This window comes from Neobacillus camarae, assembly GCF_054950115.1.
In genome coordinates, this window is record NZ_JBUCKX010000002.1 from 1,443,255 (window position 1) to 1,500,925 (window position 57,671).

Annotated in this window: 48 protein-coding genes, 22 tRNA genes, 3 rRNA genes and 1 riboswitch (2 of these 74 cut by a window edge); of the genes, 54 read left to right on the plus strand and 19 right to left on the minus strand. The window is 43.2% G+C overall.

Annotated features, from left to right (window positions below):
- The 7 genes from ACY8D0_RS14515 to ACY8D0_RS14545 form a co-directional block, all read left to right on the plus strand.
- Nucleotides 1-361: the 3' portion of an ABC transporter ATP-binding protein gene (locus ACY8D0_RS14515; RefSeq protein WP_462411208.1), read on the plus strand. Its footprint begins 350 nt before the window's first position; only the last 361 of its 711 coding nucleotides appear in the window; its start codon lies beyond the left edge, outside the window; the stop codon is at nucleotides 359-361.
- A 17-nt stretch (nucleotides 362-378) separates the two neighbouring features.
- Entirely contained in the window at nucleotides 379-1,239 is an 861-nt protein-coding gene (locus ACY8D0_RS14520; RefSeq protein WP_462411209.1) for a branched-chain amino acid ABC transporter permease, read from the plus strand.
- A 4-nt stretch (nucleotides 1,240-1,243) separates the two neighbouring features.
- Nucleotides 1,244-2,245 (plus strand): branched-chain amino acid ABC transporter permease, encoded by a 1,002-nt coding sequence (locus ACY8D0_RS14525; RefSeq protein ID WP_462411210.1) that lies wholly within the window; start codon nucleotides 1,244-1,246, stop codon nucleotides 2,243-2,245.
- 12 nt (nucleotides 2,246-2,257) lie between these two features.
- Nucleotides 2,258-2,437, plus strand: a complete 180-nt coding sequence (locus tag ACY8D0_RS14530; protein WP_462411211.1) for a hypothetical protein — start codon at nucleotides 2,258-2,260, stop codon at nucleotides 2,435-2,437.
- A gap of 13 nt (nucleotides 2,438-2,450) precedes the next feature.
- Entirely contained in the window at nucleotides 2,451-3,464 is a 1,014-nt protein-coding gene (locus tag ACY8D0_RS14535) for a 3-oxoacyl-ACP synthase (RefSeq protein WP_462411212.1), read from the plus strand.
- 1 nt (nucleotide 3,465) lies between these two features.
- Nucleotides 3,466-4,368, plus strand: a complete 903-nt coding sequence (phaZ, locus tag ACY8D0_RS14540) for an intracellular short-chain-length polyhydroxyalkanoate depolymerase (protein WP_462411373.1) — start codon at nucleotides 3,466-3,468, stop codon at nucleotides 4,366-4,368.
- A gap of 217 nt (nucleotides 4,369-4,585) precedes the next feature.
- Nucleotides 4,586-6,088 carry an acyl-CoA synthetase gene (locus tag ACY8D0_RS14545; RefSeq protein WP_462411213.1) on the plus strand — a complete coding sequence of 501 codons (1,503 nt, stop codon included), beginning with the start codon at nucleotides 4,586-4,588 and terminating at the stop codon, nucleotides 6,086-6,088.
- A gap of 26 nt (nucleotides 6,089-6,114) precedes the next feature.
- Here ACY8D0_RS14545 and ACY8D0_RS14550 read toward each other — a convergent pair whose 3' ends face one another.
- Both ACY8D0_RS14550 and ACY8D0_RS14555 read right to left on the minus strand, forming a co-directional pair.
- Nucleotides 6,115-7,023 carry a selenium metabolism-associated LysR family transcriptional regulator gene (locus tag ACY8D0_RS14550; RefSeq protein ID WP_462411214.1) on the minus strand — a complete coding sequence of 303 codons (909 nt, stop codon included), beginning with the start codon at nucleotides 7,021-7,023 and terminating at the stop codon, nucleotides 6,115-6,117.
- Nucleotides 7,024-7,226: 203 nt separating this feature from the next.
- On the minus strand, nucleotides 7,227-7,811 hold the full coding sequence (locus tag ACY8D0_RS14555; protein ID WP_462411215.1) for an RBBP9/YdeN family alpha/beta hydrolase: 585 nt from the start codon (nucleotides 7,809-7,811) through the stop codon (nucleotides 7,227-7,229).
- Between the two features lie 178 nt (nucleotides 7,812-7,989).
- Here ACY8D0_RS14555 and ACY8D0_RS14560 point away from each other — a divergent pair, with 178 nt between their 5' ends.
- Nucleotides 7,990-9,339: a DEAD/DEAH box helicase gene (locus ACY8D0_RS14560; RefSeq protein WP_462411216.1), complete on the plus strand. Its 1,350-nt coding sequence runs from the start codon at nucleotides 7,990-7,992 to the stop codon at nucleotides 9,337-9,339.
- Nucleotides 9,340-9,387: 48 nt separating this feature from the next.
- Here the strand turns inward: ACY8D0_RS14560 and ACY8D0_RS14565 are convergent, their stop codons facing one another.
- From ACY8D0_RS14565 to ACY8D0_RS14580, 4 genes are all read right to left on the minus strand, one after another.
- Nucleotides 9,388-10,932, minus strand: coding sequence for a solute symporter family protein (locus tag ACY8D0_RS14565; protein ID WP_462411217.1), 1,545 nt, complete (start codon nucleotides 10,930-10,932; stop codon nucleotides 9,388-9,390).
- The gene (locus tag ACY8D0_RS14570; RefSeq protein ID WP_462411374.1) at nucleotides 10,933-11,244 is read right to left on the minus strand and encodes a DUF485 domain-containing protein; all 312 of its coding nucleotides are present in this window, start codon (nucleotides 11,242-11,244) and stop codon (nucleotides 10,933-10,935) included.
- Nucleotides 11,245-11,556: 312 nt separating this feature from the next.
- Nucleotides 11,557-11,629: transfer RNA gene (locus ACY8D0_RS14575), tRNA-Ala, on the minus strand.
- Nucleotides 11,630-11,703: 74 nt separating this feature from the next.
- Nucleotides 11,704-12,399, minus strand: a complete 696-nt coding sequence (locus ACY8D0_RS14580) for an MgtC/SapB family protein (RefSeq protein ID WP_462411218.1) — start codon at nucleotides 12,397-12,399, stop codon at nucleotides 11,704-11,706.
- A 439-nt stretch (nucleotides 12,400-12,838) separates the two neighbouring features.
- On the opposite strand from ACY8D0_RS14580, the gene ACY8D0_RS14585 reads away from it, so the two are divergent.
- From ACY8D0_RS14585 to ACY8D0_RS14725, 29 genes are all read left to right on the plus strand, one after another.
- Nucleotides 12,839-14,389 (plus strand): 16S ribosomal RNA (locus tag ACY8D0_RS14585).
- Between the two features lie 211 nt (nucleotides 14,390-14,600).
- Nucleotides 14,601-17,538: ribosomal RNA gene (locus tag ACY8D0_RS14590) — 23S ribosomal RNA — on the plus strand.
- 135 nt (nucleotides 17,539-17,673) lie between these two features.
- Nucleotides 17,674-17,790 (plus strand): 5S ribosomal RNA (gene rrf / locus ACY8D0_RS14595).
- Together the 16S, 23S and 5S rRNA genes with 21 tRNA genes alongside form the textbook arrangement of a ribosomal RNA operon.
- 9 nt (nucleotides 17,791-17,799) lie before the next feature.
- A tRNA-Val gene (locus ACY8D0_RS14600) sits at nucleotides 17,800-17,875 on the plus strand.
- Nucleotides 17,876-17,881: 6 nt separating this feature from the next.
- Nucleotides 17,882-17,957, plus strand: a tRNA-Thr gene (locus ACY8D0_RS14605).
- A gap of 7 nt (nucleotides 17,958-17,964) precedes the next feature.
- Nucleotides 17,965-18,040 (plus strand) — tRNA-Lys (locus ACY8D0_RS14610).
- A gap of 14 nt (nucleotides 18,041-18,054) precedes the next feature.
- Nucleotides 18,055-18,139, plus strand: a tRNA-Leu gene (locus ACY8D0_RS14615).
- A gap of 14 nt (nucleotides 18,140-18,153) precedes the next feature.
- Nucleotides 18,154-18,228, plus strand: a tRNA-Gly gene (locus tag ACY8D0_RS14620).
- Nucleotides 18,229-18,233: 5 nt separating this feature from the next.
- Nucleotides 18,234-18,322: transfer RNA gene (locus ACY8D0_RS14625), tRNA-Leu, on the plus strand.
- Between the two features lie 9 nt (nucleotides 18,323-18,331).
- Nucleotides 18,332-18,408, plus strand: a tRNA-Arg gene (locus ACY8D0_RS14630).
- Nucleotides 18,409-18,411: 3 nt separating this feature from the next.
- Nucleotides 18,412-18,488: transfer RNA gene (locus ACY8D0_RS14635), tRNA-Pro, on the plus strand.
- A 12-nt stretch (nucleotides 18,489-18,500) separates the two neighbouring features.
- Nucleotides 18,501-18,576 (plus strand) — tRNA-Ala (locus tag ACY8D0_RS14640).
- Nucleotides 18,577-18,595: 19 nt separating this feature from the next.
- Nucleotides 18,596-18,672: transfer RNA gene (locus ACY8D0_RS14645), tRNA-Met, on the plus strand.
- A 9-nt stretch (nucleotides 18,673-18,681) separates the two neighbouring features.
- Nucleotides 18,682-18,758: transfer RNA gene (locus ACY8D0_RS14650), tRNA-Ile, on the plus strand.
- Between the two features lie 18 nt (nucleotides 18,759-18,776).
- Nucleotides 18,777-18,869 (plus strand) — tRNA-Ser (locus ACY8D0_RS14655).
- Nucleotides 18,870-18,911: 42 nt separating this feature from the next.
- Nucleotides 18,912-18,985: transfer RNA gene (locus ACY8D0_RS14660), tRNA-Met, on the plus strand.
- Nucleotides 18,986-18,988: 3 nt separating this feature from the next.
- Nucleotides 18,989-19,065, plus strand: a tRNA-Asp gene (locus ACY8D0_RS14665).
- A 5-nt stretch (nucleotides 19,066-19,070) separates the two neighbouring features.
- A tRNA-Phe gene (locus ACY8D0_RS14670) sits at nucleotides 19,071-19,143 on the plus strand.
- A 30-nt stretch (nucleotides 19,144-19,173) separates the two neighbouring features.
- Nucleotides 19,174-19,246, plus strand: a tRNA-His gene (locus ACY8D0_RS14675).
- 21 nt (nucleotides 19,247-19,267) lie between these two features.
- A tRNA-Gly gene (locus ACY8D0_RS14680) sits at nucleotides 19,268-19,341 on the plus strand.
- A gap of 6 nt (nucleotides 19,342-19,347) precedes the next feature.
- A tRNA-Ile gene (locus tag ACY8D0_RS14685) sits at nucleotides 19,348-19,424 on the plus strand.
- 11 nt (nucleotides 19,425-19,435) lie between these two features.
- Nucleotides 19,436-19,510, plus strand: a tRNA-Asn gene (locus tag ACY8D0_RS14690).
- 3 nt (nucleotides 19,511-19,513) lie between these two features.
- Nucleotides 19,514-19,601 (plus strand) — tRNA-Ser (locus ACY8D0_RS14695).
- 5 nt (nucleotides 19,602-19,606) lie between these two features.
- Nucleotides 19,607-19,678, plus strand: a tRNA-Glu gene (locus ACY8D0_RS14700).
- Between the two features lie 588 nt (nucleotides 19,679-20,266).
- Entirely contained in the window at nucleotides 20,267-22,210 is a 1,944-nt protein-coding gene (gene glgB, locus ACY8D0_RS14705) for a 1,4-alpha-glucan branching protein GlgB (RefSeq protein WP_462411219.1), read from the plus strand.
- Nucleotides 22,158-23,303 (plus strand): glucose-1-phosphate adenylyltransferase, encoded by a 1,146-nt coding sequence (locus ACY8D0_RS14710; protein WP_462411220.1) that lies wholly within the window; start codon nucleotides 22,158-22,160, stop codon nucleotides 23,301-23,303. Before glgB ends, ACY8D0_RS14710 begins: the two co-directional genes overlap by 53 nt.
- 69 nt (nucleotides 23,304-23,372) lie before the next feature.
- Complete coding sequence (locus ACY8D0_RS14715) at nucleotides 23,373-24,404, plus strand: GlgC family sugar phosphate nucleotidyltransferase (RefSeq protein WP_462411221.1); 1,032 nt, start codon at nucleotides 23,373-23,375, stop codon at nucleotides 24,402-24,404.
- On the plus strand, nucleotides 24,401-25,852 hold the full coding sequence (glgA, locus tag ACY8D0_RS14720; protein WP_462411222.1) for a glycogen synthase GlgA: 1,452 nt from the start codon (nucleotides 24,401-24,403) through the stop codon (nucleotides 25,850-25,852). Before ACY8D0_RS14715 ends, glgA begins: the two co-directional genes overlap by 4 nt.
- The gene (locus tag ACY8D0_RS14725) at nucleotides 25,842-28,235 is read left to right on the plus strand and encodes a glycogen/starch/alpha-glucan phosphorylase (protein ID WP_462411223.1); all 2,394 of its coding nucleotides are present in this window, start codon (nucleotides 25,842-25,844) and stop codon (nucleotides 28,233-28,235) included. Before glgA ends, ACY8D0_RS14725 begins: the two co-directional genes overlap by 11 nt.
- A 42-nt stretch (nucleotides 28,236-28,277) precedes the next feature.
- Here the strand turns inward: ACY8D0_RS14725 and ACY8D0_RS14730 are convergent, their stop codons facing one another.
- Entirely contained in the window at nucleotides 28,278-29,213 is a 936-nt protein-coding gene (locus ACY8D0_RS14730) for a 1,4-dihydroxy-2-naphthoate polyprenyltransferase (RefSeq protein ID WP_462411224.1), read from the minus strand.
- A 569-nt stretch (nucleotides 29,214-29,782) separates the two neighbouring features.
- On the opposite strand from ACY8D0_RS14730, the gene ACY8D0_RS14735 reads away from it, so the two are divergent.
- The 6 genes from ACY8D0_RS14735 to menC all read left to right on the plus strand — a co-directional run bounded on the left by ACY8D0_RS14735 (nucleotide 29,783) and on the right by menC (nucleotide 37,240).
- Nucleotides 29,783-31,183, plus strand: coding sequence for an isochorismate synthase (locus tag ACY8D0_RS14735; protein ID WP_462411225.1), 1,401 nt, complete (start codon nucleotides 29,783-29,785; stop codon nucleotides 31,181-31,183).
- Between the two features lies 1 nt (nucleotide 31,184).
- Nucleotides 31,185-32,936 carry a 2-succinyl-5-enolpyruvyl-6-hydroxy-3-cyclohexene-1-carboxylic-acid synthase gene (gene menD / locus ACY8D0_RS14740; protein ID WP_462411226.1) on the plus strand — a complete coding sequence of 584 codons (1,752 nt, stop codon included), beginning with the start codon at nucleotides 31,185-31,187 and terminating at the stop codon, nucleotides 32,934-32,936.
- Entirely contained in the window at nucleotides 32,933-33,745 is an 813-nt protein-coding gene (menH, locus tag ACY8D0_RS14745; protein ID WP_462411227.1) for a 2-succinyl-6-hydroxy-2,4-cyclohexadiene-1-carboxylate synthase, read from the plus strand. Before menD ends, menH begins: the two co-directional genes overlap by 4 nt.
- A 13-nt stretch (nucleotides 33,746-33,758) precedes the next feature.
- The gene (gene menB / locus ACY8D0_RS14750; RefSeq protein ID WP_462411228.1) at nucleotides 33,759-34,577 is read left to right on the plus strand and encodes a 1,4-dihydroxy-2-naphthoyl-CoA synthase; all 819 of its coding nucleotides are present in this window, start codon (nucleotides 33,759-33,761) and stop codon (nucleotides 34,575-34,577) included.
- A 61-nt stretch (nucleotides 34,578-34,638) separates the two neighbouring features.
- Nucleotides 34,639-36,132 carry an o-succinylbenzoate--CoA ligase gene (locus tag ACY8D0_RS14755; protein WP_462411229.1) on the plus strand — a complete coding sequence of 498 codons (1,494 nt, stop codon included), beginning with the start codon at nucleotides 34,639-34,641 and terminating at the stop codon, nucleotides 36,130-36,132.
- 1 nt (nucleotide 36,133) lies between these two features.
- A complete protein-coding gene (gene menC / locus ACY8D0_RS14760; RefSeq protein ID WP_462411230.1) occupies nucleotides 36,134-37,240 on the plus strand; it encodes an o-succinylbenzoate synthase in 1,107 nt (368 codons plus the stop codon).
- Nucleotides 37,241-37,291: 51 nt separating this feature from the next.
- Here the strand turns inward: menC and ACY8D0_RS14765 are convergent, their stop codons facing one another.
- From ACY8D0_RS14765 to ACY8D0_RS14780, 4 genes are all read right to left on the minus strand, one after another.
- Nucleotides 37,292-37,453: a DUF1540 domain-containing protein gene (locus ACY8D0_RS14765; RefSeq protein WP_462411231.1), complete on the minus strand. Its 162-nt coding sequence runs from the start codon at nucleotides 37,451-37,453 to the stop codon at nucleotides 37,292-37,294.
- Nucleotides 37,454-37,535: 82 nt separating this feature from the next.
- Nucleotides 37,536-38,585 (minus strand): cytochrome d ubiquinol oxidase subunit II, encoded by a 1,050-nt coding sequence (locus ACY8D0_RS14770; protein WP_462411232.1) that lies wholly within the window; start codon nucleotides 38,583-38,585, stop codon nucleotides 37,536-37,538.
- A 14-nt stretch (nucleotides 38,586-38,599) separates the two neighbouring features.
- Nucleotides 38,600-39,961 (minus strand): cytochrome ubiquinol oxidase subunit I, encoded by a 1,362-nt coding sequence (locus ACY8D0_RS14775; protein WP_462411233.1) that lies wholly within the window; start codon nucleotides 39,959-39,961, stop codon nucleotides 38,600-38,602.
- 112 nt (nucleotides 39,962-40,073) lie between these two features.
- Nucleotides 40,074-41,015 carry a metal ABC transporter solute-binding protein, Zn/Mn family gene (locus tag ACY8D0_RS14780; RefSeq protein WP_462411234.1) on the minus strand — a complete coding sequence of 314 codons (942 nt, stop codon included), beginning with the start codon at nucleotides 41,013-41,015 and terminating at the stop codon, nucleotides 40,074-40,076.
- Between the two features lie 247 nt (nucleotides 41,016-41,262).
- On the opposite strand from ACY8D0_RS14780, the gene ACY8D0_RS14785 reads away from it, so the two are divergent.
- The gene (locus ACY8D0_RS14785; RefSeq protein WP_462411235.1) at nucleotides 41,263-41,835 is read left to right on the plus strand and encodes a beta-class carbonic anhydrase; all 573 of its coding nucleotides are present in this window, start codon (nucleotides 41,263-41,265) and stop codon (nucleotides 41,833-41,835) included.
- Here ACY8D0_RS14785 and yidD read toward each other — a convergent pair.
- Nucleotides 41,832-42,071, minus strand: coding sequence for a membrane protein insertion efficiency factor YidD (gene yidD, locus ACY8D0_RS14790; protein ID WP_462411375.1), 240 nt, complete (start codon nucleotides 42,069-42,071; stop codon nucleotides 41,832-41,834). The two genes, ACY8D0_RS14785 and yidD, sit on opposite strands and share 4 nt — an antisense overlap.
- Nucleotides 42,072-42,205: 134 nt before the next feature.
- Between yidD and ACY8D0_RS14795 the strand changes: the two genes are divergently transcribed.
- Nucleotides 42,206-42,679 (plus strand): S-ribosylhomocysteine lyase, encoded by a 474-nt coding sequence (locus ACY8D0_RS14795; protein WP_462411236.1) that lies wholly within the window; start codon nucleotides 42,206-42,208, stop codon nucleotides 42,677-42,679.
- 34 nt (nucleotides 42,680-42,713) lie between these two features.
- Here the strand turns inward: ACY8D0_RS14795 and ytzI are convergent, their stop codons facing one another.
- Both ytzI and ACY8D0_RS14805 read right to left on the minus strand, forming a co-directional pair.
- Nucleotides 42,714-42,881, minus strand: coding sequence for a YtzI protein (gene ytzI / locus ACY8D0_RS14800; protein ID WP_462411237.1), 168 nt, complete (start codon nucleotides 42,879-42,881; stop codon nucleotides 42,714-42,716).
- Nucleotides 42,882-43,007: 126 nt separating this feature from the next.
- Nucleotides 43,008-43,265 carry a DUF6154 family protein gene (locus tag ACY8D0_RS14805; protein ID WP_462411238.1) on the minus strand — a complete coding sequence of 86 codons (258 nt, stop codon included), beginning with the start codon at nucleotides 43,263-43,265 and terminating at the stop codon, nucleotides 43,008-43,010.
- A 210-nt stretch (nucleotides 43,266-43,475) separates the two neighbouring features.
- Here ACY8D0_RS14805 and ACY8D0_RS14810 point away from each other — a divergent pair, with 210 nt between their 5' ends.
- Nucleotides 43,476-43,796, plus strand: a complete 321-nt coding sequence (locus ACY8D0_RS14810) for a hydrolase (protein WP_462411239.1) — start codon at nucleotides 43,476-43,478, stop codon at nucleotides 43,794-43,796.
- A 74-nt stretch (nucleotides 43,797-43,870) separates the two neighbouring features.
- Complete coding sequence (gene ytkD / locus ACY8D0_RS14815) at nucleotides 43,871-44,365, plus strand: RNA deprotection pyrophosphohydrolase (protein WP_462411240.1); 495 nt, start codon at nucleotides 43,871-43,873, stop codon at nucleotides 44,363-44,365.
- Nucleotides 44,366-44,523: 158 nt separating this feature from the next.
- Here the strand turns inward: ytkD and ACY8D0_RS14820 are convergent, their stop codons facing one another.
- Genes ACY8D0_RS14820 through ACY8D0_RS14830 form a run of 3 tightly spaced genes read right to left on the minus strand, consistent with a single transcriptional unit; the run spans nucleotide 44,524 to nucleotide 47,131 of the window.
- Nucleotides 44,524-45,330: an ABC transporter permease gene (locus ACY8D0_RS14820; RefSeq protein ID WP_462411241.1), complete on the minus strand. Its 807-nt coding sequence runs from the start codon at nucleotides 45,328-45,330 to the stop codon at nucleotides 44,524-44,526.
- A complete protein-coding gene (locus ACY8D0_RS14825; protein ID WP_462411242.1) occupies nucleotides 45,317-46,087 on the minus strand; it encodes an ABC transporter ATP-binding protein in 771 nt (256 codons plus the stop codon). The genes ACY8D0_RS14820 and ACY8D0_RS14825 overlap by 14 nt, the downstream gene beginning before the upstream one ends.
- A gap of 21 nt (nucleotides 46,088-46,108) precedes the next feature.
- The gene (locus ACY8D0_RS14830; protein WP_462411243.1) at nucleotides 46,109-47,131 is read right to left on the minus strand and encodes an ABC transporter substrate-binding protein; all 1,023 of its coding nucleotides are present in this window, start codon (nucleotides 47,129-47,131) and stop codon (nucleotides 46,109-46,111) included.
- A 259-nt stretch (nucleotides 47,132-47,390) separates the two neighbouring features.
- Here ACY8D0_RS14830 and ACY8D0_RS14835 point away from each other — a divergent pair, with 259 nt between their 5' ends.
- The 4 genes from ACY8D0_RS14835 to ACY8D0_RS14850 all read left to right on the plus strand — a co-directional run bounded on the left by ACY8D0_RS14835 (nucleotide 47,391) and on the right by ACY8D0_RS14850 (nucleotide 50,028).
- Complete coding sequence (locus ACY8D0_RS14835; RefSeq protein WP_462411244.1) at nucleotides 47,391-48,179, plus strand: alpha/beta hydrolase family protein; 789 nt, start codon at nucleotides 47,391-47,393, stop codon at nucleotides 48,177-48,179.
- 39 nt (nucleotides 48,180-48,218) lie between these two features.
- Nucleotides 48,219-48,461: a DUF2584 domain-containing protein gene (locus ACY8D0_RS14840; protein WP_462411245.1), complete on the plus strand. Its 243-nt coding sequence runs from the start codon at nucleotides 48,219-48,221 to the stop codon at nucleotides 48,459-48,461.
- Between the two features lie 105 nt (nucleotides 48,462-48,566).
- Complete coding sequence (locus ACY8D0_RS14845; protein ID WP_462411246.1) at nucleotides 48,567-49,091, plus strand: RNA polymerase sigma factor; 525 nt, start codon at nucleotides 48,567-48,569, stop codon at nucleotides 49,089-49,091.
- A complete protein-coding gene (locus tag ACY8D0_RS14850) occupies nucleotides 49,072-50,028 on the plus strand; it encodes a hypothetical protein (RefSeq protein WP_462411247.1) in 957 nt (318 codons plus the stop codon). Before ACY8D0_RS14845 ends, ACY8D0_RS14850 begins: the two co-directional genes overlap by 20 nt.
- A gap of 17 nt (nucleotides 50,029-50,045) precedes the next feature.
- Here ACY8D0_RS14850 and pckA read toward each other — a convergent pair whose 3' ends face one another.
- A complete protein-coding gene (gene pckA / locus ACY8D0_RS14855; RefSeq protein WP_462411248.1) occupies nucleotides 50,046-51,635 on the minus strand; it encodes a phosphoenolpyruvate carboxykinase (ATP) in 1,590 nt (529 codons plus the stop codon).
- Between the two features lie 300 nt (nucleotides 51,636-51,935).
- A riboswitch (SAM riboswitch) is annotated at nucleotides 51,936-52,066 on the plus strand.
- Between the two features lie 215 nt (nucleotides 52,067-52,281).
- On the opposite strand from pckA, the gene metK reads away from it, so the two are divergent.
- Together metK and asnB are read left to right on the plus strand one after the other, a co-directional pair.
- On the plus strand, nucleotides 52,282-53,484 hold the full coding sequence (gene metK, locus ACY8D0_RS14860; RefSeq protein ID WP_462411249.1) for a methionine adenosyltransferase: 1,203 nt from the start codon (nucleotides 52,282-52,284) through the stop codon (nucleotides 53,482-53,484).
- Between the two features lie 249 nt (nucleotides 53,485-53,733).
- Complete coding sequence (asnB, locus tag ACY8D0_RS14865; protein WP_462411250.1) at nucleotides 53,734-55,632, plus strand: asparagine synthase (glutamine-hydrolyzing); 1,899 nt, start codon at nucleotides 53,734-53,736, stop codon at nucleotides 55,630-55,632.
- A 212-nt stretch (nucleotides 55,633-55,844) separates the two neighbouring features.
- Here the strand turns inward: asnB and ACY8D0_RS14870 are convergent, their stop codons facing one another.
- Nucleotides 55,845-56,357, minus strand: a complete 513-nt coding sequence (locus tag ACY8D0_RS14870) for a gamma carbonic anhydrase (RefSeq protein WP_462411251.1) — start codon at nucleotides 56,355-56,357, stop codon at nucleotides 55,845-55,847.
- 519 nt (nucleotides 56,358-56,876) lie between these two features.
- Here ACY8D0_RS14870 and ACY8D0_RS14875 point away from each other — a divergent pair.
- Nucleotides 56,877-57,671 carry the 5' portion of an alpha/beta hydrolase gene (locus tag ACY8D0_RS14875; protein WP_462411252.1) on the plus strand. 9 nt of this gene lie beyond the right edge of the window, so only the first 795 of its 804 coding nucleotides appear in the window; its start codon is at nucleotides 56,877-56,879; its stop codon lies off the right edge, out of view.

Below are 57,671 nucleotides of genomic sequence, written 5' to 3' on the forward strand. Positions count from 1 at the left end.
ATGGATTCTTGAACTGTTCCCTGACCTGAAAAAGTTTTGGAAAAAACCAGGAGGACTGCTAAGCGGCGGGCAAAAACAAATGCTTTCGATTGCCAGGGCCTATGTCAATGAAAATGAACTGCTGTTAATTGATGAACCAAGTAAGGGTTTGGCACCGATTATGGTCGAAAAAGTCATGGATTCGATTATGCAAATGAAAGACCAAACCACGATTGTTCTAGTGGAGCAGAATTTTATGATGGCCAGCACGATTGGTGATTGTTTTTACATCATTGATGATGGCCGGACTGTCAGTAACGGGACGATGAAACAATTAAAAGAAGATGAAGAAATGAAACGGAAGTATTTAGGAATTGCCTAGGAAAGGAGGAATTATTCTTGGATTTATTTATGAACTTGGCTTTAAACGGCCTGGCAACCGGCATGCTGATTTTTTTACTGGCGGCCGGGCTCACGCTGATCTTCGGCTTAATGGACGTGCTGAATTTTGCCCATGGTGGATTGTTTGCCTGGGGAGCTTACAGCGGCTTGTGGATTTATTCCAAGACAGGCAGCTTTTTAATCGGAATTATCGGGGCAGTTGTTACAGGTTTTATCCTAGGAATAGTAACAGAAAAATGGATTATAAAGCCGGTATACGGTAACCATGTTCAGCAAATTTTAATCACACTCGGTCTGATGATGGTCCTTTCGGAAATGCTGAAAGTCATTTGGGGCCCCAATCAGTTAACGGCATCCCCTCCCGAATACTTAAAAGGGAGCTGGGAGATTGGTGAAATCAATCTGATCAAATACCGGGTGTTTATTATCATTGTGGGCCTCCTCGTTTTCGCCGGGGTCCAGTTTATGTTAAAAAAAACCAAAATCGGGCTGGTGGTTCAAGCGGGTGTCATGAACAAGGAAATGGTGCAGGCACTCGGAATTAACATCCAAAGGGTATTTATGTTTGTATTCATGATTGGCGCCGGGATGGCTGCCCTTGGCGGAGTTTTGCTGGGACCTTATTCCGGTGTGATTCATGCCGGAATGGGGATGGAGTTTGCCATATTGGCATTTATTGTGGTGGTGATAGGCGGAATGGGGAACTTTAAAGGTTCCGTATTAGCCGCCATTTTAGTGGGTCTTTCCGGTTCGTTTATGGCGTACTATGTTCCGGATTTATCACTGGCAGTCAACATGCTGCTAATGGCTGTCGTGTTAATTATCCGGCCGCAGGGCCTATTCAGCGCGAAGGGGTGAGGAGATGAACAAATTTGCAGACAAGCGGACGGCAATTATTTTCCTGTTATTCATTCTATTACTTTTCCTGTTACCCTTTGTATATGAATCTAGGAACTTATTAATTTTGTTAACACAAATTTTTATCTTCTCGATTTTTGCCATGAGCTATGATTTGTTAATCGGTTTTACTGGAATTGTATCCTTTGGTCATGCCATGTATTTTGGAATCGGATCGTATTCGATTGGTATCTTTATGAAACGGTTTGAACCGGATATGACCCACTTTCTATGGGCGGTCCTGACAACAATCGTTTTGACTGCCATTGTTAGTTTTATTGTCGGGCTATTGACGTTGCGGCTGAAAAGTCATTTCTATGCGATGCTAACCATGTCACTGGCCGGTTTGTTTTTAGTTCTGGCAGAAAAATGGCGGACGCTCACTTTTGGGAATGACGGTTTCACCTTTAGAGTACCGGAACTGTTTATAGACCGGACCAATTTTTATCTCCTTTGCTTAATTGGTATGGCTGCGGTTTTCTTTGTCTTAAGGCGTTTTGTGAATTCTCCTCTTGGCCGTGTCCTCCAAGCCATTAGGGAAAATGAACAAAGAACTGAATCCCTTGGTTTTCAGGTGCTGCATTATAAAATTGCTGCCAGTGTGGTTTCCGGGGTTTTAGCCGGGATCGCTGGAATTTTATATGCAATTTCGCTTCGGTATGTAAATACCAGTGTGTTTTCAATGGATATCACGTTGGATGCCTTATTGATGACGATTATTGGAGGAGTAGGCACCTTGGCGGGCCCCATTATTGGCGCGGGGATCATCGAATTTGCCCACGATTGGTTGACAGGGCTTGCCAAGGAACATTGGATTTTCGAACGCTGGATTATCTTCTTCGGAATTATTTACATTTTAGTGGTTATGTTTTTCCCACAAGGAATTGTCGGGACATTGAGGAAAATATCTTGGAAACGCAAGAAGAAATCTTATCCTGTCAAAAACGAACAAAAGGCTGCAGGGTAAAAGGAGGAGCAAATGGATACCAAACAAATTGCTTCCTTCGTTGTCCGATTTCAAGTGGCTGCTGTAGAGAAGGAAACCGGAAACAAACAATGGCGAATTAAGGTGACCCATGTACAGGAAGACCGTGAGACATTATTTGAATCTATCGAAGAGGCCATGTCGTTTATGAGGGAGATTGCGGAAGAGTCGTAGAGGAGGTGATATTGTGCAGATTGGCATATTGAGCACAGGGACTTATTTGCCGGATGCAGCCATATCCGGCAAAGAAATAGCGGAGCTGGCAGGTCTTCCTCCAGCTATTGTCGAAGGGAAGATGGGGATTAAGAAAAAACATATTCCTGGACCTTATGACCATACGTGTCAAATGGGGATTGTGGCCGCAAGAAAGGCGATTGAAAAGGCAGGAATTGACCCGCTTGAGATTGACCTTGTAATCTATATCGGCGAAGAACATAAGGAATATCCGCTGTGGACAGCAGGAATCAAGCTCCAGGAGGAGATTGGTGCGTATAATGCCTGGGCCTTCGATTTGGCGTTAAGATGCGGGACAACGGTTATGGCGTTGAAAGTGGCGAAAAGTATGATGCTGGCCGATTCTGAATTGAATACGGTGCTCCTTGCGGGAGGGTACCGCAATGTGGATTTCATTGATTACCAGAATCCCAGAACCAGGTTTATGTACAATCTTGGGGCTGGGGGCGGCGCGATTCTATTGAGTAAAGGGTACGACGAGAATCTGCTGTTAGAGACAAAACTCATTACGGATGGTTCTTTTTCAGAGGACGTTGTTGTCGTAGCTGGAGGGACCAAGAATCCAATCACAAAAGAGGCTTTGGAGAACGGCCAGAATATGCTGGATGTGCTGGATCCTGAGGGAATGAAGCAGCGGCTGGAAAAAAAATCAATGGCCAATTTTTTAAAAGTGATTCGGGAGTCCGTCAGAAAAAGTGGTTATACCGAAAAGGATATAGATTATTTGGCCATATTGCACATGAAGCGTTCGGCCCATCAATATGTTCTGGATGAACTGGGCTTGTCAGAAGAGCAGTCGATTTATCTTGAGGAATATGGACATATCGGTCAAATCGACCAAATTTTATCGCTGGAGCTGGCTTTAGAGCAAGAAAAAATAATAGATGGCGATGTCGTTGTCTTTGTTAGTGCAGGTATCGGTTACGCTTGGGGAGCAACCACTATAAAATGGGGGAAAGGTGATTAAATTGGCAAATGTTACGATGAAGGAAATCCACTTATCGAATGGGGAAATGCTTACTTATCGAGAAAGAGAAGGCGGTGAAATCAACCTATTATTGATTCACGGCAATATGACCTCCTCGAAGCACTGGGATCTTGTAATTGACAATTTGGATGATAAGTACAAAGTTTATGCGGTAGATTTAAGAGGCTTTGGCGGTTCCAGCTATAACCAGTTGATCATGTCGATTAAGGATTTTGCCGATGATGTCAAGCTGTTTGTCGATGCGATTGGGTTAAGGGATTTTGCACTTGCCGGATGGTCATTGGGCGGGGCGATTGCCATGCAATTTTGTGCAGATTACCCGGATTATAGCAATAAGCTTATTCTACTTGCATCCGCTTCCACCAGGGGGTATCCTTTTGACGGTAAGCTGAAGGAAAATGAGGAACCGCGCAGAATGACAATGCATGAAGAAATGAAGCGGGATTTGGTCCGGTATATACCCATCCAAACAGCTTACGATACAAACGATGCGGCTTTGTTGAAATTGATCTGGAATTCGGTCATTTATACCCACAAGCAGCCAGAACCAGAACTGTATGATGAGTATGTTCAAGATATGCGGACACAGCGAAACTTAGCCGAAGTTTATTATGCTTTAAATAATTTTAATATCAGCCATCAACATAACGGTTTAGTAGAAGGCAATGGCCAAGTGGACGATATCAAAGTTCCTGTTCTCGTGTTGTATGGCGAGCGTGATATGGTGGTTGTACAGGAAATGACAGACGAGTTGATAGAGGATCTAGGTGAGAAAGCAACAGTCGTCGAGCTGAAAAATTGCGGCCATTCCGCATTAATCGATGATCTGCCGCAATTATTGACGGCGATGGAGCAATTTTTAGATAGTGAGGTACAGGTGTGAGATTATTTCGCATCGGATGAAGCAAGTTATGTAAATGGAATCGTTCGAATGTCGATGGCGGAATTATGATGTAACCGAAGGACGGCCTTTTTTAAGGCCGTTTTTTCTTTGCGTACATTTAGGTCATAACTGTTTTCGGCAGAAGCCTGACTGTAACTTACGTGTAACTGTTATAAAGTAAGATAAAGCCATCTACTAGTGAAGGAGCGATCATTCGGTGAGGTGGGAACTGGATTGGCTGGATAATCGGGCAAGATTAACCCCAAAAAAGACTGCAATAATTGAGGAAAAGACAAATATTGCTTGGACATATGAAGAATTGAACCACCGAGCAAATTCGGCTGCCGTCTGGTTCAAACAACAGGGAGTCACCAAAGGGGATCGAGTGGCTTTGCTATCACCGGCCCATATAGGCTATTTTGACTTACTGTTTGCTTGTGGGAAAATTGGCGCCATCTTCGTTCCACTAAACTGGCGGTTATCTGCCCACGAAATAATTGAAATACTAAAGGATTGTACACCTGTTTTAATTGGGGTCCACCCGCAGTTTGAAAACCTGATAAGCCAACTAACAGACCTAAAGATAACTTCCTTTTATATAGGAGATAGCGAATATGACAGGATCACATCTTGGCCTGAAAAAGATGGTCTGCCCGAGGGTATCGAGGAAACTGACCCACTGGCAATGATTTATACCGGGGGAACTACAGGTAGGCCAAAAGGGGTTGTTCTGAGCCATCGATCAATCTTATGGAATGCGATTAATACCATTTTGAGTTGGGGATTATCCCATGATGACGTGACCATCAACTATATGCCCATGTTCCATACGGGTGGGTTAAATGCGCTGTGCATTCCCATCCTGATGAATGGCGGGACCGTGGTCATTGGGGAACAATTTACCGGCCCTAAAACCGTGGAATCCATTAATCGGTATGGCTGTACCATCATCCTTCTAGTTCCGACTATGTATCATTCACTTATACAGACTGAGGAATTTCAAACCGGAAGCTTTCCAACGATGAGAGTCTTCTTGTCTGGGGCTGCGCCTTGCCCATTAAGCATTTATGAGGCCTTCCAGAAAAAAGGCTTAGCGTTTAAAGAGGGCTATGGACTGACAGAAGCGGGGCCGAACAATTTCTATATTAGTCCGGAGCAAGCCCAAATCAAACGAGGTTCCGTCGGAAAGCCAATGCTGTTTAATACGATAAAAATCATAAAATCCGATGGTCATGAAACCCGGCCAAATGAAGTGGGAGAACTTTTAATTCGGGGTAAACACTCTTTTACTGTTTATTGGGAAAATGAAAAAGCGACGCAGGAAACATGGGAAGATGGCTGGCTTCATACAGGGGATTTGGCTAGGCGGGATGAACAAGGATTCTATTTTATTGTAGGTAGAAAAAAAGAGATGATTATCTCTGGCGGGGAGAATGTTTATCCATTAGAAATTGAACAATGGCTAGCATCCCATCCAGCCATTGATGAAGTCGCTGTCATAGGATTGCCGGACGAAAAATGGGGTGAAATCGTTGTGGCTTTTATTGTATTAAAACGAACCCTTACTTTGGAGTCGGTCGATTTAAATAGCTACTGTGAACGGAAACTGGGAAGATATAAAATCCCTAAACAGTTTGTCTTCCTGGAAGAACTTCCTAAAACGCATGTGGGAAAAATTGATAAAAAGAAATTGAAAGAAATCAGCACGAAAGTGAAATAAAAGGTATCACAAAAAGGTTCTGGACTTTAATCGTGGTCCGAACCTTTTCGTGTTATGTCATTTGCTGCAGTGTCCATAAATAACTTTGTAATCATGGAATGAGTTTTGCCGGTGTTATACACAAGGTAAAAGAACCGTTCTTCATCAAACCCATTAATGTGATGGGTTTTAAGCATATTCAAGTCCGAATAACTCTTTGCCGCTATTTCAGAGATAATCGAGATACCGATATCCTCCATAACAAACTGCATGAGGCTTTGTGAGGAATCAGTGTACGCGATGATATTCAACTGGTCCTTTTTAATGTTGTTTTTTCTTAATAATTTTTCCAGCATAGCATTTGTCCCGGAATCCGCATTTCTCATGATGAAAGGATAGTCTAAGATATCCCTGACGTTCACAGGGTCCGGCAACTCCACCTTGTTAGAAGTGATGAGTACAAGCTTTTCATTCATTAATGGAATATACTTCAATTTATCACTTTCAATTTTTTCCCCGACGACCCCAATGTCCGCTGAGCCATTCAGTACTTTTTCTACGGCAATTTTGGAGGACGATTGATGGATTTGAAATATGGCAGAAGGATATTTCTCGCGAAACCGTTTTACCATCTTGGGAATCATAAATTGCCCTGGCACGGAACTGGCGGCAATTCGAACTTTTCCCCGCAGTTCAGTCATTCCCTGCTTTAAATCAAATAAAGCTTGATCTTTAATAAGCAATAATTTCAGGGCCCATTGGTATAACCGTTCTCCTTGTGGAGTTAGCACAGGTTCCCTGCCGAGTCGGTCAAACAACTTGGTGTCGAGTGTTTTTTCTAACGCTTGGATATGAGAACTAACCGTTGATTGGCTTAAGAAAATATCCTCTGCTGCTTTGGAAAAGCTTTTGTGTTCAACCACTTTTGTAAAAACATAGAGTTGATGTAAATCCATGCATGTCCTCCTCTCACTATTGCATTTATTGATTTGTTATCATTGATAAAACAGATATATTTAATCATACAAACATTCTTGTTAAAATAAAAGGCTCTGTTGGATTTGACTGTTGATTTCCGCCCCAATCAACAGAGTAAAAAATCAACATTATCGTTTAATAGAGCCAAAAAAAGAGTGAGGCCTAAGCCTCACCCATTCCGTTACACCATCATATAATGGCTGCCTGACTTGTTTCTAAAGAGGCATTGGTTCAGGATCAACGGCCATTTGCCGTGTCCGGAATCCGCATTAATATGGCCTGAATTTGGAAGAATAATCGAGGGAATTCCTAAGTTCCTGAAGTGGCTTGCATCTTCCATACTGCAATAAGGATCATTAGTGGAGTGAATAAACAACGTTTCGCCTGCCGCACGTGATAGATTTTCGCCACTAAGGGGAACCGGAAAGAATGATTTTGCTGCAATCAGCACAACATTAGGGGAAGGCGGCGCAACAAGAATAGCACGATCTGCCAGTTTCCGATTTTGACTGGCAGTATAGTGCAGCCAAAGGAAGCAACCCAAGCTATGAGTGATGACAGTTAATGGTGTATTCTTGGGAATGGTATTCATGACTGTATCAAGTTCCTCCATCCAAACCTTCTTATTGGGCGTATGAAAGTCGGAAAAGGTTGGATAGTACACATCAAAATTTCTTTTTTGCAGTTCATTTGCTAACCATGTCTGCCAATGATTCAGCCCACTTCCGCCTAAACCATGCAGGATAAGAAAACTTTGTTGGGTCACTGGGAAATTCCTTCTTTCTATATCTTATTATTCCGAGTTATTTAATTGGTTTTATAGGAATTATAGCTGTTATCCATTCAAAAGGCAATCCTTTATAAAACAAAATGGAATATTTGCATACACCGGGAAAAACAATCAATATAAAGAAGTAAAAAATAAAAGAAGGTTGGGAAATGGATTGTCAGACTTTTTATCTTTAGGATTATCAAAAGAAGTAACGAAAAATCTACTTACATATGGGATAGCTAAACCAACGCCGATTCAGGAACAAGCGATTCCCATCATTTTAGAAGGAAAAGATATCATGGCCCGAGCACAAACTGGTACCGGAAAAACATTTGCCTTTGTACTGCCAATATTAGAAAAAATCAACCGGGAGGCAGAGTACATCCAGGCATTGATCGTAACACCTACCAGAGAACTGGCGTTACAGATTACGGAAGAATGCAAAAAGCTAATGGCGAATATGGAGGGGGTAAACGTTCTGGCCGTATACGGCGGACAGGATGTAAATAAACAATTAAACCAATTAAAGACGGGAAAGCAGATTGTGGTAGGGACCCCAGGGAGATTGCTCGACCATTTAAGAAGAGGAACGATTCAATTATCCAAAGTGGCATTTCTTGTTTTAGATGAAGCGGATCAAATGCTGCATATTGGTTTCTTAAATGAAGTGGAAGACATCATCAAAGAAACACCACAAAGCCGCCAGACCATGCTATTTTCTGCCACTATTCCATCTGAAATCAGACAGTTGGCAAGTAAATATATGCATGAATTTGAATTTGTACAGGTCGAAAAACTTCAACGGCCTGCAGACAGCATCGAACAGATTGCGATTCATACAACTGACCGGGCAAAGCAAGCAACACTCTTTACCTTAGTCGAATCATACCGGCCGTTTTTGGCAGTTATCTTTTGCCGAACCAAAAGAAGAGTAAGCAAACTTTATAATGCGCTTAAGGAACAAGGATTTTCTTGTGATGAATTGCATGGTGACTTGTCACAGGCAAAAAGGGAACAGGTCATGAAGCGTTTTAGAGACGCTAAGATCCAACTTTTAATTGCAACGGATGTGGCGGCCAGGGGACTGGATGTGGAGGGTGTTACGCACGTTTTTAACTATGACATTCCACCGGATGCAGACAGTTATATTCACCGCATTGGCCGAACAGGCAGAGCTGGTATGAACGGGATGGCTGTAACCCTGTACTCTTCAGCCGACCGTCCAAAACTGGATGAAATTGAAAAAGAACTGCAAATTACCATTCAAAAGCAAAATTTAGGAAATACGACAAATGAAAGGGATACTAATTTAAAGCCAAAGCAAATGACTGCTGAGGCTAAAAAGGCAGGTTCAGACAGAGAAAGACCGAGAAAAAGTGCTAGAAAAGGAAGTACCCAGAAAGGAACAGCTAAAAATCATAAGCCATTTCAAGATAAGCAATCGGAAAAAAGAAAGCCTTCAAAATTTGACCGTTCTGGAGGAAAACCGGCGAAAAGCCAGCAACGAAATAAGAAAAGATAACTTGATCAAAAAAGGGCCGGCTCTTTTTAGAGCCAGCCCCAAAATGTTTTATGAATGATCTGTTAAACTTATGCCAGTGTTGGATTTAACAAGCACTTCTTCGTATTTTTTCACATCAGCCTTTTGTCTGGAGAAAAGGGTACCCAAGTATCCGGCAATGAATCCAAGTGGTATCGATACAATGCCTGGAGTAGTATACGGGAACAATGGTTCTCCAACAAATATTGCTTTGCCAACCTCTGGACTAAAAACGTTAGGGCTGATAATAACTAATCCCACAGAAGAAATCAAACCAATGATCATTGCCCAGACGGCACCTGTTGTATTAAAACGTTTCCAATAAATCGTGTAAATAATAACCGGCAAATTGGCACTAGCCGCGACTGCAAATGCAAGAGATACCAAGAAGGCAACATTCAGGGTTTGCGCTCCCAAGGCAAGGATAATGGATAGAATGGAAACGCCAATCGCTGCCCAACGCGCCATACTCACTTGCTGTTTCTCAGTTGCCTTGCCTTTCTTCAAGATTTCGTTATAGAAATCATGGGCGAAAGCAGAAGCCGCTGTCAAAACAAGTCCAGCTACTACGGCCAAGATAGTTGCAAAAGCGACTGCTGAAATAAAGGCAAATAACATATTACCGCCAAGTGCTTGTGCCAACAATGGTGCAGCCATGTTACCTGCAGGATTTGCAGCTACGATTTTATCTGTCCCAACAAATGCGGCGGCACCGAAACCAAGGAAAATGGTCATAACATAGAAAATACCGATAATCCAGGTGGCATAAACGACTGAGGAACGGGCAGTTTTCGCATCTTTTACGGTGAAGAACCGGACCAATATATGAGGCAGTCCAGCGGTTCCAAGAACCAGCCCCATGTTCAGCGACAATGTGTCAATTCCATCTTTGTACTTCACCCCTGGATTTAGAAATGCATCCTTTAACGGAGTGGCTGTTTTCATTTGTGCAAACATGTCAGTCACACTAAAGTTGAATTTGGAAAATACAATAATGGAGATAACAAGCGTACCTCCCATTAACAGTACGGCCTTAATAATTTGAACCCAGCTAGTTGCATGCATTCCGCCGAAAATAACATAAACCGTCATTAAAACCCCGACAATTAAAACAGATGTTGTATATTCCAGCCCTAATAATAATTTAATAAGTGCACCTGCGCCGACAAGCTGTGCAATCATATAAAAAATAGAAATGGCCACTGTATTCATCGCAGCGAACCCACGAATTTTTTTAGCATTAAACCGGGCTGCGATCATATCAGCAAACGTATACTTTCCAAGATTCCGCAGCGGCTCAGCGACTAAATAGAGAACAACGAGGTAAGCTACTAAAAATCCGATACTGTAAAAGAAACCGTCAAAACCTGTTAAGGCAACAGCCCCGGCTATACCAAGGAATGAAGCTGCTGACATATAGTCGCCGGCAATGGCTAAACCGTTTTGCCAGCCGGTTAAACCTCCGCCAGCAGTGTAAAATTCGCTTGCATTTTTTGTCTTTTTCGACGCGAAATAAGTGATAATCAGTGTGACGAACACTATTGCTAGGAACATGAGGAACGCAGGGGTATTCATCTAGTTTATCCCCCTTTCAGATTTAATCTGTTTGGTGATCTCATCAAATTTAGTCGCTTTTTTAGAGTAGAGCATGCATAATCCCCATGTCATAATAAATTGTAAAAAGGCAAACACCCATGCCCAAGTGATATCGCCAATAAATTTTGAATTCAGCACTGTAGAATAGGAAGTCAGAATAGGCAATGCAAAGTAAAAACAAAAGAAGAATATAGTGTACGGGATAATAAACTTTTTCTTTTCAGAGATTAATCGCCAAAAAGAAGAGGACTGAGCAATAGAAGTGTAATCGTTTTCAATATTGTTGTTCATTTCTTTAGCTTCCAAATAAATCTCCCCCTTTTTAGAATTACTCTTTTTAAAATAAAGAAAAAATAAAGGCCGAAAGATCGCAATGCGGGAAGTTTGAGGAAAAGTTATTTATGTGATTGTGTTTCACCTCCAAATCAAGATAATTATTCCAATATTTTGGAATATTATGTAATTTATTATAATTTTAAGTGGATAATGGATGCAAGAGGAAATTGGGGCAATCGAATAAATATTTAAAGGGATTTTAGGTGGACCTTTTGTAGAATAAAAAAAAACCTTTGCAATCGCAAAGGTTTTTTCAAGAAAATATTATGGAGACTATCGGGATCGAACCGACGACCTCTTGCATGCCATGCAAGCGCTCTCCCAGCTGAGCTAAGCCCCCAATTGAGTACATAAAGAATTATATATTGTTTGTTTAAAACTTGCAAGAGGTAAATCAAAAAAATTATTCTGAAATTAACTAATGCTTTCAATTTCCACTTTGTGTACCCCATCAAAGTCGGAAACGGCGGCATAAACCTCTGTTGCTTTCTCACGATAATCCACAGCTACAAGGATTTGAACTAAATGGTCCCCATTATCTAAATCCTCTATTTTTAAACGGCGGATAATATACCTCCTTTCCATTAAAGAAGAAATCGCCTTTTCTATTTGTCCTTTATCTCTAATGAATAAATGAAGCATGATTTCCTTTTCGCGCAATTGTTTAGGACCAAGGATTTTCATTAAGAGCGGGACAAATTCGACACTAATAATAAGTAATGCGACACCTGCAAAAGCTTCTATATAAAATCCGGCTCCCACCGCTATCCCGATTCCTGCAGCTCCCCAAATCATGGCTGCCGTGGTTAACCCCGATATACTATCATTCCCCCGCCTAAGGATAACCCCGGCACCTAAAAAACCGATTCCTGAGACAATTTGGGCAGCCAATCGCAGCGGATCCATCGTTATGGTGACATTCGCAGGTGCAGGGAACGTATAGGCTGACTCAATAGAAACAATAGTAAGTAAGCAGCTTACAACTGATATGACCAAACTGGTCTTAAGTCCAACTGGTTTTCTTTTTAGTTCGCGTTCCAGGCCGATAATAAGTCCAAATATAGCGGAAATACCAAGTTTAATAAAAATATTCTCTTCCATACCGGTCATGTGTAATTCACGCCCATCTTAGTAATTGTTAAATATAAATTCTTTCATAAACTGATTTGTTGGGTAAGAGACAATTTTACCAATTTTTATAATAATATCTTATTCATATACAAACAGTACCTATATTATGATTTTTATCATGGTATAATGGACGCCAGAGCAATATATTAAAAAAACTTTTAAAATTATATTGCAAACACATTTTAATCATGGTATATTATTTCTTGTCCTCTTCGGAGAGTCAAAAAAACATTTAAAAATGTTATTGACATTCTAATAGAGCACATGATATATTAATGAGGTCGCTTTTGAAAAGTATTGGTTGGACAAGCGATAAATTATTGCTCTTTGAAAACTAAACAAACAAATACGTCAACAATAAACATTCGTTTCTATCGAAATGAAGCCAACGTTTTAACTTTTATGAGCTATATCAACTTTCTTGGAGAGTTTGATCCTGGCTCAGGACGAACGCTGGCGGCGTGCCTAATACATGCAAGTCGAGCGAATCAATAGGAGCTTGCTCCTGTTGATTAGCGGCGGACGGGTGAGTAACACGTGGGCAACCTGCCTGTAAGACTGGGATAACATCGGGAAACCGATGCTAATACCGGATAATTTCTTCCCTCACATGAGGGAAGGCTGAAAGTCGGTTTTTAGCTGACACTTACAGATGGGCCCGCGGCGCATTAGCTAGTTGGTGAGGTAACGGCTCACCAAGGCGACGATGCGTAGCCGACCTGAGAGGGTGATCGGCCACACTGGGACTGAGACACGGCCCAGACTCCTACGGGAGGCAGCAGTAGGGAATCTTCCACAATGGACGAAAGTCTGATGGAGCAACGCCGCGTGAGCGATGAAGGCCTTCGGGTCGTAAAGCTCTGTTGTTAGGGAAGAACAAGTATCGGAGTAACTGCCGGTACCTTGACGGTACCTAACCAGAAAGCCACGGCTAACTACGTGCCAGCAGCCGCGGTAATACGTAGGTGGCAAGCGTTGTCCGGAATTATTGGGCGTAAAGCGCGCGCAGGCGGTCCTTTAAGTCTGATGTGAAAGCCCACGGCTCAACCGTGGAGGGTCATTGGAAACTGGGGGACTTGAGTGCAGAAGAGGAAAGCGGAATTCCACGTGTAGCGGTGAAATGCGTAGAGATGTGGAGGAACACCAGTGGCGAAGGCGGCTTTCTGGTCTGTAACTGACGCTGAGGCGCGAAAGCGTGGGGAGCAAACAGGATTAGATACCCTGGTAGTCCACGCCGTAAACGATGAGTGCTAAGTGTTAGAGGGTTTCCGCCCTTTAGTGCTGCAGCTAACGCATTAAGCACTCCGCCTGGGGAGTACGGCCGCAAGGCTGAAACTCAAAGGAATTGACGGGGGCCCGCACAAGCGGTGGAGCATGTGGTTTAATTCGAAGCAACGCGAAGAACCTTACCAGGTCTTGACATCCTCTGACACTCCTAGAGATAGGAATTTCCCCTTCGGGGGACAGAGTGACAGGTGGTGCATGGTTGTCGTCAGCTCGTGTCGTGAGATGTTGGGTTAAGTCCCGCAACGAGCGCAACCCTTGAGATTAGTTGCCAGCATTCAGTTGGGCACTCTAATCTGACTGCCGGTGACAAACCGGAGGAAGGTGGGGATGACGTCAAATCATCATGCCCCTTATGACCTGGGCTACACACGTGCTACAATGGATGGTACAAAGGGCAGCGAAGCCGCGAGGTGAAGCCAATCCCATAAAACCATTCTCAGTTCGGATTGCAGGCTGCAACTCGCCTGCATGAAGCCGGAATCGCTAGTAATCGCGGATCAGCATGCCGCGGTGAATACGTTCCCGGGCCTTGTACACACCGCCCGTCACACCACGAGAGTTTGTAACACCCGAAGTCGGTGGGGTAACCGTAAGGAGCCAGCCGCCTAAGGTGGGACAGATGATTGGGGTGAAGTCGTAACAAGGTAGCCGTATCGGAAGGTGCGGCTGGATCACCTCCTTTCTAAGGAATATGCAGTCCTTACGGACTGATAAGACGTTGACCTCTGTTGTTTGTTTAGTTTTGAGAGAGCAATCTTTTTTTGTGAGTATTATACCGTAAGGTATAATTCGAAACAATTCTCTCAAAAATTCGTTCTTTGAAAACTGGATAATCGTATAGAAGAAACCAAGTAAAACCGAGTAATCGCCATTTTAGGTTTTAAACCATTTTAGGTTAAGTTAGAAAGGGCGCACGGTGAATGCCTTGGCACTAGGAGCCGATGAAGGACGGTACTAACACCGATATGCTTCGGGGAGCTGTAAGTAAGCTTTGATCCGGAGATTTCCGAATGGGGAAACCCGTTGCCCGTAATGGGGCAGCATCTTTACCTGAATACATAGGGTATTGAAGGCATACCCGGGGAACTGAAACATCTAAGTACCCGGAGGAAGAGAAAGCAAACGCGATTCCCTGAGTAGCGGCGAGCGAAACGGGAACAGCCCAAACCGAAAGGCTTGCCTTTCGGGGTTGTAGGACACTCAACATGGAGTTACAAAGGAACGGGGTAGATGAAGCGGTCTGGAAAGGCCAGCCATAGAAGGTAACAGCCCTGTAGTTGAAACTTCGTTCCCTCCTGAGTGGATCCTGAGTACGGCCGGACACGTGAAATCCGGTCGGAAGCAGGGAGGACCATCTCCCAAGGCTAAATACTCCCTAGTGACCGATAGTGAACCAGTACCGTGAGGGAAAGGTGAAAAGCACCCCGGAAGGGGAGTGAAAGAGATCCTGAAACCGTGTGCCTACAAGTAGTCAGAGCCCGTTTATGGGTGATGGCGTGCCTTTTGTAGAATGAACCGGCGAGTTACGATTGCATGCGAGGTTAAGTTGATGAGACGGAGCCGCAGCGAAAGCGAGTCTTAAGTAGGGCGAAATAGTATGCAGTCGTAGACCCGAAACCAGGTGATCTACCCATGTCCAGGGTGAAGTCCAGGTAACACTGGATGGAGGCCCGAACCGACGCACGTTGAAAAGTGCGCGGATGAGGTGTGGGTAGCGGAGAAATTCCAATCGAACTTGGAGATAGCTGGTTCTCTCCGAAATAGCTTTAGGGCTAGCCTCACGAAGTTAGAGTCTTGGAGGTAGAGCACTGTTTGGACTAGGGGCCCCCATCGGGTTACCGAATTCAGACAAACTCCGAATGCCAAAGACTTATCCGTGGGAGTCAGACTGCGAGTGATAAGATCCGTAGTCAAAAGGGAAACAGCCCAGACCACCAGCTAAGGTCCCAAAGTATACGTTAAGTGGAAAAGGATGTGGAGTTGCTTAGACAACCAGGATGTTGGCTTAGAAGCAGCCACCATTTAAAGAGTGCGTAATAGCTCACTGGTCGAGTGACTCTGCGCCGAAAATGTACCGGGGCTAAACGTATCACCGAAGCTGTGGATTGACATCTTCGATGTCAGTGGTAGGAGAGCGTTCTAAGGGCGTTGAAGCTAGACCGTAAGGACTGGTGGAGCGCTTAGAAGTGAGAATGCCGGTATGAGTAGCGAAAGATGAGTGAGAATCTCATCCACCGTATGCCTAAGGTTTCCTGAGGAAGGCTCGTCCGCTCAGGGTTAGTCGGGACCTAAGCCGAGGCCGAAAGGCGTAGGCGATGGACAACAGGTTGATATTCCTGTACCACCTCTTTATCGTTTGAGTGATGGGGGGACGCAGGAGGATAGGGTAAGCGCACTGCTGGTTATGTGCGTCTAAGCAGTTAGGCTGGTGAATAGGAAAATCCGTTCACCGTAAGGCTCAAGCTGTGACAGCGAGGGAAATAGAGTACCGAAGTTCCTGATTCCACACTGCCAAGAAAAGCCTCTAGCGAGATAAAAGGTGCCCGTACCGCAAACCGACACAGGTAGGCGAGGAGAGAATCCTAAGGTGAGCGAGAGAACTCTCGTTAAGGAACTCGGCAAAATGACCCCGTAACTTCGGGAGAAGGGGTGCTTACTGGGGTGAATAGCCTCGGTAAGCCGCAGTGAATAGGCCCAGGCGACTGTTTAGCAAAAACACAGGTCTCTGCGAAGCCGCAAGGCGAAGTATAGGGGCTGACGCCTGCCCGGTGCTGGAAGGTTAAGAGGAGGGGTTAGCTGCAAAGCGAAGCTCTGAATCGAAGCCCCAGTAAACGGCGGCCGTAACTATAACGGTCCTAAGGTAGCGAAATTCCTTGTCGGGTAAGTTCCGACCCGCACGAAAGGCGTAACGATCTGGGCACTGTCTCAACGAGAGACTCGGTGAAATTATAGTACCTGTGAAGATGCAGGTTACCCGCGACAGGACGGAAAGACCCCATGGAGCTTTACTGTAGCCTGATATTGAATTTTGGTACAGCTTGTACAGGATAGGTAGGAGCCTGAGAAGCCGGAGCGCCAGCTTCGGTGGAGGCGTCGGTGGGATACTACCCTGGCTGTATTGAAATTCTAACCCGCATCCCTTATCGGGATGGGAGACAGTGTCAGGTGGGCAGTTTGACTGGGGCGGTCGCCTCCTAAAGAGTAACGGAGGCGCCCAAAGGTTCCCTCAGAATGGTTGGAAATCATTCGCAGAGTGTAAAGGCACAAGGGAGCTTGACTGCGAGACCTACAAGTCGAGCAGGGACGAAAGTCGGGCTTAGTGATCCGGTGGTTCCGCATGGAAGGGCCATCGCTCAACGGATAAAAGCTACCCTGGGGATAACAGGCTTATCTCCCCCAAGAGTCCACATCGACGGGGAGGTTTGGCACCTCGATGTCGGCTCATCGCATCCTGGGGCTGTAGTCGGTCCCAAGGGTTGGGCTGTTCGCCCATTAAAGCGGTACGCGAGCTGGGTTCAGAACGTCGTGAGACAGTTCGGTCCCTATCCGTCGTGGGCGCAGGAAATTTGAGAGGAGCTGTCCTTAGTACGAGAGGACCGGGATGGACGCACCGCTGGTGTACCAGTTGTCTTGCCAAAGGCATCGCTGGGTAGCTATGTGCGGACGGGATAAGTGCTGAAAGCATCTAAGCATGAAGCCCCCCTCAAGATGAGATTTCCCATAGCGTCAAGCTAGTAAGATCCCTGAAAGATGATCAGGTTGATAGGTCAGGGGTGGAAGCACGGTGACGTGTGGAGCTGACTGATACTAATCGATCGAGGACTTAACCAAGTCATATTTAAAAATGCGAACTCGTTTTACAAAGGTTTCTTTGGTTATCCAGTTTTGAGGGAATGATGAAATATTAAAATTTCCTCTTGCAAAATATAAAAAAGACATTATAATAAATTAGTGTCGAATAGATGGTCTGGCAGCAATGGCGAGAAAGTCACACCCGTTCCCATACCGAACACGGAAGTTAAGCTTCTCAGCGCCGATGGTAGTTGGGGCGAAAGCCCCTGTGAGAGTAGGACGTTGCCAGGCTTTTAATATGGAGGATTAGCTCAGCTGGGAGAGCATCTGCCTTACAAGCAGAGGGTCGGCGGTTCGATCCCGTCATCCTCCACCATATTATGCCGGTTTAGCTCAATTGGTAGAGCAACTGACTTGTAATCAGTAGGTTGGGGGTTCAAGTCCTCTAGCCGGCACCACTTTTTTGAGCCATTAGCTCAGTCGGTAGAGCATCTGACTTTTAATCAGAGGGTCGAAGGTTCGAGTCCTTCATGGCTCACCATTTAAATGAAATATGCGGGTGTGGCGGAATTGGCAGACGCACCAGACTTAGGATCTGGCGCCGCAAGGCGTGGGGGTTCGACTCCCTTCACCCGCACCATTTGATTGTTATATGCGGAAGTAGTTCAGTGGTAGAACACCACCTTGCCAAGGTGGGGGTCGCGGGTTCGAATCCCGTCTTCCGCTCCATTAGTGCCGGGGTGGCGGAACTGGCAGACGCACAGGACTTAAAATCCTGCGGTAGGTGACTACCGTACCGGTTCGATTCCGGTCCTCGGCACCATTTAATAATGCGCCCGTAGCTCAATTGGATAGAGCGTCTGACTACGGATCAGAAGGTTATGGGTTCGACTCCTTTCGGGCGCGCCATATCGGGAAATAGCTCAGCTTGGTAGAGCACTTGGTTTGGGACCAAGGGGTCGCAGGTTCGAATCCTGTTTTCCCGACCATTAATATAAGATGGGGCCTTAGCTCAGCTGGGAGAGCGCCTGCTTTGCACGCAGGAGGTCAGCGGTTCGATCCCGCTAGGCTCCACCATAATTATGTACAATATTTTGGCGGTGTAGCTCAGCTGGCTAGAGCGTACGGTTCATACCCGTAAGGTCGGGGGTTCGATCCCCTCCGCCGCTACCAATATTAATTGGACCTTTAGCTCAGCTGGTTAGAGCAGACGGCTCATAACCGTCCGGTCGTAGGTTCGAGTCCTACAAGGTCCACCAGTAGTCTTATTATAGTACGGAGGAATACCCAAGTTCGGCTGAAGGGATCGGTCTTGAAAACCGACAGGCGGGTTAAACCGCGCGGGGGTTCGAATCCCTCTTCCTCCTCCATGTTACTTTTTAAGAGCATGGACAAACTAAATATTTTATTATCGCGGGGTGGAGCAGTCCGGTAGCTCGTCGGGCTCATAACCCGAAGGTCGCAGGTTCAAATCCTGCCCCCGCAATTCGGTCTGGTAGTTCAGTTGGTTAGAATGCCTGCCTGTCACGCAGGAGGTCGCGGGTTCGAGTCCCGTCCAGACCGCCACTTATGGCTCAGTAGCTCAGTCGGTAGAGCAAAGGACTGAAAATCCTTGTGTCGGCGGTTCGATTCCGTCCTGAGCCACCTTTAATATTATTTTTTAAAAATAGTATGGCGGTTGTGGTGAAGTGGTTAACACACCAGATTGTGGCTCTGGCATTCGTGGGTTCGATTCCCATCAATCGCCCTTTATTAAATTACTCTATTTGCGGGTGTAGTTTAGTGGTAAAACCACAGCCTTCCAAGCTGTTGTTGTGGGTTCGATTCCCATCACCCGCTCCAATCTATGGGCCTATAGCTCAGCTGGTTAGAGCGCACGCCTGATAAGCGTGAGGTCGATGGTTCAAGTCCATTTAGGCCCACCATTTTATATTATTCCGCAGTAGCTCAGTGGTAGAGCTATCGGCTGTTAACCGATCGGTCGTAGGTTCGAGTCCTACCTGCGGAGCCATATAGAGAAGTACCCAAGTGGCTCAAGGGGCTCCCCTGCTAAGGGAGTAGGTCGCGTAAGCGGCGCGAGGGTTCGAATCCCTTCTTCTCTGTTATTGGCCCCTTGGTCAAGCGGTTAAGACACCGCCCTTTCACGGCGGTAACACGGGTTCGAATCCCGTAGGGGTCATACAAAAAAGCTGATGACAATTAGTCATCAGCTTTTTTTGTCGTTTAAGAACAAAAGCAGCCAGTGGAAATGGAGATATGTCTCCAAACGACCGATAAGGTGAAATAAGAGTAACCAGGGTAAATAGAAATGGCTCCAAACGAACCAGAATGGGAATAAAAAGTAGCTATGGTAAATTGGGACGACTCCAAACTACCGAGGAGGTGAAAAGTCAGCAGCCAGGGTAAATAGGAGCAGTTCTAAACAATCGTGTCACAGGACTAGCAGAGAGCAAAAATATATCGAATTATGAAAGCCCTTCCACATAATAATCTCCAATCTCCCCCCAAAATTAGTATCACTGTAAAAATATCTGACATAATATTTGGCTTTTCGTAAGTACATCTTACATAAAAAGTTTGTTGTCTTTTGTCGCTTTGAGTTGTGAAAAATATCATATCTTATCGAAAAAGTTGAAAGTTTGTCGCAATATGAGTTCTGTTACGGACTCTTGTCAGAAAAGATAAAAAAGTATTTCGAGTATTATAATAACTTTCCACTTATAATTGAAACTTGTAAAACATATCTTCAATGGGAATGAGGAAAGTCATGATAGTAAATACATTATTTCCAACGGACTATCAATTGCATTTATTTCATGAGGGAAACTTATTTCAAAGTCATCACCTTTTTGGTGCCCATGTTTTTAAAGATTCCACTCAAACCCGGACACGTTTTTGTGTTTGGGCCCCGAACGCACTTGAAGTAAGGCTGGTCGGCGATTTTAATCATTGGAATGGTAAAGGGCATAAATTAAAAAAAGTGAATGATGAAGGAGTATGGGTTCTTGTCATTAATCAAGACCTGGAAGGATGTATTTATAAGTATGAGATACTCACGCAAACGAACGAAATACTCCTGAAGGCCGACCCGTTTGCCTTTTACTCCGAATTAAGACCCAATACGGCCTCCATTGTATATACATTGGATGAATTTCATTGGAATGACCAAGATTGGATGGAACGCAAGCTCAGGAAAAATTATCTATCGGAGCCTGCTGTCATTTATGAAGTCCACATCGGATCTTGGTTGAAAAAACAAGATGGGGAGTTTCTGACCTATCGGGAACTTGCTGCAGAACTAATTCCCTATGTAACCGAGCATGGATTTACCCATATTGAATTATTGCCGATTGTTGAGCATCCCCTTGACGATTCATGGGGATATCAAGGAACTGGCTATTTTTCCGTAACATCCAGGTACGGAACCCCAGATGACTTTCAATATTTTGTGGACGAATGTCATAAACATAAAGTAGGGGTCATCCTTGATTGGGTACCGGGTCATTTCTGCAAGGATGCGCATGGGCTCTATCAATTCGATGGTACGCACCTTTATTCCTATACCCATCATGGCGACAGAGAAAATTTGGTATGGGGGACAGCAAACTTTGACCTTGGAAAGGGAGAAGTGCAAAGCTTTCTCATATCAAACGCGATCTATTGGATGGATTATTTCCATGTTGACGGTTTTAGGATGGATGCTGTGGCCAATATCATCTACTGGCCTAACAGTAAGGGATTAAAGGAGAAAAATCCTTTCGGGATAGAATTTTTAAAAAAGCTGAACAAAGAGATCCATGACCACACCCCTTCTGTTTTAATGATTGGTGAGGATTCAACGGACTTTCCTAACGTGACTGGACCTGTCCAGTATGGGGGCTTGGGATTTGATTATAAATGGAATATGGGCTGGATGAACGATATTTTGGTGTATATGGAAACACCTCCCTATGCACGCCACTCTGTCCATTCAAAGGTTACTTTTTCACTTTTATATGCGTTTTCAGAAAATTTTATGCTCCCCTTTTCACATGATGAAGTCGTACACGGAAAGAAGTCACTGCTAGATAAGATGCCAGGGGATTACTGGGAAAAATTCGCCCAATATCGGCTCCTGCTGGGTTATATGTTCTCGCATCCAGGAAAAAAACTGTTATTCATGGGGTTTGAACTGGGGCAGTTTGCCGAATGGAAGGATAAAGAGCAACTGGATTGGGTCTTATTAGATTATGACATGCACCGTAAATTGAATGATTATGTGAAGGTTTTAATTAAGTTATATAAACGCTCCAAGGCATTATATGAATTGGATTATTTATGGGACGGTTTTGAATGGATTGATGTTGATAACAAAGAACAATCCATATTTTCATTTGTTCGTAAAGGGAAAAAAGATGAAGACAGTTTAATTGTTGTCTGTAATTTTACGGGAGTCAGCTACCCGGAATACAATATCGGTGTATCGCTCGCAGGCGAGTACAGGGAAATCTTTAATAGTGATAGCGAAGAATATGGGGGATCTGGAGTGGTGAACAAAAAAACGATTGCCTCTTTGGAGCAGCCATTTCACGGGAAACCATTTTCTATCAACGTAAGCATGGGACCATTCAGTTTTCTGTTATTAAGGCCTGTTAAAAAACGAAAGGAGAGGAAAGGGAATGGAAAAGAAAAAGTGCGTAGCCATGCTGTTGGCAGGGGGAAAAGGAAGTAGACTTAATATCTTGACCAGAGACCTTGCAAAACCGGCTGTTCCCTTTGGGGGCAAGTATAGGATCATTGACTTTACGTTAAGCAACTGTTCAAATTCAGGGCTTGATACGGTAGGAGTTTTGACACAATATCAGCCGCTTTTGTTAAATTCATATATTGGCATTGGCAGTACTTGGGATCTGGATCGTAAAAATGGCGGGGTTACTGTATTGCCTCCATATAGTGAGTCATCTGAAGTAAAGTGGTATACAGGGACTGCCAGTGCCATATACCAAAACCTGAACTATCTCAAGCAATATCAGCCTGACTACGTTCTCATACTCTCAGGAGATCATATATACAAGATGAATTATGAGACAATGCTGGAATACCACATTGAAAAAAAGGCAGATGTCACAATATCCCTCATAGAAGTTCCTTGGATGGAAGCGAGCCGATTCGGCATTATGAACACAAATGAAGAGATGAGAATCACAGAATTTGAGGAGAAACCCGCAAATCCGAAAAATAATTTGGCTTCCATGGGGATTTATATATTCAGCTGGAATATATTAAAGGAATATTTGGAAATGGATGCGAGAAACCCGGATTCAAGTCATGATTTTGGTAAAGACGTGATTCCATCATTATTGGATCAAAATAAAAAATTGTTTGCTTATCCGTTCAAGGGCTATTGGAAGGATGTTGGCACCGTACAAAGCCTATGGGAAGCCAATATGGATCTATTGAACGAAGATTGTGAATTGGACTTGTTTGACCCTTCTTGGAAAATTTATTCTGTCAATCCCAACCAGCCTCCACAATACATTTCACCAAATGCGATTGTATCGGAATCTCTAATCAATGAAGGATGTACGATTGACGGGGAAATTGACCATTCTGTCCTCTTTCAAGGGGTCGTTGTGGGAAAGGGTTCACTTATTAAAGATTCGGTCATTATGCCTGATTCCATAATTGGGAAAAATTGCTACATTGAAAAAGCGATTGTACCTTGTGATGTAACGATACCGGACGGGACGGTCGTACGTTCCCTTGATGATGAAATTATTTTAGTAACAAATGAATTGTTAAGCGAATTGCAACTGAAAGCATAGCAGCAGTATTAGAATTTTACAGTTGAAACAGGGGAAGAGGCCCTGACCAAATACAGGGGGAATCTGGAGATGAAAAGAAGGCTGTTGGGAATTATTGATGCTACAAGCTATCACGAGGATTTGGAGGAATTGTTAACACACCGGTCTTTGGCTGCACTGCCATTTTCCGGGCGGTACCGGGTAATTGACTTTGTTTTATCCAGTATGGTGAATTCAGGTATCAGAAGTGTTGCAATCTTCCCAAAAATGCAGTATCGGTCATTAATGGACCATTTGGGTTCAGGAAAAAATTGGGATTTGAACCGAAAACGAGATGGTTTATTCTTTTTTCCATCACCGATTGTGGATAACCATGAAAACCGAATCGGTTCATTCGACCTTTTTGCTGCCAATATGGATTACTTTTATCGCAGTACACAAGAGTATGCAATAATTTCCAACTGTTATACTATTTTTAATATGAATTTTAAACCGATTCTTGAATCGCACGTCCATTCTGGTTGTGACATTACAGAAGTCCACCATAAGGACGGCGGCTCGATGGAAATCTATTTAGTGAAAACCTCCTTTCTAACGGACCTTATTCAAAATAGAACTAATACAGGTTATTCGTGCATGAAGGATGTTGTCCGTGATCCTCAAAGTAATTATAAGATTTGCCATTATCTATATGAAGGCTATGCTGTCATGATTGATTCTATTGAAAATTACTTTCAAACAAGCATGAACCTGCTGCAGCCTGAAGTATGGAAAAAATTATTTTTAAAAGACCAGCCGATCTTAACAAAGGTCAAAGATGAGCCACCTACCAAGTATTTAAAGGGCTCATTCGTCAAGAACTCCATGGTTGCGAATGGCTGCCAGATTAGTGGCACGGTGGAAAACAGTATTATCGCTCGTGGGGTTAAAATTGGAAAAGGTACGGTTATCCGAAACAGTATCATCATGCAAAAGTGTGTGATCGAGGAAAATTGCCACTTGGATGGGGTTATTTTGGATAAAGATGTTAAGGTTGAAGCAGGATCTCATCTTTTCGGGACGGCCCAGTCACCGTTTGTTGTCCGAAAAGGGACGAAACAAGGAGCGTTGATGAATTCGTGAAGGTACTATTTGCAGTTTCAGAATGCCAGCCATTTGCAAAATCTGGGGGACTTGCCGATGTGGCAGGTTCTCTGCCAAAAGAACTGAATAAATTGGGTTCAGATGTAAGAGTAATTCTTCCGAAATACGGCACCATTGCGGAGGAATATAAAAATAAAATGGTAAAAGTGAAGGAATTCACAGTGCCGGTGGGCTGGAGAAATCAGTATTGCGGTATTGAGGAGCTCACCCATCAAGGGGTTACCTATTATTTTGTCGATAATGAATATTACTTTAAACGGAACCGTTTGTATGGCTTTTTTGATGACGGAGAGCGTTTTGCTTATTTCAATCGTGCAGTGCTTGAAACGATGGCGGTGCTGCAATTTTTCCCGGATGTGCTTCATTGCCATGATTGGCATACAGCGATGGTTCCTTATTTATTAAGGACCGAGTATTATAAACGAAACGGTTATGGTTCGATTCGGACAGTATTTACGATTCATAATCTCCAATTCCAGGGGATATTTCCAAAGGAAGTCATTAAAGATTTGTTAGGTTTGGACTGGCATGCCTATAACCAAGACCATTTGGAGTTCTTTGGGGCTATTAATTTCATGAAGGGAGGATTGGTGGCTGCAGACAGGATTACAACAGTCAGCCCCACCTATAAACAGGAAATTCAAACGGCGGAATATGGAGAGAAATTGGATGGTTTACTGCGGGAACGGGATGATGAACTGATTGGTATTATTAATGGGATTGATGAGGACTTTTATAATCCTGAGGATGACCCATTTATTTATCAGGGGTTCTCTTATCGAAAGCCAGAAAATAAACTGATTAATAAACGGGAGATACAAAAATTCACGGGATTGAAAACAAGCGCAAATGTTCCGTTAATGGTGATGATTTCCCGCTTAACAAGGCAAAAGGGGCTGGATCTTGTGAAATGTGTGCTCCGTGATATCCTCCAAGAGGATATTCAGGTGATCATTTTAGGGACCGGCGATTATGAATTTGAGGAATATTTAAGGCAGGCCGCCAGAATTTATCCGGAAAAATTAAAGGTGTTTACCGAGTTTGATGAAGAATTTGCCCATAAATTATATGCGGCGGCTGACTTGTTCTTAATGCCTTCCTTGTTTGAACCATGCGGACTGGGGCAGTTGATTGCTATGAGGTATGGGGCCATTCCGATTGTCCGTGAAACAGGTGGGTTAAACGATACGGTAAAATCCTATAACGAGTTTACCTCAGAAGGAAACGGCTTCTCATTCCGTAATTTTAATGCCCACGACATGCTTTATACGATTAGGAGAGCGATTGGCTTCTATCAAAATAAACAGGTGTGGAATTCCATTGTAAAGCAGGCAATGGAGAAGGATTACAGCTGGACCAATTCCGCCTTCAGCTATAATCAGCTTTATGCCGAACTGATTTCTAGGAGTGAAACGCATGTTTTCTAAGGAGAATTTTAAGGCCGCGTTTTTGCACCGGCTTGAAATGCTGTGTGGGAAAAGTTTTTCAGAAAGCACTATGATTGATCATTATCAGACATTGGGTCATATGATTCGGGAATACGTAAGCGATGATTGGATCACGACCAATGAACAATACATGGCAACGAAGGGGAAACAAGTATATTATCTATCTATTGAATACTTGCTCGGAAAGCTTCTGCGCCAAAACCTCATCAATCTTGGTGTCGAAGAGACGGTAGAGGAAGGCCTAAGTGAACTGGGAATTGATTTGGCTGAACTGGAAGAATTAGAACCGGATGCAGGATTAGGTAATGGCGGCTTAGGCAGACTGGCCGCCTGCTTTTTGGATTCCCTTGCGTCACTCCATCTTCCTGGACATGGCCAAGGGATACGCTATAAGCATGGATTATTCGAGCAGAAGATTGTCAACGGCTATCAAGTGGAGTTACCGGAGCAGTGGCTAAGGAGCGGAAATGTATGGGAAATCCGTAAACTAGACTTAGCCGTCAGCGTGCCGTTTTGGGGAAAAGTCGATTCAAAAACTGAAGATGGCCGGTTAAGTTTTCAACATTTAAATGCGGAGACAGTTACAGCGGTTCCATATGACATGCCGGTAGTTGGATATGAGTCCAAAACTGTTAATACTCTCCGTCTTTGGAACGCGGAGCCTGCCCAATTCCCATTTCATAAAGATATTTTGAAATATAAACGGGAAACAGAGGCTATTTCGGAATTCCTCTACCCGGATGATACCCATGATGAAGGAAAAATCCTACGGCTAAAGCAACAATATTTTTTGGTGTCTGCAAGTTTACAATCAATAATAAGAGCACATAAAAAGCAATATGGCAGCCTAGATAAGCTGGATGAGTATGTGTGTATTCATATAAATGATACCCACCCGGTTCTCGCTATTCCTGAATTAATGAGGATTTTGATGGACAATGAAGGCTTTGGCTGGGATGAGGCTTGGAAAATCACGCGAAATACCATTTCCTATACCAACCATACGACTTTATCCGAGGCGTTAGAAAAGTGGCCAGTGCGGTTATTTCAGCCGCTGCTGCCGAGAATCTATATGATTGTCGAGGAAATTAATGAACGCTTTTGCCGCCAGTTATGGGAGAAAACCCCTGGGGATTGGGAGCGAATTGCTAATCTAGCGATCATTGCAGATGGCTTTGTGAAGATGGCCCATTTAGCCATTGTGGGTAGCTTCAGTGTGAATGGGGTAGCTAGGCTGCATACGGAGATATTGAAAGAAAGGGAAATGAGACCATTTTTCCAGCTGTTTCCTGAAAAGTTTAACAATAAGACTAACGGAATCGCCCATCGGCGGTGGCTCCTTAAGTCCAATCCCAAATTATCAGCACTGATAACCGATGCGATTGGTCCATCGTGGGCACATACAGGGACTGAGTTGGCAGGGCTTCTGAAATATGAAAATGACAATTCGTTCCTTGAGCAGTTAGGCAAGATCAAACAAGCTAATAAACAGTCGCTGGCAAACATCATCTATAAGCAAACCGGGATAAGGGTGAGCACGGAAGCTATTTTTGATGTACAGGTGAAAAGGCTGCATGCCTATAAAAGGCAACTTTTAAACGTTCTACATATTATGCACCTCTACAACAGGATTAAGGAGGACTCCAGTTTTCACCTGACTCCTAGAGTTTTTATTTTTGGGGCCAAAGCATCACCTGGGTATTATTACGCTAAGAAAATTATTAAATTAATTAATTCGGTTGCGGATATGGTTAATAACGACCCAAAAGTGGGGGATCAATTGAAAGTGATCTTTTTGGAAAATTATCGTGTTTCTTTAGCCGAAAAGATTTTCCCCGCTGCTGATGTCAGTGAACAAATATCCACTGCCAGTAAAGAAGCCTCCGGAACGGGCAATATGAAATTTATGATTAACGGTGCGTTAACCATTGGGACGATGGATGGGGCGAATGTGGAAATCCATGAGATGGTAGGAGATGACAACATCTTTATTTTTGGCTTGACAGCAGAGGAAGTACTCCATTATTACCGGCATGGAGGATATGAATCTGTCGGCTATTATCATCATGACCAACGGATTCAACATGTGATAGACCAGCTGGTAAACGGATTTTTTCCGGGTATCCAAAATGAATATGAACCCATTGTCGATTCTTTGCTTGAGGAAAATGATCAATACTTTGTGTTAAAGGATTTTGCTTCTTATACCAATACCCAGCAAAAGATCGGCAGCTGTTACTTGGACCAGATAAACTGGCAAAGGAAAAGCCTTATTAATATTGCCCATGCAGGTTATTTTTCCAGTGACCGTACCATTAAAGAATATGCATCGGATATTTGGGGAATCCATCCTCTGTTGTAACATGAAAAAAGCTTCTGCCGGGCAGAAGCTTTTTTTGTAATTCTATAATAAGATTCCGGCAAAAATGCCGACAGCGAGCAGAAATCCAAAAATCGTATTTGTTTGTGCCGTTGCCTTCATGGCAGGGGCCATTTGAACCGGGATTTTCCCTACCTTAAATCCTTTTATCGCCTTTATTGGCTTTGAAACACTTAGTAAGACTAAGGCAGACCAAATTGGTGCCACACCACTGAAGATGAGAGCGAATACCCAAATATAGGAAAAGAGAAACATGCCGGCCAATAAATAAATGGCGCCGTTTTTCCCCAATAATATGGCTAAGGTTTTACGTCCGTATTCCTTATCACCCTCAAGGTCGCGGATATTATTGGATAACAATATGGCACCGACTAAAATAAAAATAGGTACGGATACAAGCACACTGGCCGTATCAACTGTTCCGGTCTGAATAAACAAGGAAATTAAAATAATCAGCATCCCCATAAAGAAACCCGCAAATATTTCCCCAAAAGGGGTAGAAGATATTGGAATGGGCCCCCCAGTATATAAATAGCCGACCGCCATGCCAATTAAGCCAACTAACGCAAGCCACCAACTGCTGTTTGCGCAGATATAAACTCCTAATAATAGGGCTACCCCATAAAGACTTAACGCCAGTTGCATAACCGTTTTTGGCCGGATGCCGTCCCGGACAATGGAACCGCCAATACCAACTGAATGCTCCGTATCAAGGCCTCGTTTATAATCATAATACTCATTAAACATATTCGTGGCTGCTTGGATGATTAAGCAGGCGATTAACATGGCTAGGAACAAACCAAGATGAAACTCTCCTCGCTCAAGACCAAGGGCAGTACCGAGCAATACGGGTACAAATGCAGCGGTTAATGTATGAGGACGGGTCATTTGCCACCAGACTTGAAAGCCTTTATTTGATTCCACAACCGTTTTTGAATTGTGCGGTAAATTTGGCTGCATCGATAATCTCCTCCCTTAAAAAATCTATTTTAATATATAAGAAGTAATAAATGACTGTTTCCAAAACTAAGTGTATGGAATCGATGGGGTGGTGTCAATCTATTTTTACTTTCAAATTTAGCAGATAATGCCGTATCGGTTAATAACAAAATTTTCGTGGGAAAATGAATATAATGAGTATAAGGGAATTTTGTTTGGAAAAAAACGGTACGTCTTCTCTTGAGGGACTTAAAAACCAGGCCAAGCCCTTTCGTAAGCTTTAACTTAGACGTATGTTCGCATTTTGCCATATAATAAGGAAAGAATCGGGATAGGTAGTGACAAGGTTTATTGACTTCTTTACAATTGGAGTAGTATCTTTAATGGGGCGGAAAAGAGACATACACAAAATTATTCGATCATAATTTATGATAGGTAAAGAAAACTAGCCGATTAGCAAGCCCTAAAAGGGCGAAGGCAAAGGCGTAGTTGCACTTATGCCTGATAGGAAAGTTTTATCTCTTTCCTATCGGTAAAAGGGTTTACAGGAATGGATTGCAGCTATTTTTGGCTGTTTTGGAGGGATCAGTTTGGTTACCATTCAAGAAACAGAAATAATGGAAAAGGGGCTGAAAGCCATTAACCGTGCCAAATTTCTGGGGCGGGAAATCCTGGTCAGCGAAGTCTGCGAATTAGATCAGATAAACCCTTTATCCTTTTTTAGTATAGGAAGACAAAATTATGTAGGGGAAAGATTTTTTTGGAAAGATCCTAGTGATGAAATCTTTTTGGCCGGGATCGGCATTGCGCAGCAAATCCAGTCGGATGAAACGAGGGAACGTTTTTTACAGGTAGAGAATGCTTGGGAACACTTGCTTCAGGAAAGTTTCGTGGTAAATCCATATCCGGAAATAGGGACTGGACCTGTTATTTTCGGAGGGTTTTCTTTTGACCCTTTAAAACAAAAAACACCTCTATGGTCTAAATTTAACGATTCTACGTTTTATTTGCCGAAGTTTTTACTTAGCTTTATTAAGGGCAAGACCTATTTAACCACAAACGTTGTGTGTACCCCTCAGGACAATAAGCATTTATTTCAAAAAATCCTGGATGAACGAAATGAATTGCTGACTGCATTTTATCAGCCTTTGGTAAGTGAACTGCCAAGGATGACAGACAAAAAGGAAATCTTATCGGAAAGTTGGAGGCAAACCGTTGATAAAATCGTAAATGAATTAAGGAACGGGCCATTGAAAAAAGTGGTGCTGGCACGAGAATTACGATTAATATTCCAAAAACCTATCGAAGCCGAGGGAATCCTGCAAAATTTGGATGAACAGCAGCACGAGAGTTTTATTTTTGCGTTAGAGTCGAATGGAGATTGTTTTATTGGCGCATCACCGGAGCGGCTTGTAAAAAAACAGGGAAATGAGATATTTTCCACCTGCTTAGCCGGTTCCATTCGCCGTGGAGACACAGATGATGAGGACAGGCTGTTGGGCGACGAATTGCTGAAAGACCAAAAGAATCTCCTGGAGCATCAATATGTGGTACAAATGATTAAGGAAGCATTAGAGGAAGCGTGTGATGAGATTATCCTTCCTTCGGAGCCGCAGTTGATGAAAATAAGGGATATCCAGCACCTGTACACCCCTGTTATTGGAAAGTGCCGGCCGGATACATCCTTACTGTTATTGGTAGGAAAACTCCATCCCACTCCGGCTCTCGGGGGCCTGCCCAAAAAACAAGCGGTTGAAAAAATCCGCGAGGTGGAGGAATTGGACCGTGGCCTTTACGGAGGTCCAATCGGCTGGCTAGATTACCAAGGCAACGGTGAGTTTGCGGTAGCCATTCGCTCTGGATTAATTCAGGGGAATGAAGCATCCCTTTTCGCCGGCTGTGGAGTGGTGGCTGATTCCAATTCTGAAAGCGAATATTTGGAAACCGGCATAAAATTTAGACCAATGCTTAGGGCATTAGGGGGGAACTAATGTGACTCATCAACAATCGTTAACTGCCTATCTTGGCGCTTTTTCAGCTGAACTTGTTCACTCTGGTATTAAAGATGTGGTGATTAGTCCAGGGTCGAGGTCGACACCAATGGCAATGGTCTTTGCCCAACATCCCGATTTAAACATTCATATTCATGTGGATGAACGATCATCTGCCTTTTTTGCTTTGGGTATAGCCAAAGCATCCAACCGTCCTGTTGCTCTCCTATGTACATCAGGAACGGCATCGGCAAATTATTATCCAGCCATTATTGAAGCCAAGTATTCACGGGTACCGTTAATTGTGCTGACGGCTGACCGCCCCCATGAACTCCGTGAGGTTGGGGCACCCCAAGCCATTAATCAGATTGAGCTGTACGGCAAGAATGTGAAATGGTTTGCCGAGATGGCGCTGCCAGAGGAAAATAATGAAATCATCCGGTATGTGAGAACGGTCTGTTCGAGGGCTGTTGCTGTCGCTTCCCAAGCCCCAGCAGGTCCTGTGCACTTGAACTTTCCGTTTCGCGAGCCGCTGATTCCAAAAATGGATGAAAATCTTTTTCACCTTCAAGAGCGTCCGCAAGGCTATGTGAAGACCCGCAATGGGGAATTGACCATAAGTGATGCGGACTTCAAAGAAATAGCTGATCAACTCCAAGGGAAGAGAAAAGGCATTATTGTTTGCGGTACAATAGTTGACCATGAATTTGCTCATGCGATAACAAAGTTATCTAAAGTGTTAAAGTTTCCAATCATTGCCGACCCGTTGTCCCAGCTGCGGAGCGGAAACCATGATCAAAATAACATTATTGACACGTATGATACTTTTTTACGTAATCCTGATGCAAAAGCGTTCCTGAAGCCGGATGTCATTTTAAGATTTGGCGCAATGCCGATATCTAAGGCATTGACCATATTCATCAAAGAAAATCCAGAAGCGGAACAGTATGTGGTGGATGGCGCGGGTGGATGGAGAGACCCTGCTCTACTATCTACGGATATGATCTTTTGTAATGAAACATTATTCTGTAAAAAAATCTTGGACTATGCCGGAATCAAGGATGATACAGAATATTTACTGAAATGGAAAAAGCTAAACGAACTGGTGAAGCAAGGAATGACTCAAATGAGGGATATTACTGATTTGAGCGAGGCCAAGCTATTTTATCAATTAGCCGATATGATTCCTGATGAAGCCGCCCTTTTTGTTGGAAATAGTATGCCAATCCGTGATTTGGATAGCTTTTTTCTTAATAATCCCAAATCGATAAAGGTGTTTGCCAACAGGGGAGCCAATGGAATTGATGGAACGATTTCAACGGCAATTGGATCAGCTATTTATTGTAGAAAAATGTATTTGGTCCTCGGGGATTTGACGTTTTTTCACGATTTAACCGGACTCCATATCGCCAAGCGGTATGGAATTGATATTAACATCATTTTAATCAACAACAATGGCGGCGGAATCTTTTCTTTCCTTCCACAATCGGAACACCCGGAGCACTTTGAACTTTTGTTTGGTACTCCACTTGATATTGAATTTAGTCATGCGGTTAAAATGGTCAATGGTTATTATGCCAAGATTCAAGATTGGGATCATTTCAGGACGGAAATGGCTCAATCACAAGATTCCCATGGAATAAAAGTGTTTGAAGTCGTTACTAACAGGGAAAAGAATCGGGAAGAGCACCGCGAATTTTGGAATACGGTTTCCCAGGAAATATCGAATTTTGTCAATGGAGACCCTTCATGATTGTTCCGATTCAAGACATTACCTATCATATGGAGGTCTGTGGCAAGGGTTCACCATTGGTCATGCTGCATGGGTTTACAGGCGATTCATCGACATGGACTCCATATTGCGACAGTTTGGGAAAGAGTCATCAATTAATGATCCCTGACATTATCGGACATGGGAAGACAAAGGCCCCTTGCGGCATAGAACATTATCATATTGAAGAGGCTGCCTATCAACTAAACTTGCTTCTTGACCAAATGGATATTGATAAGGCCGATTTAATCGGTTACTCGATGGGCGGGAGGCTCGCCCTCACCTTTGCCATATTATATCCTGAGAGAACAGGAAAGTTGGTTTTAGAAAGTGCCTCTCCCGGCCTAAAAACAGAAGAGGACAGAGAACTAAGGCGCAATAATGATGCAGGATTGGCTAAGCTTATAATGGAACAAGGAATAGAGGCATTTGTTAACTACTGGGAAAAAACACCTCTATTTCATTCGATGGAACAACTCCCTGTTGAGACCAAACTAAAGATAAGGGAACAACGGTTAAGGAATTCCGCTGAAGGATTGTCCCATAGTCTGCTTGGAATGGGAACCGGGTCACAGCCTTCCTGGTGGAATCAGTTGCAGGATATGACTTGTGAAGTGCTGCTGCTGACAGGGGAGAAGGATGTTAAGTTTTGCCGGATTGCTGAACAAATGCTTAAAGAATTAAAAAATGGCAAATGGATTACCATAGAACAAGCTGGTCATGCAATTCATGTGGAAGAAGCAGAAATATTTGGTACAATAATAAGGGACTTCTTGTCCAATAAACTTTAAGGAGGTAATTCATTTGGCAGTAGAATGGATTCCAGGACGTAAATATGATGAAATCCTATATGAAACTTATAATGGGATTGCCAAAATTACGATTAACCGTCCGCATGTACATAATGCCTTTACCCCAAAAACGGTGATGGAATTAATCGATGCGTTTTCCTATGCACGGGATGACTCCGATATTGGTGTGATCGTTTTAACTGGTGCTGGAGATAAAGCTTTTTGTTCCGGTGGCGACCAGAAAGTTCGCGGTCATGGCGGTTATGTCGGAGAGGACCAAATTCCTCGCCTAAATGTACTTGACTTGCAACGACTCATTCGTGTTATTCCAAAACCTGTCGTGGCAATGGTAAAAGGATATGCCATTGGCGGCGGACATGTCTTGCATGTGGTTTGCGATTTAACCATCGCCGCAGATAATGCTGTTTTTGGCCAGACCGGACCAAAAGTAGGCAGCTTTGATGCAGGTTATGGTTCTGGCTATTTAGCAAGAATTGTCGGTCATAAAAAAGCTCGGGAAATTTGGTATTTATGCCGTCAATATAATGCGCAGGAAGCACTTGATATGGGCTTGGTCAATACGGTTGTTCCATTGGAGCAAGTAGAAGATGAAACCATTCAATGGTGTGAAGAAATGCTGGAAAAAAGCCCAACGGCTCTTCGCTTCTTAAAGGCAGCGTTCAATGCGGATACAGACGGTCTAGCCGGAATTCAACAATTTGCCGGAGATGCGACCTTGCTTTACTACACAACGGATGAGGCAAAAGAAGGCCGCGATGCCTTCAAAGAAAAACGCAAGCCGGATTTCGGCCAATTCCCTCGTTTTCCTTGATTTACAGTTACTACAGCTTGATGGAACCCATCAGGCTGTTTTTATATTATGAGGTGATAAAATGCAGCAAAATAGTATGCCCAATTTTTTAATCAAGCGCGCTTTTTTAACCCCCGAGCGTGTAGCGGTGTATTTTAACGGACAAGCCACTACCTTCAGGGAACTATATGAACATTCCATAAAAACGGCTGGCCGACTGCAGGTGCTTGGGGTCAAAAAGGATCAATTTGTTGGGGTTCTATTGAAGAACCACCTAAACACAGTTGTTGCATTATTTGCCCTGCAGATTCTAGGCGTAAAGGCTGTCATTTTAAATAATCGGTTAACTGAAGCGGAACTGATTTGGCAATTAAAGGACTCAAATTCCTCATTTTTATTAGTAGATGACACCTTTTCTGAGATACAGTTATCAATTAAAAGTGAGCTTGAAGAATTGCCAACCGTCACAGTTTCCCAGTTAGCTGACATTGAACCGGCTGAACCGTGCATCCAAGAGGAAATTAGTCTAGAGGATATTTGCACGATTATGTACACCTCCGGAACGACAGGGCATCCCAAAGGTGTGATGCAAAGTTATGGTAATCACTGGTGGAGTTCAGTAGGTTCGGCTTTGAATTTGGGAATATCAGAAACTGACATCTGGTTGTGCTCTGTGCCGCTATTCCATATCAGCGGGTATTCAATATTAATGCGCTCCGTGATATATGGGATGCCGATGGTCCTCCATGAAAAATTTGATGTGGAAAATACAATAATCGATATTGCAGAAAAGGGTGTCACAATGATGTCTGTGGTCAGTACAACGCTTACTAGAATCGTGAACGCACTTGGAGACAAGCGTCTTCCGGACCGGTTTCGTTGCATGCTGTTGGGCGGAGGACCTGCACCCTTGCCGCTGCTGGAGGCTTGTGTAAAAAAAGAGATTCCGGTTTTCCAAACGTATGGCATGACAGAAACTGCCTCGCAAATTGTCACACTTTCTCCTGAATATAGCATAAGGAAACTAGGTTCGGCCGGGAAGCCATTATTTCCTTCGGAAATCAAGATTGTTCTCGAAAATGGGAAGAGGGCACAAGCCGGGGAAGCAGGAGAAATCGTCGTAAAAGGCCCTAATGTAACAAAAGGCTACCTGCATCGACCCGAGGCCACCCAAGAAAAAATCCAAAATGGCTGGCTTCGTACGGGGGACATGGGCCTTATCGACCAAGATGGATTTTTGTTTGTCCTCGACCGGCGTTCCGACCTCATTATTTCAGGTGGGGAGAATGTTTATCCTGCTGAAATTGAAGCCGTGCTGTTATCCCATCCTGATATTGAAGATGCCGGGGTAACAAGTCAAGAAGATGAACAATGGGGACAGGTTCCTATTGCTTTCATTGTAAGATCCGCCCAATCCATTCTCTCCAAAGCGGACCTTCAAGCATTTTGCCGAAATCAATTGGCCAAGTACAAGGTTCCTAAACAGTTTTATTTTGTTGATCGGCTGCCAAGGAATGCCTCCAAAAAACTGCTGCGCAGAACCTTGAAAGAATGGTTGAATGAGGGAAGGGTATAGGATGAAAATTTCTTCAATTGATTTGTTTGTTATTAAAATGCCGCTTAAACAACCTTTTGTGACCCATTTGGGGGAAGTAACGGGGCGGGAAGGGCTTATTGTAAGGGTGTTAGATAGGGATGGATCTGCTGGGTACGGAGAAGGGGTTGCATTTTCATCGCCATGGTATACCGAAGAAACCGTGGCCACCAGTATGCACATGCTGGGTGATTTCTTGATTCCATTACTGCAAAAACAGCCGATTGGCCATCCAGAACAGGTTACAAAACTGTTTCACTCGGTAAGAAGGAATAATATGGCCAAGGCGGCAATTGAGACTGCACTGTGGGATTTATTTGCCAAACAGCACTCGGAATCACTGGCGCAAACAATTGGCGGCACTGCGGAAAGGATTCCTTCAGGAGTAGTAGTTGCAACTGATTCGATGAAGAAAGCGCGGGAGCAAATTGAGCAATATCTTGCTGACGGGTACAAGCGAATTAAAGTAAAAATTAACCCTGTTATGGATTATACCTTTTTATCAGAAATTAGGCGCCTTTATCCGGAGTTGCCAATCATGGCAGATGCTAATTCCGCTTATACATTGAAAGATATCGACCGTCTAAAAGCGCTTGATGAGCTGAATTTGCTGATGATTGAACAGCCATTGGCATACGATGATCTGATTGAACATGCCATGTTGCAAAAACAAATTAAGACGCCTATTTGTCTGGATGAGAGCATTGTCAGTTTTGAGGATGCCCGAAAGGCCATCGAATACGGGAGCTGTAAAATCATTAATATAAAAGTAGGCCGTGTAGGCGGCATAAATGAGGCAAAGCGGATTCACGATTATTGTTATGAAAAAGGCATACCGGTATGGTGCGGCGGCATGATTGAATTCGGGATATCCCGGGCACATAACATAGCTCTAGCTTCCATGCCAGGTTTTACGATTCCGGGGGATATCTCTGCATCCAATCGATTCTGGGATGAAGATATCATATCTCCGGAGGTTACAGTAGAAAACGGCATGATAGCTGTTCCTACAACACCAGGGATTGGTTATGAAATCAACAGCAAGCGTCTAGAGCAGACCCTGATACACAAGAAGACTTTCACGTTTTAAAAGGGAACCAGCTATGAAGCTGGTTCCCTTAAGATTATATGCTAATAATAGTTATGATAAATCTACAGGTTCAAACGTTTTGCAGTCCGTCTCTCTGATGGTATCGGCCGTTTCACCAGTATGGGAGACAACATAGATTTGGTCAGCGCTGCATTGATTTCCTTCAGCCCAAAATGTGCAATTGTTTACTTCACATAGAACATCTTTAGCCATTTTTGTATCACTCCTTGGTATGGGATACAACAATAGCTTGTGAAGTTTGTGGCAAAACCATTCCTGTCATTATAAGGGAGTCCTATTTTTTAGAGCCAGAGACTTTTCCTTGCCTTAGGTAGCGTTTGTCATTCATAAACAAACTCCAAAAGTAGACAAAGCCTGGGAACAAAATGGCAAAAGCGACGATGTAGGTAATAAAAATCGCCCGAAAGGAATTAGGATCCGTAAATGCTTCATGAATGGTGACTTCCGGATAAACGATATATGGTAAATGAGCTTTTCCATAAACATAACTCGCTGCTAAATACTGCGCTGTAATGGCAATAACAGATAGACGCGGCCGCCCTTTTACATTTCTTCCGGGTGAGGGGAGAAAAAGACCGAGACCACCTAGCAAGAACAACGCTAATGACAAATATAGTACAGGTAAATCGTCCATCATTTTTTTGTAAATCCAGGCATCTTCGGCTTTAAGAGTAAACATGATAAGAAAAGCCATTACTAATGAAACAGGTCCTATCCAGAGGGCATCCCGGCGATAAATTTGGTATGCCTCAAATTCCTCTGATGCCTTTGAATAGTCAGCCAATAATAAGGAAGAAAGGAACAGGGTACTCGTAATGGCAAACCCAAAGAAAGCATACTCATTTGGGCTTGTAAATAATCCAATTAAATCTAAAGTCTGCTTGGAGTCCGTTATATCGACAAAGTTTCCGTGAGTGATGGGCAATACACTAATAAGCAGTCCAGGGATGATAATCCCACATATTCCGGAAATGTAGGTAAGTGGCTTTCTGTATTCCTGTACGATGTTTGAAAAAACTAAAAAGGCACTGCGAATTGCTAACAGCAACAGAATGAGAGACCCCGGAATTAACAAAATGGTTCCGAGCGTATAGGCTCCTTTTGGAAAAAGGCTATAAACGGCTACGACCAATGCCACAATGAATGTATTCGTAACCTCCCAGGTGGGGGATAGGTACCGGTTGGCAATATTGGTGGCCCCTGTCTTTTTTCGATTAATATAAAACATTGACCAAAATCCGGCGCCAAAATCCATCGTTGCCATTACGGCATAAATAAATACAAACCCCCAAAGTACGGTTACCGCTAAATAAGCATCCAGCATACTGTTACACCTCTTTATGAATTCGAGTTAAATAGAGGTACCCCTTTTTGCTCCGCGCGATTCAGGTCATCGATTACGGTATTTTTCTTAAAATAATAACGCAATACAAATAGGACAGCCACGGCTAAAATTACATAAACGATTGCAAATAGGATAAATAAAATCCCAAGATTAGCAGCGGTTGTAACCGAATCCTTAGTAGAGAGGGTTCGGTAAATCGTCCACGGCTGCCTTCCGGTGCAGGCAAAAATCCAGCCAAACTCAATGCCTAAAATGGCGAGTGGGCCGGAGACTACATATAGCCACATGAGCCACTTGGGAAACCTGTCCCTCTTAAAAAATTTTCTGATAAATAGACCTAAAAATGAAATGAGGATAAGCAAGGAACCAACACCTACCATGGCATTAAATAAGGTATGGATAAACAGTGGCGGCCATTCCTCCTCAGGAAATTCATGGAGTCCCTTGACAACAGTATCAAATCGATTTCCTGATAAAAAGCTAAGCGCCCACGGAACTTCAATTCCCCATTTGACGGATTCGGTTTCCTTGTCTGTATAGCCGCCGATAGTAAGCGGGGCATAAGATTGCGTTTCAAACAGTCCTTCCGCTGCAGCAAGTTTTTCCGGTTGGTATTTATGAAGATATTGAGCGGATTCATGGCCATTTAAGGCTGTCAGCAACGAGAATATCCCGCCAATTACCAGACTTAACATTAATGCTTTTTGATGAAACCGATAAATCCTCGATCCAGCCTCTGCCTTTAACATTTTGTATGCCGAAACGGTCGTTACGATAAAAGCCCCTGTCATATAAGCCGATAAAGAGACATGGCCTGCAGTGACAAAAAAGCTTGGGTTGAAAAAGGCGGCCCATGGGTCCACATCGGTAATTTTTCCGTTTTCGATTCGAAACCCAGTCGGAGTTCCTTCAAAGGCATGGACATTCGTAATTAACACAGCAGAGCTAAGCGCTCCTATGGCTACAAAAATCAAGCTGGCAATCCTCATCCACGGAGCTATCCGTTCTGCAGCATAAACGTAAATGGACATAAATAAAGCCTCGATGAAAAAGGCATAAATCTCAATTTGAAAAGGAAGAGCCATAACTTTTCCTATGACTTCCATGAATCCGGGCCAGAGTAATGACAATTGCGTCCCCGCAATCGTGCCTGTAGGAATGCCTACTCCCAATAGGACAGCAAACGCTTTTGTCCATCGTTTTGCCATGACTACATATTCAATATCCTTTGTTTTTTGATAGCGCAATTCGGCCATTAGCATCATAAACGGCAAGCCTACTCCAATAGTCGCAAAAATAATATGAAAACCCATGGTTGTGCCAAATAAACTCCGGGCAATCAGTAAATCATTCATTCCGCCATCTTCCTTTCTACAACTAATCCCCCTTAGTGTTAGCATTATTAAGTACAATATGTAAAATTTTCCTCATGGGACAATAAAAAACCTCCCGGGTCGGGGAGGCGTATTAATCATTTAGAGCCTTATCCAAGGTATTAAGATTGTGTTCCATTAAGGTAAAATACGTTTCTTTCTTGTTGATTTCATCTTTGGTTAAAACGGCAAGGTTATGAATCGGCAAGGAGCGGGCGCCAATTTCTTTTTGGATGACTTTCCCTAATCGTGATTGCACATTCTGTTCAAACAGAATATAATGCAGCCCTTCCTGGTCAGCCGTGGCAGCAATTTTCTCAAGCTGTTTTTGTGTGGGTTCATTTGTGGTTGATAACCCTGAGATACTGAGCTGCTCTATCCCGTATCGCTGCTCCCAATACCCAAAAGCCGCATGAGTCACGATGACTTTCTTATGTTTTGCTTGGGAAATAGTCGTCTCAAACTGATGATTCAGGTCGTCTAATTCTCCCGCCAGTTTTTGGTAACGGTCATTGAAATATTCTTTGTTATTAGGCATCTTTTTTATGAGTGAGTCACGGATTACAGCGGCCATTTCTTTGCAATATACCGGATCCAGCCAGACATGGGGGTTCACATTATGGCCATGTTCATCGTCCTCACTGTCATCGGAAGCTGCAGACGTATTCTTTGGCAGTTCAAGCCGGTCTGCCACGGGCACCATGGTGACATTTTGGTTCTTTAATGTATCCTTTGCCGATTGCACAAAGCCTTCCAGTCCCAGACCGATGTAGAAAAATAAGTCAGCATCCGCCAACTTCATCATATCTTTTTGTGATGGCTCAAAGGTATGTTCATCAGCACCTGGAGGGTAAACGGTTTTTACGTCAACGTATTTACCGCCGATCTGTTCAGTGAAGTATTGAAGGGGATAGACAGTTGAATATACAGTTAATCCATTCTTGCTTTCTTTTGTGGTCCCTTCATCCTGTGCACAGGATGACAAAAAGAAACTGAATGGTAAAATAAGCGCCAGCAAGAGAATAAGTCTTTTCATAAAGAACTCCTTAATTTCCTTAGTTAGTAAAGCGTAAAAGATTATCGACTTTGGGAAATGCCTTTCTTATAAATCGGATTTATTACGATTTATTTTCGAAAAATTTTTAATTAAATATACGCTAATACGGAATCATTCCGATTTCCTTTGTATCTTACAGGATAATAGGCTTAAATGCAAGTGGAAAAATTGTCTTTAGCCTGGGTTTTATGTATTCTTTATATAAAGGATGGAAGGGAGAGTTTGTATGGAACAAACTACTATATTAAAGGATATGCTGGACTTTAATAAAAAATTTGTGGATGACAGGGAATATGAAAAATATGAAACCACGAAATATCCGAATAAAAAGATGGTGATCTTGACTTGCATGGATACCAGGCTGCTTGAATTATTGCCAAAAGCGCTTAATCTGGGCAATGGAGATGCCAAATTAATTAAAAATGCGGGTGCGCTTGTCTCCCACCCATTCGGCAGCATTATGCGGAGTATTTTAATTGCGGTATATCAATTGCAGGCTAAAGAGGTGATGGTCATCGCCCATCATGACTGCGGGATGAACGGGTTGCACGCTGAACCGGTCATTTCAACGATGAAAGAGCGGGGAATAGCGGACGGAACCTTTCAAACACTTGAATATTCCGGCATTGACATTAAACAATGGCTGCATGGCTTTGATAACGTACAGGAAAGTGTTAAGCACAGTGTTAGCACAATCAAACAGCATCCACTGATGCCAAAAGGAGTTCCTGTTCATGGTTTGGTTATTGACCCCCATACAGGTAAGCTTGATTTGGTTGTGGATGGATATGACAGCTAATTTTTCTTTGGTTGATTCCGTTTCTCCGGAACCGGGTCTAGTCCGCCAGGATGAAACGGATGGCATTTTAAAATCCGTTTAACCGTCAGGTACCCGCCTTTTATGGCGCCGAACCGCTGAATAGCTTCCAAACCATAATGGGAGCATGTGGGATAAAAACGGCATGTTGGCGGTTTTATGGGTGAAATCACAACCTGGTAAAAACGAATTAGGCCGATAAAAAATTTTTTCAGCATGGTCAAACTCACTTCCTCTTCTCTCTAAGATACCATATCAAAGGGTTTCCGTCTAAAACGGAAAGATTTGAACGGATGAAAAATGGCTGAATTTATAGTATGATAGAGATTAGATGTGAAAAGGAGTGATTGAGATGCCTTCAGTTGAAAGCTTTGATCTAGACCATAATGCCGTTAAAGCTCCGTATGTCAGACATTGCGGCGTTCATAAGGTCGGCAGTGACGGCGTTGTTAATAAATTTGATATCCGTTTTTGCCAGCCGAATAAACAATCGATGAAACCGGATGTCATTCATACATTGGAACACTTGCTGGCGTTTAATATTCGCAAGCATGTCGAAAAATTTGGCCATTTTGATATTATTGATATTTCGCCAATGGGCTGCCAAACCGGTTATTACCTGGTTGTCAGTGGGGAGCCATCCGTAAGAGAAATTATTGATCTATTAGAAGATACAATGAAAGAGGCCCTTGAGGTCACTGAAATCCCAGCAGCTAACGAAAAGCAATGCGGTCAAGCTAAACTCCATGATTTGGAAGGGGCCAAGCGGCTGATGCGCTACTGGCTGGAGCACAGCAAAGAAGAGCTTGAGCAGGTATTTGCCTAATAATATAAAAAAACTCGCCTCAGGCGAGTTTTTTTTATACATTCTTATTTTGCTGGTCCTCACTTGTTTCTTGGCCGGCATATTGGTTATTTTCGATCGGGTCAACCGTATGCTTGTAGGAATAAGCTTTGGATGTTGTTAAAACTGCCAGTAACAAAACGGCCAATACAATAATTACACCCACGACTAAAATGATGTACATGCCATCTCCCCCTTTTACCCATATTGTAACATGATTCCTAATTCTGTGATGAAAAGAAAAGGTGTCCGCACTCATACATTTTTGAGCGGGACACCTAATGGGTGACACGATTCTTCGCTATGTACATTAATGAATATTGCGGGGGTAATAAGTGGAAATGCGCTGTTGGCCATAGTTTTCCTGTGCAAACTTCCCTTTTAAGCTTTCAATTAAATAAATCCCCATTAAATTATATAGCTCCTGCTTATCCATATCTTGGATTAAGGCAAGTAGGTCTCCATGGGACATCTCCTCGAGAAAGGCAAAAGCCAGCATGTCGATATCTTCTTCATCGCCGGTCAGTTTATTACGGTACATCTCGTATAATTCATCCACTAACTTCATTTCGTTCACCTCCCCGTCAAATAATTTTTTATCTCCTTAATGTCTCCACCAAAAGGAAATTCATAAGTGTGAAAATTAACTGAAAAGTCTGTTATCTTTGTAGTGTATGATTATTATATATTAATCATTTCTAAAAAATGTATCGAAATTTGACAAAGAATAATTTTTATTTATTTGTGAATTACTATTAAAAAGGGGATGAGTGATTTTATGGAACAGAAGCAGACCTATTATGTCGATGTAGGAACCGGTGAGATTTCCCAGAGCTCTACCGCTTCCACGTGGAGCTATAAAATTCAAGCTACCGACGATGAGATAACGGAACTTCGTGAATTATTCAATCAAAACTATTCTACAGAATGGCAGAATTTCTTTAGGGCACATGTCCCATATGTCCAATATCATTATGACCGTGAAAATGATGAATACGACGGAAGAATCCAGCAAATTTACGGAATGCTGTATAAACTGGGTGATCATGAGGCACAAAAACATATAGAGACCATGAATATTTTGCCACAGCAGTTTTAGAAACAGGAAATCCACTCTATAGGGTTTCCTTTTTTTCGTTTATAATGAGGGTATCATAATTGTGAGGGGTTATCATGGATTTTTTCGATTTTTATGGAAATCAGGTAGAACTGCAATTTTTCCCAAACGCTTTTACTGAAGAAGCGAAACATGTTTTAGTTATTTGCCAATATGGCGAAGAATGGCTTTTAACCAACCACAAAGTCAGGGGGCTTGAATTTCCTGGCGGGAAAAGGGAACCTGGAGAAACACTCGGAGAGGCGGCCAGGCGGGAGGCTTACGAAGAAACAGGGGCTGTTTTGGATCAGCTAACCTTTCTGGCAGAATATAAAGTTACAGATGAAAAAGAAAGTTTTGTCAAGAGGGTGTTTTGGGGAAAGGTCCAACGCTTGGAAAAAAACGCTGGCTATTTTGAAACAAATGGGCCAGTAACCATTAAAGGGGATCTCCTTAAGTTCCGGTTTGAGGACGGTTATAGTTTTATCATGAAAGACCAAGTGGTTGAGGCTTGTTTAAAGCGGATCCGGGAGTTTCAAAATAAAGAAAACTCGCCGATTGACGAGTCCTAAAAGAGCGGAGACAGAGGCGTAGTGTCGAAAGGCACAGATTCTCGACTGGGATGCTGATGCTTCGAAGCTTTCCTAAGTGCACATATGCCTGACAGGAAAAGTTTCATACTTTCCATCGGCCAAAAAAGAATAGCAGAAAGACGTTTTCGGTCCATCTGCTACTCTTTAATCAATCTCTTCTCCAATAAATCAACAAGTTGATACATAATCGTGGCGAACACGGCAATCACCAAGAGAGATAGGAACACAAGTGTAAAATTAAAAACTTGGAAGCCGTAAATGATCATATATCCCAGCCCACGGGAGGAAACGAGGAATTCCCCTACCATCACACCGACCCATGAGAGTCCCACATTCACTTTCAAAGTGGAAATGATCGTCGGGAAGCATGCCGGCAATATCGCCTCTTTAAAGCACTGGAACCGGGTTGCCCCGAAGGTTTGCAAAACCTTTAAATAATTTGGATCCACCTCTTTAAATGAGGTATACACCACAATGGTGGTGATAATAACGGAGATGATCGCACCCATCGTGATAATGGACGGATAGCCCGGCGTCAAAGCAACAATGAGAACGGGACCTAAAGCCACTTTAGGCATGGCGTTTAAGATGACAAGGTACGGATCAAGGATTTTTGACAGCATCGGTGACCACCAAAGAATCGCCGCCAATATCGTACCCGACAGCGTCCCTAAGATAAAGCCAAGAATGGTTTCTGTCAGCGTGACACTAAGGTCGGTTATCAAGGACCCATCCTGTATTTTAGTCAAAAAAAGATCCCAAATTTTTGACGGTGAACTGAAAATCAGCGGGTCAATCCATTGATTCCGGCTAAAAATTTCCCAGCAGGAGAAAAAGACCAAAAAGATTATCGCTTGGTAGAAGCGTACCCATCTTTTCTGAACTTTTAAAGAATGGAGATAATCTTTATGAAGAAGTTCGACGGGCTTATTATCTCGGTTCAAGGGACTCCAACTCCTTCCATATGGTTTGGAAAATCGCTTGATAGGCTTCATGATTTCTGGCTTCAAAAGGTGACAGCTTCCGAACTTCTTCCGGCACATCAAATATTTTATAAATCTTGCCGGGCTTTGATGATAACAAGATTACCCGGTCGCTCATGGCGATGGCCTCGCCGATATCATGGGTGACTAAAATCGCAGTTTTCCCGAAATCAACCAGTGTTTTGGAAACTAAATCTTCCAGTTTCAGTTTGGTCTGGTAGTCCAGGGCAGAGAACGGTTCATCGAGCATCAACAGTTTTGGTTCCGTTGATAATGTTCTGACAAGGGCTGCCCGCTGTCTCATTCCGCCCGATAATTGTTTGGGCAGCTGTTTTTCCACCCCGCCCAGTCCAATCTGGTGAAGCAATGACAAAGCCGAGGCTTTTGTATGATCGTTCAATTGGTTTGAGAGTTTTAAACCAAGCAGGATATTTTCCTCAATCGTTTTCCATGGGAAAAGATAGTCCTGTTGCAGCATATAGCCGATATCATTATTTGCGGGAGTAACGGGTTTTCCTTGCAACAATACTTTCCCTTGTGTCGGTTTCAGTAAACTGGAAAGGATGGAAAGTAACGTCGTTTTTCCACAGCCACTTGGGCCAAGGAGGGAGACAAATTCCCCCTCCTCAACAGTAAATGAAATATTGGAGAGAGCCGTGGTGGCGGTGTCTTTCGTGAAATAGGTGTGATGAATGCCTTGAACCTGCAAAAAGCTCATAGGACGGACTCCCTTTCCTTTTTATTTTTTCATGACCGTCTCGGCGAATTTTGTATCCACCAAGGTTTTATAGTCTGCTTTTTTTGGAAGTTCACCTGCTTCGTCCATGATATTTTGCAGGTTGTTCCACTCTTCTTCGTCGAGAATTGGGTCAGTGGCAAAAGAACCTTGGCTTTTATAACGTTCAACCACTGTTGTCATGATTTCTAAATCCGTATCAGGAAAATAGGGCTCGACGGCCTTGGCAATTTCCTCGGCGCTATGGGAATCCACCCATTGCTGTGCCTTGTAAACCGCCCTGGTGAACTTTTCCACAGTATCCTTATTCTCCGTCATATAGCTCTTTTTGGTCATGAACGTGGTATAAGGAACATGGCCTGATTCTTTCCCGAAAGAAGCGACAATATGGCCTTTGCCTTCTTTTTCAAAAATGCTGGCTGTCGGTTCAAATAATTGGACAAACTCACCGGTGCCCGAGGCAAAAGCGTTGGCGACATTGGCAAAATCTATGTTTTGAATTAAATTTAGATCGTTTTTCGGATCAATTCCATGCTTTTTCAACACAAATTCACCAACCATTTGCGGCATTCCGCCTTTTCGCTGTCCGAGAAAGGTCGTTCCTTTTAATTGGTCCCACGTAAAGTGATCGATTTTTTCACGGGAAACCAAGAACGTTCCATCGGTTTGGGTTAATTGGGCGAAATTAATGACTGGATCATTTGAGCCTTGGGCGTAGACATAAATCGATGTCTCCGAACCGACAAGCGCCACATCGGCTCCTCCGGAAATCAAGGCGGTCATTGTCTTATCCCCGCCGGGTGTCGTGGTAAGGGTAACATCCAGCCCCTCCTCTTTAAAAAATCCTTTTGCCAAGGCGACATATTGCGGCGCATAAAAAATTGACCGGGTTACCTCAGCGATCCGAACCTTTTCTAGTTTCTTCGGTTCATTGGCAGAATTGTTATTGTTATTACATGCTACTAATGCGAACAGGAATATGGCGATAAGCAAAAAGGAGAAACTGAACTTTAACATCCTCTTCATAAAATAAACCTCCTTTATCTGGGCTGATTGCCTATGATAATTTATGAAGAAGGGCGAAATGTGTGAATGCCCAGTTCCAGATTTTTTGCAAATCGATATTAAAAAATATCGTATTAACGACATACTTATAAAGGATTGAAGTGAAATTGTCGTTAATAACGCCTGCTAAAAAAGAAGAACGGGAAGAATAACTGCGAAAGCCAAGCCACATGGAGCTAAATTGAACATTTTAGCCAAACTAGAAAAAAGGAAGATAATCATGAATGAATTGAACGGGACCATTATACATAGACAGCAATTTCCCTCTCCAAACCCAAATGTAAAATTAACCTTGATTACCTACCTGTCTGATGGTCTGAGGGTCAAAGGGATGCTGGCAGAACCTAAAGAAATAGATACCCATGACGGATTTCTTTATTTGCGGGGAGGAATTAAAAATGTTGGTAAGGTTCGCCCGGCGAGGATTGCCCAGTTTGCCCAGGAAGGGTTTATTGTCTTCGCCCCGTTTTATCGGGGAAACCAAGGCGGCGAGGGCAATGAAGACTTTGCCGGGGAAGACAGGCAAGATGCTTTCGCCGCCTTCCTGTTGCTAAAATCACTTCCCAAGATAAAGAAAATCCATATTTTTGGGTTCTCCCGTGGAGGTGTCATGGCCTTATTAACAGGAATTGAGTTCCCCGATGCAGCCTCGGTTGTTACTTGGGGAGGTGTTTCGGATATGGAACTTACCTACCAAGAACGAAAGGATTTGCGCCGGATGATGAAACGGGTGATTGGCGGCTCCCCAAAAAAATTCCCTGAACAATATGAGAGCCGAACCCCGCTTTATCAAATAGACAAAATCGGTGCTCCTGTATTAGTTATTCATGGAGTATACGATCACAATGTATCCGTGGAACATGCCTATCGTTTGGAGAAAAGGCTAAAGGAGCTGAACAAACCTGTGGAGTGCTGGTATTTTTCCGGGTTTACTCATTATTTTCCGCCGGAAACTAATCGGAAAGTGGTAAAGGAATTATCGATGTGGATGAAAAAACATAGCAAATAATGGTAATATAGAAGTATAAACTGCAGAGGAGCGATTGATATGGGGATGCCTCTTGAATTAAATACCCTCATTGTAACAAAAGGAAATGAGTACCGGATTGAAGAAAACACATTCCAATTAGTGAAACAGGGTTACAGACTCTATCCAATCGAAATTCCTGTGGAAGTCAGAAAAACCTTGGATGGAAACTCGAACGGAATGGCCATCATAAAAAAAGTGGTTTGGGAAAACAATACAACTACCGTAACGTATCAACTGGTCTCTTTGAATTCGACCAATTAAGCAGGTGAAAATACCTGCTTTTTTTCTTTTTGCAAAAAGTGTAATAACTTGCTTGCTTAGTCGTCTTATCTATAGAAAAACAAATGTTGGATAGGGGGGGGACGGTTGGAACGGACCCATTTGATAGAAAATTGGTTCATCGAATATGAAAAGGATGTGACCAATTATCTTGTTTATTATACCGGTTCCCGGGATGTAGAAGATTTAGTCCAGGAAACCTTTTTAAGGGCATTTCGAGCATTCAGCCAGTACAAAAAAGAAGCAGCACCCAAAACGTGGCTGATATCCATCGCGCGCAACACCGCGATAGATTTTTATCGAAAAAAATCGGTTTGGCAGAAGCTAAAGGAACGCCTCGACCAGGAAAATCCGATAACGAACGATACTCATACGGAGATGAAACTCCTCAGAAAGCTGGAGTATGAAAGACTGTACGAAGCCATCAATGATTTAAAGCCCAATTATCGTGATGTGGTCCTGTTAAGAGGTATAGCGGAGCTTTCATCTTTAGAAACAGGGCAGGTGCTTGGCTGGACTGAAAACAAAGTCAATGTCACTTTTTTTCGGGCCGTGAAAAAATTAAATGAAAGGCTGAAGGAGGGGGAGTACTTTGAACAATTTATCGGATAAAGAATTGCTCGATATGATGACCGATTTCCCTAAGCATGAATTGGATACAAATCAGCGGATAAATATATTAGAAACATTAAATAAGGCAGGACGACAAAAGCCAAAAAGACACATGAATTTACACAAACTTGGCGCCATTGCCGCATTGTTCATCTTGGCCATTGCCGCACCAATCCTTTATTATGAAACTACCAGCAAGGAAATAAATTCAGCTTCCAGCAGCCTCACAAACACGTCAGAAGTAGAAAAGGGTGACTACTTTGCCCTTAACGATCACGGGGAAATCTTTTATGCGGACAGCAACTTTGGGATACCCAACAAAGTCAGTCTATTGGCACCAAAGGACTGGATTGCCAAGGACAGCAATTCAATTGCCAAAATGATGGTCTTCCTGTGGGGGGACTATGATAAAAATTTTGCAAATAAGAAGTTGACGGTCGAGGCCGTGCATGCAAAAACTGGTGTCAAAGAGGAGCTGGCCAACACGAAGCTGGCGGGACCAATGGATGGCGCCGACGCCCATGCTTTGACAAGCTTTAAGCCGTTCCCTTTTGCAGGTAAGTGGACTTTGCAATTTTCCGTTGCTGGAAAAAGTTTTGCTGCGTTTCCCATTTACGTGAAAGAACCGTATGTTCAGGCGGATAAATGGACCTTATTGATGTCACAGGAAGATCTGCATGCCGGTTTTTATGAAGATGTCCCTATTGAAGTAACTGGGGACAATCTTCCCGATCAAATTGAGTTGGAAGTATTCTCTCTGGAAACGGCTGAAGTGACCAAATTTACTTTCGGGGATAAGACGGAATATACAGCGACGGGGGGGACAAAGGTCGCCCAGTACACAGGAGATTTTCAAATCAAAAAAAGCGGAAAATATCGTTTTACAGTAGTGAACAGCTCTCAGGCGGTTGAAGTAAGAAAGCCCGTATCCAATTAAGATACGGGCTTTACTCATTACAGGACTGGTCCGCCTTTTTCAATCACATCAGCTTCCACGTTGGTGAATTTTTTGAAGTTTTCCCGGAATTTTTCGGCTAACTCTTTGGCTTTCACTTTAAAAGCAGCCTGGTCTGACCAGGTTTTGTTCGGCTGCAATACTTCATCAGGCACACCGGCAACATGCAGCGGTATATTTAACCCGAAAATTTCATCCTTAACCGTTTCCACATGGTTCAATTCCCCTTCAAGTGCTGCCTGGACCATTGCTCTTGTGTAGGAGAGTTTCATCCGGCTGCCCGTGCCATACACTCCACCGGTCCAGCCTGTATTGACTAGAAACACATTCACGTTATGTTCGAGTATTTTTTCGCCTAGCATTTTGGCATATCGAGTTGCCGGCAATGGCAGGAACGGAGCTCCAAAGCAGGTGGAAAAAGTGGCCTCTGGTGAGGTCACACCGCGTTCTGTTCCCGCCAGTTTCGAAGTGTACCCGCTAAGAAAATGGTACATGGCCTGCTCTCTAGTTAATTTTGTAATCGGGGGAAGCACGCCAAACGCGTCTGCTGTTAGAAAAACAATAGTATTGGGGTGTCCGGCAATGCTTGGCTGGACAATGTTGTCAATGGCTTCAATCGGGTAGGCAGCCCGTGTATTTTCTGTAAAGGCACCATCGTCATAATCCGGAACTCTGGAATCCTGGTCCATCACGACATTTTCAAGTACAGTGCCAAAACGGATGGCATTAAATATTTGCGGCTCTTTTTCTTCTGATAGATTAATGGTTTTAGCATAGCAGCCGCCTTCAATATTAAATACACCGCTTGACGACCAGCCATGTTCATCATCGCCGATCAGCCGGCGGTGAGGGTCGGCGGACAAGGTGGTTTTCCCTGTGCCGGATAAACCGAAAAACAGGGCGACATCCCCTTCTTTCCCGACATTGGCAGAACAATGCATGGAAAAAATATGATTTTCGGGAAGGAGATAGTTCATGACTGAGAAGATCGATTTCTTCATTTCACCTGCATATTCCGTGCCCCCAATTAGGACAACCCTGCGCTCAAAAGAAATCAGGATAAAGGCTTCCGAGTTCGTGCCATCCACTACAGGATTGGCTTTGAAATGAGGTGCGGAAATGACGGTAAATGGATTATCATGGGACACTAACTCATCCTCAGTAGGGCGTATAAATAACTGGTGGGCAAATAAATTTTGCCAAGCTAGTTCATTAATCACTTGGATGGGCAATTGTGATTTCTTATCGGCCCCGGCAAACCCTTTAAAAACAAAAATTTCTTGTTTTTGTTTCAAGTATTCGATGACCTTATGGTATAATTTAACAAATATTTCCTCCGATATGGGCTGATTCAACGAGGGACCCCAAGCGATTTTATCCTTTGTTGCTGGTTCGTTCACAATGAATTTGTCCCTTGGCGATCTCCCGGTGTATTTTCCGGTGGAAACGCAAACGGCACCCGTTGAAGTTAACTGTCCTTCCTTTCGTCTTAGAATCTTTTCGACTAATTGCGGGACGGATAGCTGGGTGTATACATTTTGGCCGGTTAACAAATTCGCTAATTCATCGGTAATATGAACTGAATTCATTGAATGAAACCTTCCTTTTTATATGTTTTTTTAAAACGGATTATAATTATTAAATAGTATAACATATTTATTGGAATAGTCTATACTAATAACAAAAAACAATTTGTATTATATATACTTTATTCTACGGTTTTAGCTAAAGTTATAACTTTGTTTGAAATTTTAAAAGGAATATTACATAAGAACTCATAAATGTTCTGGCGTTTTCGGCTATTTGTCTATGTTTTTAGCAGCAAGTTGCAAAAAAATTCATTGACTTTAATCGATCGTCCAGTTAACATTTTAATTTGAACGGATACTCTCTTATCCCGAGCTGGTGGAGGGACAGGCCCAATGAAACCCAGCAACCTGCAATCTAAGAAAACCTTTTTAAAGGATTTCTAGGCAAAGGTGCTAAACCTGTTGCAAGGCTTGGCCTTGAACGATAAGAGTGAAAGGCGCGCAAACATTTGCATTAACCTTTCCTCATAGGGAAAGGTTTTTTTGTTAGGCACAAAATAGTGCTGTTTTACATAACAAACTTACATAACTAATAAAAATCCCGTGTTTATTTCATACTACTAAGGGAATGAGTTCCGTATCAATTTGAGGTGAATTCCTGAAGGGACCGCCTCACGTTATTTCATATTTATAGGAGGAATTCAGATTGTCCACAAAACGCCGTTTGTTTACGTCTGAATCAGTTACAGAAGGTCACCCTGATAAAATCTGTGACCAAATTTCTGATTCCATTTTGGATGCTATTTTAGCAAAAGACCCTAATGCCCGGGTTGCAGCGGAAACTTCCGTTACAACAGGATTGGTGTTGGTGGCGGGGGAAATCACCACTTCGACCTACGTTGACATTCCCAAAATCGTCCGTGAAACGATTAAAGGGATTGGCTATAATCGTGCTAAATATGGTTTTGACTCCGAAACCTGTGCGGTTTTAACTTCTATTGATGAACAGTCACCAGACATTGCAATGGGTGTTAACCAAGCGCTGGAAGCCAGGGAAGGGCAAATGTCGGATGAAGAAATTGAGGCAATTGGCGCCGGGGACCAAGGATTAATGTTCGGATTTGCATGCAATGAGACAAAAGAGCTCATGCCTCTGCCGATTTCTTTAGCTCATAAACTTTCCCGCCGGTTAACCGAAGTCCGTAAAGAGGATATTCTTCCATATCTTCGCCCCGACGGGAAAACACAGGTTACGGTTGAATATGATGAAAACAACCAACCAGTACGGATTGATACGATTGTCATTTCTACGCAGCATCATCCGGAGATTTCACTGGAGCAGATTCAGCGTAACGTAAAAGAATATGTGATTAATCCGGTTGTTCCAAAAGAATTGATTGATGAAAATACAAAGTATTTTATTAACCCGACAGGGCGGTTCGTTATTGGCGGTCCGCAGGGGGACGCCGGTTTAACCGGGCGCAAAATTATTGTTGATACTTATGGCGGTTATGCTCGTCATGGCGGCGGTGCGTTTTCCGGTAAAGACCCGACCAAGGTTGACCGTTCCGCTGCCTATGCTGCCCGGTATGTGGCGAAAAATATTGTTGCAGCAGGTTTGGCTGACAAATGTGAGGTACAGCTTGCTTATGCCATTGGCGTGGCAAGACCAGTTTCCATTTCAATCGATACATTTGGTACCGGCAAGGTGAATGAGGATGTATTGGTTCAATTAGTGGAGAAGAACTTTGATCTTCGTCCGGCGGGAATTATAAAAATGTTGGATCTTCGCCGGCCAATTTACAAGCAAACGGCTGCATACGGACACTTTGGCCGTCCCGATTTGGATCTTCCTTGGGAACGGACAGATAAAGCGGACGCACTGCTGGGGCAGACGGAAGGATGTTAATAGGATGGGAGTTGCATAACAATGTAACTCCCATTTTTATTTTTCGTCTAATTCCAGTAAAGTATGGGGATTAAAGGAATAACATGTTTACAGGCACTCTCCGCAGTGAACAATGATAATACATTGCCAAGGCTCTTACGCTTCAAATTTTCCTTATGTTCACAGTTCCTTTTTTTAAAAAAAGTGGTAGTATAAGAGAGTATGTTTTTTTCTTGGCATCAAATTAAGATGAAGTAGGTGAGGTACATAATGTGTGGTTTTATTGGTTGTGTACACGACAAACCGCAAAGCTATAACGATGAGCAAATCGAACATTTTAAAAATATGAATGATATAATTACCCATCGCGGGCCGGATGACGATGGTTATTATTTTGACGAGCATGTCCAATTTGGTTTTCGGCGCCTTAGTATCATTGACATCGAAAGCGGGCATCAGCCGCTGACCTATGAGAATGAACGGTATTGGATTATTTTTAATGGCGAGGTTTATAACTACGTTGAACTGCGCGAGGAACTATTAAAGGAAGGTCTCTCCTTTGCAACAAGTTCAGATACAGAGGTTATTATTGCTTTATACAGCCACTTGAAGGAAAAAGCGGTTGATAAATTACGCGGGATGTTTGCTTTTGTCATCTGGGATAAGCAGGAACAAACCCTGTACGGTGCCCGGGACCATTTCGGCATCAAGCCATTCTTCTATATGGAAGACGGCGAAAAAACCTATTTTGCATCTGAGAAAAAGAGTATCCTACTGGCACTCGAAAATGATGTACTCGACTATGATGCCTTGCAGCAGTATTTGACATATCAGTTTGTTCCTGAACCGAACACATTATCAAAGGGAATTTTAAAACTGGAGCCGGGCCATTATTTTATCAAAAAAGTGGGCTCGCCCATGGAAATCAAACGCTATTGGAAAGCACATTTTAACCCGGTACAAAAATCCGAAGCCGAATATGTGAAGGAAATCCGGAATATCCTGTTTGATTCAGTAGAAAAACATATGCGCAGTGATGTTCCTGTCGGCTCTTTTCTTTCCGGGGGAATTGACTCATCCATTATCGCTTCTATCGCAAAAGAGTTTCACCCAGCGATTAAAACATTCTCTGTTGGCTTTGAACGCAATGGCTTTAGTGAGATAGATGTCGCCAAAGAAACGGCGGAAAAGCTTGGAGTTGAAAACATCAGCTATGTTATTACACCGGAAGAATATATGAAGGAAGTTCCGAAAATCATGTGGCATATGGATGACCCGCTTGCTGACCCTGCTTGTGTACCGTTGTACTTTGTGGCACGTGAAGCACGAAAACATGTAACGGTAGTCCTATCCGGTGAAGGGGCCGATGAATTATTCGGCGGCTATAACATTTACCGCGAACCGCATGACCTGCAGATTTTTAATAAAATCCCTCGGGTTGGAAAAACCCTGCTTAAAGGGATTGCCAATTTGATGCCTGAAGGAACCAAGGGCAAGAGCTTTATTGAGCGCGGTGTGACACCAATGGAAGAGCGCTATATCGGAAATGCGAAAATGTTCAGTGAGGATGAAAAACGGGATCTATTGAGTGTATATCGGGAAGGATTGAACTATACAGACGTTACCAAGCCCCTTTATCATGAAACCCGTGGCTACGATCCGGTTGACAGGATGCAGTATATTGATATCCACACTTGGATGCGTGGCGATATCCTGCTGAAAGCTGACAGAACAACAATGGCCCATTCCTTGGAGCTGCGTGTTCCTTTCCTTGATAAGGAAGTTTTTGAAGTGGCCTCGAACATTCCAAGCAGCTTAAAAACAGCTGCGGGCACGACCAAGTATATTTTACGCAAGGCAGCGGAAGGCGTCGTTCCTGATCATGTTCTGAACCGCAAGAAGCTTGGCTTCCCTGTCCCAATTCGCCATTGGCTAAAGGCGGAAATGAATGAATGGGCGAAAAAAATTATCCGGGAAAGCAACACGGACCATTTAATCAATAAAACTTATTTATTGAAATTGCTTGACGACCATTGTCTTGATAAAGCGGACAACAGCCGGAAAATTTGGACGGTTCTCATGTTCATGGTATGGCATCAAGTTTATGTTGAAGGTGTTTACTCATTTCAATCGGAAAATGAGAAAGTGTTAGAGACTTTAAAACATTAATTAAAAAAGCACCCTCGGGTGCTTTTTTAATTAGGAGCTGTTAAAACAATAAATTTGATCTTTTTAAGTCTGTTGATTAGAGCGGATAAACTCGACTCCTGAGAGAGTACGGGCGAGGATGCTCCCCGGCACGACCGGGGGCCGCTAAAGCTTCTTTCGCTGCAATCAACAGCCAAATTTAGCACAGCCTTTAATTAAAGTCGAGATATCGGTTATCCTTTTAAGGATTTATAATATTGTGCCTTCTCGGCATATTCGCGGACGATTCTTTCCATGTCTTTAATGTCTTCATCATTTAATTCTCTAATAACTTTTGCCGGTCTGCCAAACGCTAATGTATTGGGAGGGATTTTTTTTCCCTGGGGAACAAGGCTGCCTGCTCCGATAAATGCACCCTCACCAATTTCAGCTTGGTCCAATATAATGGAGCCCATACCGATTAAGGCCTTTTTTCTGATGATACAACTATGAAGGATGACCTGGTGTCCTATTGTCACTTCGTCTTCTAATAATAGCGGGTTGTTGGGACTTTGGTGTAAGATAGTATTATCTTGGATGTTGACCTTTTTCCCTATCCTGGTAGGGGCCACATCCCCCCTGATGACCGAGTTAAACCAGACACTGGATTGTTCGCCAATTTCAACATCACCGGTAACTGTCGCAAAATCAGCGATAAAAACGGAATCATCTATGACCGGATATTTTCCATGAAACGGATAAATCATTTAGGTTGCTCCTTTTTTATAGGATAAGAAAGTTATACTTTCTACCTTGGGAATTGGCCGGCTCAAAAGCGCCCTAGAGCTTAGTGTGCTTCGCTCTCCGATAAGTCAAGCACGAATGCGCCTGTTGGCTCTTCGTGTTTCCTTTAGCTAATCAGAATTTATTCCTTAAATTCCGAACGCATAAGTTCAACTACGCCTCTTTCTGCGCCTAGCGGCTTGCCACTCGGCGAGTTTTTACTTATCTCAGTTGGAGAGGTTCCACAAGGAAGGCTTCGGCTGCATAGGCATCGCACGAACAAAAAGCGTTAGCTTTTTGGAGGAGGCCTGTCGTAAGCTGACCAGGGCGCCTGCGCTTTTCTTAATAGATGATTTAATTGTATCGGAATTATTTGCTTATTGGCAAAAATTTTATCCAGACATGGATATACTGGAAATAACGATTAACCCAGGGGTCCGCGCAATATGGTAAAATACTAAAAAGATTCATACATGATTACTACTTTTCTAGGGGGAAACACAATGTGGAAGTGGGAAGCAGAAGGTGAAGCGAAGGCCGTTATCGTCATCGTTCACGGGGCAATGGAACATCACCGCCGGTACGGCTGGCTGATTGAAATGTGGCGATCATCAGGCTTTCATGTCATTATGGATGACCTTCCTGGCCAAGGAATGACCACAAGGGCCGGCCGTGGACATATTGATTCCTTTGATGAATACATAATCGCTGTAAATGATTGGATTGAGGCAGCATATCAATATGGGTTACCTGTATTTTTATTGGGCCACAGCATGGGCGGGCTCATATCCATTCGTCTTCTTCAGGAAAAACGGCTTAACCTTGCCGGTGTTATTTTGTCCTCGCCCTGCCTGGGACTTGTGAAACCTCCGTCGAGATTTCTGGATTTTATTTCCCGTGGATTAAATGTTATTTTTCCGTCCTTTCGGATTGACCCCAAGTTGACTATCGAAATGGCTACCAGGAACGAGGATGTCCGGGAGGCTGATGCCAATGACACGCTTTATGTGACCAAAGTTTCCGTCAGATGGTATCGAGAGCTTGCGGAGGCTATGAAACAGGCGTTTTTCCGTATTGAAAGAACCCAGGATGTGCCCATGCTAATCATGCAGGCAGGGGAAGATAAAATAGTAAACAAACGGACCGTGAAAGAGTGGTTTAATAAAGTTCCTTTAACGGAACAACGGTTCAAAGAGTGGCCAAAATGCTATCATGAAATCTTTAATGAACCAGAGCGTGAAGAGGTTTTTGAATATGCCAAAGATTTTGTTTATAGCCAAATAAAAGCCATTGGATAC

What these genes read in the sequence shown, in the direction of transcription:
- ACY8D0_RS14525 (WP_462411210.1), top strand. Translation starts at nt 1,244, where the DNA reads ATGAACAAATTTGCAGACAAGCGGACGGCAATTATTTTCCTGTTATTC.
- ACY8D0_RS14530 (WP_462411211.1), top strand. Translation starts at nt 2,258, where the DNA reads ATGGATACCAAACAAATTGCTTCCTTCGTTGTCCGATTTCAAGTGGCT.
- ACY8D0_RS14550 (WP_462411214.1), bottom strand. Translation starts at nt 7,023, where the DNA reads ATGGATTTACATCAACTCTATGTTTTTACAAAAGTGGTTGAACACAAA.
- ACY8D0_RS14565 (WP_462411217.1), bottom strand. Translation starts at nt 10,932, where the DNA reads ATGAATACCCCTGCGTTCCTCATGTTCCTAGCAATAGTGTTCGTCACA.
- ACY8D0_RS14570 (WP_462411374.1), bottom strand. Translation starts at nt 11,244, where the DNA reads ATGAACAACAATATTGAAAACGATTACACTTCTATTGCTCAGTCCTCT.
- ACY8D0_RS14580 (WP_462411218.1), bottom strand. Translation starts at nt 12,399, where the DNA reads ATGACCGGTATGGAAGAGAATATTTTTATTAAACTTGGTATTTCCGCT.
- glgB (WP_462411219.1), top strand. Translation starts at nt 20,267, where the DNA reads ATGATAGTAAATACATTATTTCCAACGGACTATCAATTGCATTTATTT.
- ACY8D0_RS14710 (WP_462411220.1), top strand. Translation starts at nt 22,158, where the DNA reads ATGGAAAAGAAAAAGTGCGTAGCCATGCTGTTGGCAGGGGGAAAAGGA.
- ACY8D0_RS14715 (WP_462411221.1), top strand. Translation starts at nt 23,373, where the DNA reads ATGAAAAGAAGGCTGTTGGGAATTATTGATGCTACAAGCTATCACGAG.
- ACY8D0_RS14725 (WP_462411223.1), top strand. Translation starts at nt 25,842, where the DNA reads ATGTTTTCTAAGGAGAATTTTAAGGCCGCGTTTTTGCACCGGCTTGAA.
- ACY8D0_RS14730 (WP_462411224.1), bottom strand. Translation starts at nt 29,213, where the DNA reads ATGCAGCCAAATTTACCGCACAATTCAAAAACGGTTGTGGAATCAAAT.
- menH (WP_462411227.1), top strand. Translation starts at nt 32,933, where the DNA reads ATGATTGTTCCGATTCAAGACATTACCTATCATATGGAGGTCTGTGGC.
- ACY8D0_RS14755 (WP_462411229.1), top strand. Translation starts at nt 34,639, where the DNA reads ATGCAGCAAAATAGTATGCCCAATTTTTTAATCAAGCGCGCTTTTTTA.
- menC (WP_462411230.1), top strand. Translation starts at nt 36,134, where the DNA reads ATGAAAATTTCTTCAATTGATTTGTTTGTTATTAAAATGCCGCTTAAA.
- ACY8D0_RS14765 (WP_462411231.1), bottom strand. Translation starts at nt 37,453, where the DNA reads ATGGCTAAAGATGTTCTATGTGAAGTAAACAATTGCACATTTTGGGCT.
- ACY8D0_RS14770 (WP_462411232.1), bottom strand. Translation starts at nt 38,585, where the DNA reads ATGCTGGATGCTTATTTAGCGGTAACCGTACTTTGGGGGTTTGTATTT.
- ACY8D0_RS14775 (WP_462411233.1), bottom strand. Translation starts at nt 39,961, where the DNA reads ATGAATGATTTACTGATTGCCCGGAGTTTATTTGGCACAACCATGGGT.
- ACY8D0_RS14780 (WP_462411234.1), bottom strand. Translation starts at nt 41,015, where the DNA reads ATGAAAAGACTTATTCTCTTGCTGGCGCTTATTTTACCATTCAGTTTC.
- ACY8D0_RS14785 (WP_462411235.1), top strand. Translation starts at nt 41,263, where the DNA reads ATGGAACAAACTACTATATTAAAGGATATGCTGGACTTTAATAAAAAA.
- yidD (WP_462411375.1), bottom strand. Translation starts at nt 42,071, where the DNA reads ATGCTGAAAAAATTTTTTATCGGCCTAATTCGTTTTTACCAGGTTGTG.
- ACY8D0_RS14795 (WP_462411236.1), top strand. Translation starts at nt 42,206, where the DNA reads ATGCCTTCAGTTGAAAGCTTTGATCTAGACCATAATGCCGTTAAAGCT.
- ytzI (WP_462411237.1), bottom strand. Translation starts at nt 42,881, where the DNA reads ATGTACATCATTTTAGTCGTGGGTGTAATTATTGTATTGGCCGTTTTG.
- ACY8D0_RS14805 (WP_462411238.1), bottom strand. Translation starts at nt 43,265, where the DNA reads ATGAAGTTAGTGGATGAATTATACGAGATGTACCGTAATAAACTGACC.
- ACY8D0_RS14810 (WP_462411239.1), top strand. Translation starts at nt 43,476, where the DNA reads ATGGAACAGAAGCAGACCTATTATGTCGATGTAGGAACCGGTGAGATT.
- ytkD (WP_462411240.1), top strand. Translation starts at nt 43,871, where the DNA reads ATGGATTTTTTCGATTTTTATGGAAATCAGGTAGAACTGCAATTTTTC.
- ACY8D0_RS14825 (WP_462411242.1), bottom strand. Translation starts at nt 46,087, where the DNA reads ATGAGCTTTTTGCAGGTTCAAGGCATTCATCACACCTATTTCACGAAA.
- ACY8D0_RS14830 (WP_462411243.1), bottom strand. Translation starts at nt 47,131, where the DNA reads ATGAAGAGGATGTTAAAGTTCAGTTTCTCCTTTTTGCTTATCGCCATA.
- ACY8D0_RS14835 (WP_462411244.1), top strand. Translation starts at nt 47,391, where the DNA reads ATGAATGAATTGAACGGGACCATTATACATAGACAGCAATTTCCCTCT.
- ACY8D0_RS14840 (WP_462411245.1), top strand. Translation starts at nt 48,219, where the DNA reads ATGGGGATGCCTCTTGAATTAAATACCCTCATTGTAACAAAAGGAAAT.
- pckA (WP_462411248.1), bottom strand. Translation starts at nt 51,635, where the DNA reads ATGAATTCAGTTCATATTACCGATGAATTAGCGAATTTGTTAACCGGC.
- asnB (WP_462411250.1), top strand. Translation starts at nt 53,734, where the DNA reads ATGTGTGGTTTTATTGGTTGTGTACACGACAAACCGCAAAGCTATAAC.
- ACY8D0_RS14870 (WP_462411251.1), bottom strand. Translation starts at nt 56,357, where the DNA reads ATGATTTATCCGTTTCATGGAAAATATCCGGTCATAGATGATTCCGTT.